The sequence below is a fragment of the Enterobacter sp. Ap-1006 genome (assembly GCF_011752835.1).
Taxonomy (GTDB): Bacteria; Pseudomonadota; Gammaproteobacteria; order Enterobacterales; family Enterobacteriaceae; genus Cedecea.
On record NZ_VWWU01000003.1, the window covers coordinates 735,770 to 793,150 of the forward strand.

General features: G+C 54.8%; 50 protein-coding genes and 1 other RNA gene (1 of these 51 running past the window's edge). 24 read left to right on the top strand and 27 right to left on the bottom strand.

What is annotated here, in order from left to right; translation table 11 throughout:
• Both F3J28_RS11725 and gdhA read left to right on the top strand, forming a co-directional pair.
• Positions 1 to 1,191: the 3' portion of a TonB-dependent siderophore receptor gene (locus tag F3J28_RS11725; RefSeq protein WP_166876044.1), read on the top strand. The gene continues 1,038 nt to the left of window position 1, outside the view; only the last 1,191 of its 2,229 coding nucleotides appear in the window; its start codon lies beyond the left edge, outside the window; the stop codon is at positions 1,189 to 1,191.
• A 252-nt stretch (positions 1,192 to 1,443) separates the two neighbouring features.
• The gene (gdhA, locus tag F3J28_RS11730; protein WP_166876049.1) at positions 1,444 to 2,787 is read left to right on the top strand and encodes an NADP-specific glutamate dehydrogenase; all 1,344 of its coding nucleotides are present in this window, start codon (positions 1,444 to 1,446) and stop codon (positions 2,785 to 2,787) included.
• Positions 2,788 to 2,823: 36 nt separating this feature from the next.
• Here gdhA and F3J28_RS11735 read toward each other — a convergent pair whose 3' ends face one another.
• Both F3J28_RS11735 and yczE read right to left on the bottom strand, forming a co-directional pair.
• Positions 2,824 to 3,642: a GNAT family N-acetyltransferase gene (locus F3J28_RS11735; protein ID WP_166876052.1), complete on the bottom strand. Its 819-nt coding sequence runs from the start codon at positions 3,640 to 3,642 to the stop codon at positions 2,824 to 2,826.
• Positions 3,643 to 3,704: 62 nt separating this feature from the next.
• The gene (gene yczE / locus F3J28_RS11740) at positions 3,705 to 4,319 is read right to left on the bottom strand and encodes a membrane protein YczE (protein ID WP_166876631.1); all 615 of its coding nucleotides are present in this window, start codon (positions 4,317 to 4,319) and stop codon (positions 3,705 to 3,707) included.
• Between the two features lie 91 nt (positions 4,320 to 4,410).
• Here yczE and yczR point away from each other — a divergent pair, with 91 nt between their 5' ends.
• Complete coding sequence (gene yczR / locus F3J28_RS11745) at positions 4,411 to 5,838, top strand: MocR-like transcription factor YczR (RefSeq protein WP_166876055.1); 1,428 nt, start codon at positions 4,411 to 4,413, stop codon at positions 5,836 to 5,838.
• A gap of 76 nt (positions 5,839 to 5,914) precedes the next feature.
• On the opposite strand, the gene F3J28_RS11750 is transcribed toward yczR, so the two are convergent.
• From F3J28_RS11750 to F3J28_RS11760, 3 genes are all read right to left on the bottom strand, one after another.
• The gene (locus tag F3J28_RS11750) at positions 5,915 to 6,139 is read right to left on the bottom strand and encodes a hypothetical protein (protein ID WP_008454666.1); all 225 of its coding nucleotides are present in this window, start codon (positions 6,137 to 6,139) and stop codon (positions 5,915 to 5,917) included.
• Positions 6,136 to 6,390: a hypothetical protein gene (locus tag F3J28_RS11755; RefSeq protein WP_008454659.1), complete on the bottom strand. Its 255-nt coding sequence runs from the start codon at positions 6,388 to 6,390 to the stop codon at positions 6,136 to 6,138. The genes F3J28_RS11750 and F3J28_RS11755 overlap by 4 nt, the downstream gene beginning before the upstream one ends.
• A gap of 131 nt (positions 6,391 to 6,521) precedes the next feature.
• Positions 6,522 to 6,968 carry an Lrp/AsnC family transcriptional regulator gene (locus F3J28_RS11760; RefSeq protein WP_008454658.1) on the bottom strand — a complete coding sequence of 149 codons (447 nt, stop codon included), beginning with the start codon at positions 6,966 to 6,968 and terminating at the stop codon, positions 6,522 to 6,524.
• Positions 6,969 to 7,073: 105 nt separating this feature from the next.
• Between F3J28_RS11760 and F3J28_RS11765 the strand changes: the two genes are divergently transcribed.
• The gene (locus F3J28_RS11765) at positions 7,074 to 7,967 is read left to right on the top strand and encodes a DMT family transporter (RefSeq protein WP_166876057.1); all 894 of its coding nucleotides are present in this window, start codon (positions 7,074 to 7,076) and stop codon (positions 7,965 to 7,967) included.
• 18 nt (positions 7,968 to 7,985) lie between these two features.
• On the opposite strand, the gene ffs is transcribed toward F3J28_RS11765, so the two are convergent.
• Positions 7,986 to 8,082: signal recognition particle sRNA small type (gene ffs / locus F3J28_RS11770), an RNA gene on the bottom strand.
• Between the two features lie 171 nt (positions 8,083 to 8,253).
• Between ffs and F3J28_RS11775 the strand changes: the two genes are divergently transcribed.
• Positions 8,254 to 8,565, top strand: coding sequence for an MGMT family protein (locus tag F3J28_RS11775; protein ID WP_166866322.1), 312 nt, complete (start codon positions 8,254 to 8,256; stop codon positions 8,563 to 8,565).
• Positions 8,566 to 8,593: 28 nt separating this feature from the next.
• Here F3J28_RS11775 and F3J28_RS11780 read toward each other — a convergent pair whose 3' ends face one another.
• Positions 8,594 to 9,166, bottom strand: a complete 573-nt coding sequence (locus F3J28_RS11780; RefSeq protein WP_039300922.1) for a YbaY family lipoprotein — start codon at positions 9,164 to 9,166, stop codon at positions 8,594 to 8,596.
• 200 nt (positions 9,167 to 9,366) lie between these two features.
• On the opposite strand from F3J28_RS11780, the gene tesB reads away from it, so the two are divergent.
• Entirely contained in the window at positions 9,367 to 10,227 is an 861-nt protein-coding gene (gene tesB / locus F3J28_RS11785) for an acyl-CoA thioesterase II (protein ID WP_166876060.1), read from the top strand.
• A 91-nt stretch (positions 10,228 to 10,318) separates the two neighbouring features.
• Here the strand turns inward: tesB and amtB are convergent, their stop codons facing one another.
• The 5 genes from amtB to F3J28_RS11810 all read right to left on the bottom strand — a co-directional run bounded on the left by amtB (position 10,319) and on the right by F3J28_RS11810 (position 16,324).
• Positions 10,319 to 11,611 (bottom strand): ammonium transporter AmtB, encoded by a 1,293-nt coding sequence (gene amtB / locus F3J28_RS11790; RefSeq protein WP_008454653.1) that lies wholly within the window; start codon positions 11,609 to 11,611, stop codon positions 10,319 to 10,321.
• 31 nt (positions 11,612 to 11,642) lie between these two features.
• On the bottom strand, positions 11,643 to 11,981 hold the full coding sequence (gene glnK, locus F3J28_RS11795) for a P-II family nitrogen regulator (RefSeq protein ID WP_002891893.1): 339 nt from the start codon (positions 11,979 to 11,981) through the stop codon (positions 11,643 to 11,645).
• A gap of 260 nt (positions 11,982 to 12,241) precedes the next feature.
• Complete coding sequence (locus F3J28_RS11800; protein WP_166876063.1) at positions 12,242 to 14,017, bottom strand: SmdB family multidrug efflux ABC transporter permease/ATP-binding protein; 1,776 nt, start codon at positions 14,015 to 14,017, stop codon at positions 12,242 to 12,244.
• On the bottom strand, positions 14,007 to 15,788 hold the full coding sequence (locus tag F3J28_RS11805; protein ID WP_166876066.1) for a SmdA family multidrug ABC transporter permease/ATP-binding protein: 1,782 nt from the start codon (positions 15,786 to 15,788) through the stop codon (positions 14,007 to 14,009). Before F3J28_RS11805 ends, F3J28_RS11800 begins: the two co-directional genes overlap by 11 nt.
• Before the next feature lie 74 nt (positions 15,789 to 15,862).
• Positions 15,863 to 16,324 (bottom strand): Lrp/AsnC family transcriptional regulator, encoded by a 462-nt coding sequence (locus F3J28_RS11810; RefSeq protein WP_039290800.1) that lies wholly within the window; start codon positions 16,322 to 16,324, stop codon positions 15,863 to 15,865.
• Between the two features lie 115 nt (positions 16,325 to 16,439).
• Here F3J28_RS11810 and F3J28_RS11815 point away from each other — a divergent pair, with 115 nt between their 5' ends.
• A complete protein-coding gene (locus F3J28_RS11815) occupies positions 16,440 to 17,492 on the top strand; it encodes a PLP-dependent cysteine synthase family protein (protein WP_166876069.1) in 1,053 nt (350 codons plus the stop codon).
• 152 nt (positions 17,493 to 17,644) lie between these two features.
• Here the strand turns inward: F3J28_RS11815 and cof are convergent, their stop codons facing one another.
• Positions 17,645 to 18,469 carry an HMP-PP phosphatase gene (gene cof, locus F3J28_RS11820; protein WP_166876072.1) on the bottom strand — a complete coding sequence of 275 codons (825 nt, stop codon included), beginning with the start codon at positions 18,467 to 18,469 and terminating at the stop codon, positions 17,645 to 17,647.
• 94 nt (positions 18,470 to 18,563) lie between these two features.
• Here cof and F3J28_RS11825 point away from each other — a divergent pair, with 94 nt between their 5' ends.
• Both F3J28_RS11825 and queC read left to right on the top strand, forming a co-directional pair.
• Positions 18,564 to 20,267, top strand: a complete 1,704-nt coding sequence (locus F3J28_RS11825; RefSeq protein ID WP_166876075.1) for an SgrR family transcriptional regulator — start codon at positions 18,564 to 18,566, stop codon at positions 20,265 to 20,267.
• Between the two features lie 74 nt (positions 20,268 to 20,341).
• Positions 20,342 to 21,037: a 7-cyano-7-deazaguanine synthase QueC gene (gene queC, locus F3J28_RS11830; RefSeq protein ID WP_166876078.1), complete on the top strand. Its 696-nt coding sequence runs from the start codon at positions 20,342 to 20,344 to the stop codon at positions 21,035 to 21,037.
• Positions 21,038 to 21,179: 142 nt separating this feature from the next.
• Here the strand turns inward: queC and F3J28_RS11835 are convergent, their stop codons facing one another.
• The 9 genes from F3J28_RS11835 to bolA all read right to left on the bottom strand — a co-directional run bounded on the left by F3J28_RS11835 (position 21,180) and on the right by bolA (position 31,622).
• Positions 21,180 to 21,581 carry a YbgC/FadM family acyl-CoA thioesterase gene (locus F3J28_RS11835; RefSeq protein WP_008454627.1) on the bottom strand — a complete coding sequence of 134 codons (402 nt, stop codon included), beginning with the start codon at positions 21,579 to 21,581 and terminating at the stop codon, positions 21,180 to 21,182.
• A gap of 131 nt (positions 21,582 to 21,712) precedes the next feature.
• The gene (locus F3J28_RS11840; RefSeq protein ID WP_166876081.1) at positions 21,713 to 22,069 is read right to left on the bottom strand and encodes a ComEA family DNA-binding protein; all 357 of its coding nucleotides are present in this window, start codon (positions 22,067 to 22,069) and stop codon (positions 21,713 to 21,715) included.
• A 139-nt stretch (positions 22,070 to 22,208) separates the two neighbouring features.
• Entirely contained in the window at positions 22,209 to 24,083 is a 1,875-nt protein-coding gene (gene ppiD / locus F3J28_RS11845) for a peptidylprolyl isomerase (protein ID WP_166876084.1), read from the bottom strand.
• Between the two features lie 236 nt (positions 24,084 to 24,319).
• Positions 24,320 to 24,592, bottom strand: coding sequence for a nucleoid-associated protein HU-beta (gene hupB, locus F3J28_RS11850; protein ID WP_008454620.1), 273 nt, complete (start codon positions 24,590 to 24,592; stop codon positions 24,320 to 24,322).
• A 209-nt stretch (positions 24,593 to 24,801) separates the two neighbouring features.
• Positions 24,802 to 27,156 carry an endopeptidase La gene (gene lon, locus F3J28_RS11855; protein WP_008454618.1) on the bottom strand — a complete coding sequence of 785 codons (2,355 nt, stop codon included), beginning with the start codon at positions 27,154 to 27,156 and terminating at the stop codon, positions 24,802 to 24,804.
• Positions 27,157 to 27,332: 176 nt separating this feature from the next.
• Positions 27,333 to 28,607: an ATP-dependent protease ATP-binding subunit ClpX gene (gene clpX, locus F3J28_RS11860; protein WP_008454617.1), complete on the bottom strand. Its 1,275-nt coding sequence runs from the start codon at positions 28,605 to 28,607 to the stop codon at positions 27,333 to 27,335.
• A 132-nt stretch (positions 28,608 to 28,739) separates the two neighbouring features.
• Entirely contained in the window at positions 28,740 to 29,363 is a 624-nt protein-coding gene (clpP, locus tag F3J28_RS11865; RefSeq protein ID WP_008454616.1) for an ATP-dependent Clp endopeptidase proteolytic subunit ClpP, read from the bottom strand.
• Between the two features lie 294 nt (positions 29,364 to 29,657).
• Positions 29,658 to 30,956, bottom strand: coding sequence for a trigger factor (tig, locus tag F3J28_RS11870; RefSeq protein ID WP_008454615.1), 1,299 nt, complete (start codon positions 30,954 to 30,956; stop codon positions 29,658 to 29,660).
• A 348-nt stretch (positions 30,957 to 31,304) separates the two neighbouring features.
• Positions 31,305 to 31,622: a transcriptional regulator BolA gene (gene bolA, locus F3J28_RS11875; protein WP_008454607.1), complete on the bottom strand. Its 318-nt coding sequence runs from the start codon at positions 31,620 to 31,622 to the stop codon at positions 31,305 to 31,307.
• Positions 31,623 to 31,927: 305 nt separating this feature from the next.
• Between bolA and F3J28_RS11880 the strand changes: the two genes are divergently transcribed.
• Both F3J28_RS11880 and ampG read left to right on the top strand, forming a co-directional pair.
• Positions 31,928 to 32,506, top strand: a complete 579-nt coding sequence (locus F3J28_RS11880; RefSeq protein ID WP_008454604.1) for a lipoprotein — start codon at positions 31,928 to 31,930, stop codon at positions 32,504 to 32,506.
• A gap of 57 nt (positions 32,507 to 32,563) precedes the next feature.
• Positions 32,564 to 34,039, top strand: coding sequence for a muropeptide MFS transporter AmpG (ampG, locus tag F3J28_RS11885; RefSeq protein ID WP_166876086.1), 1,476 nt, complete (start codon positions 32,564 to 32,566; stop codon positions 34,037 to 34,039).
• 77 nt (positions 34,040 to 34,116) lie between these two features.
• On the opposite strand, the gene F3J28_RS11890 is transcribed toward ampG, so the two are convergent.
• Entirely contained in the window at positions 34,117 to 36,894 is a 2,778-nt protein-coding gene (locus F3J28_RS11890; RefSeq protein ID WP_166876090.1) for a flavocytochrome c, read from the bottom strand.
• 645 nt (positions 36,895 to 37,539) lie between these two features.
• On the opposite strand from F3J28_RS11890, the gene F3J28_RS11895 reads away from it, so the two are divergent.
• Positions 37,540 to 39,051 carry an anion permease gene (locus F3J28_RS11895; RefSeq protein WP_166876093.1) on the top strand — a complete coding sequence of 504 codons (1,512 nt, stop codon included), beginning with the start codon at positions 37,540 to 37,542 and terminating at the stop codon, positions 39,049 to 39,051.
• Between the two features lie 47 nt (positions 39,052 to 39,098).
• On the opposite strand, the gene F3J28_RS11900 is transcribed toward F3J28_RS11895, so the two are convergent.
• On the bottom strand, positions 39,099 to 40,418 hold the full coding sequence (locus F3J28_RS11900) for a molecular chaperone DnaJ (RefSeq protein WP_166876096.1): 1,320 nt from the start codon (positions 40,416 to 40,418) through the stop codon (positions 39,099 to 39,101).
• A 2-nt stretch (positions 40,419 to 40,420) separates the two neighbouring features.
• A complete protein-coding gene (locus F3J28_RS11905; RefSeq protein WP_166876099.1) occupies positions 40,421 to 42,121 on the bottom strand; it encodes a molecular chaperone HscC in 1,701 nt (566 codons plus the stop codon).
• Positions 42,122 to 42,661: 540 nt separating this feature from the next.
• Here F3J28_RS11905 and cyoA point away from each other — a divergent pair.
• The 6 genes from cyoA (at position 42,662) to F3J28_RS11935 (ending at position 48,970) form a co-directional block, all read left to right on the top strand.
• Complete coding sequence (cyoA, locus tag F3J28_RS11910) at positions 42,662 to 43,624, top strand: cytochrome o ubiquinol oxidase subunit II (protein WP_008454597.1); 963 nt, start codon at positions 42,662 to 42,664, stop codon at positions 43,622 to 43,624.
• A 19-nt stretch (positions 43,625 to 43,643) separates the two neighbouring features.
• Positions 43,644 to 45,635 (top strand): cytochrome o ubiquinol oxidase subunit I, encoded by a 1,992-nt coding sequence (gene cyoB, locus F3J28_RS11915; protein ID WP_166866359.1) that lies wholly within the window; start codon positions 43,644 to 43,646, stop codon positions 45,633 to 45,635.
• Complete coding sequence (locus F3J28_RS11920; protein WP_008454595.1) at positions 45,625 to 46,233, top strand: cytochrome o ubiquinol oxidase subunit III; 609 nt, start codon at positions 45,625 to 45,627, stop codon at positions 46,231 to 46,233. The genes cyoB and F3J28_RS11920 overlap by 11 nt, the downstream gene beginning before the upstream one ends.
• Positions 46,233 to 46,562, top strand: a complete 330-nt coding sequence (locus F3J28_RS11925; protein WP_008454594.1) for a cytochrome o ubiquinol oxidase subunit IV — start codon at positions 46,233 to 46,235, stop codon at positions 46,560 to 46,562. Before F3J28_RS11920 ends, F3J28_RS11925 begins: the two co-directional genes overlap by 1 nt.
• A gap of 11 nt (positions 46,563 to 46,573) precedes the next feature.
• Positions 46,574 to 47,461, top strand: coding sequence for a heme o synthase (cyoE, locus tag F3J28_RS11930; RefSeq protein ID WP_166876103.1), 888 nt, complete (start codon positions 46,574 to 46,576; stop codon positions 47,459 to 47,461).
• A gap of 147 nt (positions 47,462 to 47,608) precedes the next feature.
• On the top strand, positions 47,609 to 48,970 hold the full coding sequence (locus F3J28_RS11935) for an MFS transporter (RefSeq protein ID WP_166876106.1): 1,362 nt from the start codon (positions 47,609 to 47,611) through the stop codon (positions 48,968 to 48,970).
• Between the two features lie 69 nt (positions 48,971 to 49,039).
• On the opposite strand, the gene F3J28_RS11940 is transcribed toward F3J28_RS11935, so the two are convergent.
• Entirely contained in the window at positions 49,040 to 49,531 is a 492-nt protein-coding gene (locus F3J28_RS11940) for a YajQ family cyclic di-GMP-binding protein (RefSeq protein ID WP_008454581.1), read from the bottom strand.
• 140 nt (positions 49,532 to 49,671) lie between these two features.
• On the opposite strand from F3J28_RS11940, the gene panE reads away from it, so the two are divergent.
• Both panE and yajL read left to right on the top strand, forming a co-directional pair.
• A complete protein-coding gene (panE, locus tag F3J28_RS11945) occupies positions 49,672 to 50,589 on the top strand; it encodes a 2-dehydropantoate 2-reductase (RefSeq protein ID WP_166876109.1) in 918 nt (305 codons plus the stop codon).
• Positions 50,549 to 51,145 (top strand): protein deglycase YajL, encoded by a 597-nt coding sequence (gene yajL, locus F3J28_RS11950; protein WP_008454578.1) that lies wholly within the window; start codon positions 50,549 to 50,551, stop codon positions 51,143 to 51,145. Before panE ends, yajL begins: the two co-directional genes overlap by 41 nt.
• Before the next feature lie 251 nt (positions 51,146 to 51,396).
• On the opposite strand, the gene thiI is transcribed toward yajL, so the two are convergent.
• The gene (thiI, locus tag F3J28_RS11955; protein ID WP_166876112.1) at positions 51,397 to 52,845 is read right to left on the bottom strand and encodes a tRNA uracil 4-sulfurtransferase ThiI; all 1,449 of its coding nucleotides are present in this window, start codon (positions 52,843 to 52,845) and stop codon (positions 51,397 to 51,399) included.
• 221 nt (positions 52,846 to 53,066) lie between these two features.
• On the opposite strand from thiI, the gene xseB reads away from it, so the two are divergent.
• The 4 genes from xseB (at position 53,067) to F3J28_RS11975 (ending at position 57,260) form a co-directional block, all read left to right on the top strand.
• Entirely contained in the window at positions 53,067 to 53,309 is a 243-nt protein-coding gene (xseB, locus tag F3J28_RS11960) for an exodeoxyribonuclease VII small subunit (RefSeq protein ID WP_039290760.1), read from the top strand.
• A 1-nt stretch (position 53,310) separates the two neighbouring features.
• On the top strand, positions 53,311 to 54,210 hold the full coding sequence (ispA, locus tag F3J28_RS11965) for a (2E,6E)-farnesyl diphosphate synthase (RefSeq protein ID WP_166876115.1): 900 nt from the start codon (positions 53,311 to 53,313) through the stop codon (positions 54,208 to 54,210).
• 29 nt (positions 54,211 to 54,239) lie between these two features.
• A complete protein-coding gene (dxs, locus tag F3J28_RS11970; protein WP_166876118.1) occupies positions 54,240 to 56,102 on the top strand; it encodes a 1-deoxy-D-xylulose-5-phosphate synthase in 1,863 nt (620 codons plus the stop codon).
• 183 nt (positions 56,103 to 56,285) lie between these two features.
• Positions 56,286 to 57,260 carry an aldo/keto reductase gene (locus F3J28_RS11975; RefSeq protein ID WP_166876122.1) on the top strand — a complete coding sequence of 325 codons (975 nt, stop codon included), beginning with the start codon at positions 56,286 to 56,288 and terminating at the stop codon, positions 57,258 to 57,260.
• Positions 57,261 to 57,381 lie beyond the last annotated feature (121 nt).

Sequence of the window (57,381 nt, forward strand, 5' to 3'; positions counted from 1 at the left end):
GGCGGCACGGAGGGGATTTTCTCCAACAACCAGTTCTCAGATATCGATCTCAGCGATGTCATGCTGCACAGCGAAGCAAGCATTCCGTTTACCCTGTTGGTGAATCAAAACCTCACCGTCGGTAGCGAATGGAATCAGCAGCGCATGAAAGACGGTACGTCCAACACCCAGTCGTTAAGCGAAGGCGGGCCGATTCCGGGTCTCTCATCCACCGGCCGAAGCCCTTATTCCAAAGCGGAGATCTTCTCTCTGTTTGCCGAAAACAATATGGAGCTAACCAGCAGCACCATGCTGACGCCGGGTCTTCGGTTCGATCATCACTCTATCGTGGGGGATAACTGGAGCCCGTCGCTGAATCTGAGCCAGGAATTGGTGGAAGACTTGACGCTGAAGCTCGGTATTGCCCGGGCTTATAAAGCGCCAAGTCTGTATCAGACCAACCCGAACTACATCCTTTACAGCCGCGGTCAGGGCTGTGCGGCCAGCGGTGGGGCGTGTTATCTGATGGGGAATGAGGATCTGAAAGCCGAAACCAGCGTCAACAAAGAAATTGGCCTGGAGTTCAAGCGCGACGGCTATCAGGCCGGGATCACCTGGTTCCGGAACGACTATCGCAACAAAATTGAATCCGGCTATTCACCTATTGCCTCTAACAGCAAGAAAACCGACATCTACCAGTGGGGCAACGTGCCTAAAGCGGTGGTGGAAGGTCTTGAAGGCACGATTAATCTGCCGCTGACGGAGACCGTAAGCTGGAATAACAACCTGACTTACATGCTGCAAAGTAAAAATAAGGAAACCGGAGATCGCCTGTCGATCATCCCTGAATACACGCTTAACTCCACGCTAAGCTGGCAGGTTCGCCCGGACATTTCGCTGCAAAGCACCCTGACGTGGTACGGCAAACAGACACCGAAGAAGTACAACTATAAGGGAGTTCCTGTCACCGGCAGCGACACCAACGAGGTCAGCCCTTATAGCATCCTTGGCATGAGCGCGACCTGGGACGCGACCAAAAACGTCAGCTTCACCGCCGGGATCGACAACCTGCTGGATAAGCGCCACTGGCGCGCAGGTAACGCCCAGACCACCGGGAATGACACGACCAAATCCTACATGTACGGCGCTGGCGCGGAGACCTACAACGAGCCTGGCCGCACGTACTACATGAGCGTCAATACGCACTTCTAAGCTCGGTTCGGGAGGCTAATAAGCCTCCCAAATTGATCGCCAACGGCCGAAAAACAGAGAAGACAATTTATTGTCTGTTATTAGACCGAAATTTAGATTTTTTTAGGGTTAATAGCCCGACTAAACGCTTCCTTTCTTTATTGCCTTTCCGGTGAAAAAATCGCTTGATGCCCGTTCATAAGAAAATGTTATAGTCGAAAAATCACCCAAAAAAAGACAGACAACATAATTTTCAACAAGGAGTTACCTCTGATGGCTCAAGCATTATCCCTCGAAGGCTTTTTAACCTCAGTACAGTCCCGCGATCCGCACCAGGTAGAATTCGCTCAGGCGGTTCGCGAAGTGATGAGCACGCTGTGGCCGTTTCTGGAAAACAACCCGCAATACCGCCAGCAGGCGCTGCTCGAACGTCTGGTTGAGCCAGAGCGCGTGATTCAGTTCCGCGTCGCCTGGGTGGACGACAACAATCAGGTGCAGGTGAACCGGGCCTGGCGCGTGCAGTTCAACTCGGCCATTGGCCCGTTCAAAGGCGGCATGCGCTTCCACCCTTCCGTTAATCTGTCGATCCTCAAATTCCTCGGCTTTGAACAGACCTTTAAAAACGCCCTCACCACGCTACCGATGGGCGGCGGCAAAGGCGGCAGCGACTTTAATCCGAAGGGCAAAAGCGAAGGCGAAATCATGCGCTTTTGCCAGGCGCTGATGCTGGAGCTTTATCGCCACCTTGGCCCGGACACCGACGTCCCGGCGGGGGATATCGGCGTTGGTGGTCGCGAAGTCGGCTACATGGCGGGGATGATGAAAAAGCTCTCCAACAACACCGCCTGCGTGTTTACCGGCAAAGGGCTGTCGTTCGGCGGCAGTCTGATCCGCCCGGAAGCGACCGGCTACGGCCTGATCTACTTCACCGATGCCATGCTGCAGCGCCACGGCCTGGGCTTTGAAGGCATGCGCGTGGCGGTTTCCGGCTCCGGGAACGTCGCTCAGTATGCGATTGAAAAAGCCATGTCGCTCGGCGCTCGCGTGGTCACGGCGTCTGACTCCAACGGCACTGTGGTAGATGAAGCAGGCTTTAACGCAGAGAAACTGGCCCGCCTGTGCGAAATCAAAGCCAGCCGCGATGGCCGCGTCGCCGACTATGCCCGAGAGTTTGGCCTGACTTATCTGGAAGGCCAGCAGCCGTGGAGCGTGCCGGTCGATATCGCTCTGCCTTGTGCAACACAGAATGAGCTGGATGTCGAGGCGGCCCAAACGCTTATCGCTAACGGCGTGAAGGCGGTAGCCGAAGGGGCAAATATGCCAACCACGATTGCCGCAACGGATCTGTTTGTGGAAGCTGGCGTGCTGTTCGCGCCGGGTAAAGCGGCAAACGCAGGAGGCGTGGCAACGTCCGGGCTGGAAATGGCGCAGAATGCGGCCCGTTTGAGCTGGAAGGCCGAAAAAGTAGATATTCGCCTGCACCACATCATGCTTGATATTCATCAGGCCTGCGTGGATTACGGTGGCGAAGGAAAACAAACCCAGTACGTTCGCGGCGCGAACATCGCCGGGTTCGTAAAAGTTGCGGACGCGATGCTGGCTCAGGGCGTGCTGTAACTTGCAGGGTGAGGGCCTCGCCCTCACCTTCTCTGCCTACAAGGTAAGCTTCATCTCGTATTGCCGAATCTTATCCAGGGTAAAGCCGCTGCCTAAAAACACCGGCGAAACGGTTTCGGGCAGGCTGGGAATAGTCGCTAATCCAGGGAACTGGCGCTGAAGTAAAACCAGCAGCTTTTTTGCCTTCCCGGCTCGTCGCGCAGACGGCTCAACAAACAGCCCTCTGAGCTTCGGTATTTCGCCGGGAACGACCATCGCATAAGCCACTTCATCCAGTACAAAAGCCTTACCGGGCAGCTTATACAGCGTTTCAGCCGCGCAAAGCCACGGCAGCGGCGCATCGTTAGCGGCCATCATTCTATGGGTCATTTGCAGCGGATCGATTTCCAGCAGTTCGCCGTCAGCCTCGCCTTCAGGAACACCAGCAGACTGGAAGCCCACCAGCGTTTGCTGGGGCACAAAGCCCATTCGCTCATAGAGCGCCAGCCCGCCTTCGTTGCCTAGAATCACTTCCAGATAAAATTGCTTATCCCCGCGCTCGCGCGCGGCATCAATAAGCTGCTGAATGAAGAACTTGCCTAAACCCTGCCCGCGCAGTTCCGGACGAATCGCAAACGCGGCCAGGCGGCAGGTTTGCCCGCGTCGGGTCACCAGCGCCATCGCTTTGGGCTCTCCACGGTAAAGCCAGACAGGGCTGTCGCCTGGGAAAAGATCTTCTGAGGCAAAACGCCAGCCGAACGTATCCCCTTCCAGACGAAAAGGCACCACGTACTGTTCAAAACAGTGGGTTAAAATCTCTGCCAGCTGAAAGCTGTTCCAGTTCAGCGCGGGTTTACTCACAATCTCGTGCCGCATACTCTCTCCCGTTTTAAGCAATTATTATTCTCCGGAAGATAATGTTTAGCACAGCTACGGCATCAGAATGTAGCTTCCTGTGCAGGAGTCGCTGTGTTATTCAACGGCTTAACGCGAAACCACGGCAGGCAAAGCTGAATGAGAGGCCCGATTGCTAACGCATAAAGCACGGTGCCCACGCCAAAACTACCGCCCATCAGCCAGCCGGAGATCAGTACGGTCACTTCGATGGCGGTACGCACGCTGCGCACCGACCAGCCCGTTCTGGCATGGATCCCGGTCATCAGCCCATCTCGCGGCCCGGCACCAAAACCAGCGCCGATATACATGCCCGTCGCAAGAGCATTCACTACCAAAGCACCGACCAGCAAAACGGATCGCGCCAAAAGCGATTCCAGCGGCGGCATTAGCGCCAGCGTAGCATCCGCCGCCAGCCCCAACACAATCACGTTGCTTATGGTGCCAAGACCAGGACGCTGACGCAGCGGGATCCACAGCAGCAACACCAGCGCCCCCACAATAATCATCACCAGCCCGAGGTTGAGCGAAAAAAGCCTGGCCACGCCGAGGTGGAAAACGTTCCACGGGTCCGCGCCCAGATCGGCACGCACGAACATGGCGGTTGAAATGCCGTAAAAGACCAGGCCGGTATAAAGCTGCAGCAGGCGACGAGCCATCATGACAAAGATCCTCAGTGTGTTTTTATGGCTATACCCTCTCGCAAAATGGACTTAGTATTAAGGTCCAGTTATCAGAAAGTGGACTGCTATGACGCTGCGCAGAATCGGAATTTCATCTTTAACCCGCCTGCTGGGCCACTGGCATCAGGCGTCATCCCGCTCGCCGGTCTATCGCCAACTGGCGGACGGACTGCGGCTGCTGATCCTGGATGGCCGCTTACCGCTCGACAGCAGGCTGCCGGGGGAAAGAGAGCTTTCTGGCGCGCTGGGCGTGAGCCGCACCACGGTGGCCTCCGCGCTGGCGCAGCTCCGGGAGGAAGGGTATCTGCTGAGCCGCCAGGGCTCAGGCTCCGTCACCATGCTGCCCGAAAGCAGCCCGGCCATTTCCCCCTTGCCCGGCAATGCTCCGGTACTGGATCTCTCCACCGCCGCCCTCAGCGCCGGGCCGGAAATTCATCGAGCCTACTCCACCGCGCTCACTTTCCTGCCGGAACATTTGTCCTCAACCGGCTATGACAGCCAGGGCTTGCCGGAGCTGAGAGAAGCAATTGCGCGGCATTATGCGTCACGGGGATTACCCACGACGCCTGACCAAATCATGATGGTCAACGGTGCCGTCAGCGGCCTGGGGCTAATACTTAGACTGTTCACCGGCCCGGGCGATCGCGTAGTCGTAGACCATCCCACTTACCCGATGGCGTTGGCGGCGATTCGCGGCGCCTCCTGCCGCCCCGTGCCGGTCAGCCTGCCCGCAAGCGGTTGGGATGTTGACGGTTTAGCGGCGACTATCGCCCAAACTTCTCCCCGGCTGGCTTACTTGATTCCAGATTTCCATAACCCAACTGGCCGCTGTATGGACGCGGCCACGCGCCAAAAGGTGAACGAAATAGCCGCCCGCAGCCACACCACGCTGGTTGTGGACGAAACGATGGCAGATCTCTGGTTTGATGCCCCTCCTCCTCCTCCCCTGGCGGCTTTTGGCCCGGAAGAACACACCATCTCGCTCGGCTCCGCCGGGAAAAGTTTCTGGGGCGGGCTACGCCTCGGCTGGATAAGGGCTTCAGGCAAAACCATCAGTTCGCTGATACAAATCCGCAATACCTTCGATTTAGGGACGCCTCTGCTGGAGCAACTGGCTGCCACGCAGTTGTTTGCCGACGCGGCGCAGTTCTTGCCTCAGCGCAGAGAGATGCTGCGCCAACGCTGCGAAAGCAGCTTCGCCGCGATGCAAGCGCTGTTCCCGGACTGGCAAACATCGCCCCCGGAAGGCGGGCTGTCGTGGTGGGTGGAATTACCGAAACCGCTGGCCACGATTTTTGCCGCCGCCGCCGAGAGTCAGGGTATTCGGATCGGTGCCGGGCCAAGGTTTGGGGTCGATGGGGCTTTTGAGCGCTTTTTACGCCTTCCCTTCAGCCTTGACCCCGCTGAGATGCAGCTTGCCCTGCAGCGGCTGCAGCCGCTATGGCATCACCTGGCGGCAACAAGAAATGAAAGTCTGCGGGGAATAGTATTTTAGAAAGCGAAATATTTCCCTCTAAAATAAAAGAGGGAAATATTATTCTGCAAGCACAGCAATAAGGCGATGCAATAAATTAGTTTTGTGAAATTCTGGGAATAGCGAACCCTTTTAGGGTGATGGTGAAATGTTCACCCTCTTTTTTAATACTGGCCCCGGTATCGCACCAGTCTGAAGCAATGCGGAAAAACTCATCGCTGCCAATATTCCAGCCCAGCTTCACTTTTTTCAGGTAACCTGAACGCAATAACTCACAGGCTTGCTGATAGCTGTAGGCGGTACTGTCCGTACCGGCGTTCATTTTTTCTTCTTCAACAGTTTACGCAATGCCTTGATCTCACGATCGTTTAATGGCGTCACGCGGGCCTCAGAAGTATGCTGACTGTCCACATCATCTTCATCGACGCCCACATCGCTGTCGAGCTCGTCAAAGGCTTTGGACAGAAGTCGTTCCGTTACGCTTGCCAGGGTTTCACTATTCTCTTCCGCATAGTGACGAATCTTCTCTTTTAACTCGATGCTTATTTTTACGTTCAGCGTAGCCGTCGTCATTGCAAATCCTTAGTGCTTAAACAGAGGTTGGTGTTTAATACTATAGAGAATAAATAAGATCCAGCCAGTGAGATAAATTTAATATTTCTGTCATAATTCAAATACCCGGAAAATATATCAGGTTTATTTATTTACAAAGGCGGCAGCCTGCGTTTCACCGGCGTGCTTTTGACGATAGACGTATTGCACTGGGCAAACTCGGCCAGCTCATCAAGAATTTCATCAAGTTGCTCAATAGAGCGGATCACCAGCCGGATGATGAAGCAATCTTCACCGGTGATTTTGTCGCATTCTATACACTCGGGAATCGCCTGAATCATCTTCTCCACTTTATGTAGCATGCCCGGTAACGGCTTCATGCGAACCAGTCCTTGCAGGGTGTAACCCAGAGCCGTGAGATTGGCGTTCATGGTGTAGCCGTTAATCACGCCGCGTTCCTCCAGCCGCTTTACTCGTTCTGCCGTGCTCGGTGAAGAGAGACCAATTTTTCCACTAAGCACTTTCAGGGAGATACGAGCATCCGCCGCAAGAATAGTCAGAATATGCCTGTCGATATCATCGGGAAGGTAATCACTCATTTTTATCTCATTTATAAAGGAAAAAGTATCTTATAACCTAATTTTGACACTTCAACGAGTTCGCCGCAGTGCGCAGAATAAAGTTCTTTATTCTGGAGAGACAAAATGATTCGCGAGATAAGAACCGGCAGCCTGCAAATGATTGTGGCGATGCTCATCTCCGGCACCATCGGCGCCCTCGTAGTAATATCTCAGCAGCCTATCGCCAACGTCGTTTTCTGGCGCTGCGTGTTTGCGACTATTACGCTGTTCATATTGGGCCTAGTGAGCGGTAACTGGCGCAGCCATCTGACCCGCAGGGTCGTTGCGATATCCGCCCTCGGCGGCGTGGCGCTGGTCGTCAACTGGCTGCTGCTGTTCGCCGCCTATTCACGAACGTCCATTGGGCTTGCCACGGTCCTGTACAATACGCAGCCGCTGATGCTGGTCGGGATGGGCGTTTTTATCCTGAAAGAGAAAGTCAGCCGCAGCAAATGGCTTTGGCTGGGAGCATCCTTTATCGGCATGCTGCTTGTGCTCTCAAGCGGGCTAAATCATGACGGGAATGGTGGCTGGCTTTTGGGTATCGTGCTGGCGCTGGGCGCCGCGTTCTTTTATGCCCTGACGGCGCTGATCACACGCCAGTTGAGGGGCATTCCTCCACAGCAAATCGCACTCGTTCAGGTGGCCGTCGGCACGCTGCTGCTGCTGCCACTGGTAGATTTCCAGTCGCATATGACGTTCACTCATTGGGGAATCGTAGCCACGCTGGGCATAGTGCATACCGGCATTATGTACCAGTTGCTGTATGGCGCGATTCAAAAGCTGCCGACGTCGATTACCGCCTCACTCTCCTTTATCTACCCCATTGTGGCGGTGATCGTGGATCGCTTCGTCTTTCATCACAGTCTGAGCCCGATTCAGTTTATCGGTGGCGCGATGATTTTGCTGGCAGCGGCTGGGATCAACTTAGGATGGGGAGAAAAGCGCAGAACGAAAACGGTACTGGCGAAGGGGTAAGCCAGAAATGGGTGGGGGCCCTGCCAGCTACATCCCGGCACACACGTCGCCTGCTGCGGCTGCTTCCTTCCGGACCTGACCGAGTTCACAAGTTAGTGTTGCGGGAGAACCAACAGGGCCCCCATTGAGAGCGTTGTTATCCAACGCGCTGGCGCATTATCCACATCCCCCCCGCGAATTGCAAGCCAGCGGCGGTCAGGTGTTGGTTTATTGCGCATCAACGGTTTAACTTGGTGCTTTCTCCGTCGCCGATTATCCTTAGAAGCGATTTTGTCAGGAGCTCTCTATGGATAAGCACGATTCCTTTCCACAGCGCATTTACCAAATTGTTGCCGCCATTCCCGAAGGTTGCGTGACCACCTACGGCGAAATTGCCGCGCTTGCCGGGTCGCCCCGGGCAGCCCGCCAGGTGGGTGGCGTGCTCAAGCGCCTGCCCGAAGGCAGCCGTTTACCGTGGCATCGGGTGGTGAACAGGCAGGGTGTGATTTCATTGACCGGACCCGATCTCCAGCGTCAGCGCGAGGCGCTGCTTTCTGAAGGGGTAATGGTGTCAGGCGACGGTCATATCGATATGCTGCGTTACCGCTGGAAATATTAAAACGCCCCCAATTTGGGGGCGTTTCGCTTTAGTAAGTTGTTGGCGCAGGCACTGCCGAAGATGGCGTGACCTGAGTCGGCGAGGTGGATGGCACCGTTGTTGCCGCCCCACCGCCTTGCTGAAGTGGAATCGCCGTATTTTGTACCGGCACCAGCGTCAGATCGGCCTTCGTCCCGCCCTGGTTGATCACCGGCTGGAAGGTATCGGTGATAAACATCAGCTTACCGTCCACAGTGATGGCGGCACTCAGCAGGATACGCGCGTTCGGCTGAATGTCAGCCGGGTTGAACGGGATCACAAAGCTGAAAGGCGCCTGTTTACCTTCGGTACGCGTGACTTTCTGGGCAATGACTTTCGAAGGGGCATCGGCCAGTGAAGCGTCAGAGACGGTCACCGTCAGCACGGCATCTGGCGGCAGAGCAACCCGCTGACGGATCCATGCCGTACCGGAGACGTTAGGCATTGCGATGTTAGATTGCTGGGCAGATGCGGCCCCAGCGGATGCACTCGGCGCAGGAGTAGGCACATCAGCACTCTTGTGTGCACAACCTGCAACAGCAACCGCGATAGCCAAAGCACTTAACATAGGCACAAGTTTCATTGATTTTTTCTCCTTATTATCAATGTCGCGCCGGGGACTAACCCCGTTGAAAAACGCGCTTAACGGCTTAAGTGTGGCACAGATCACTGAATTCTGCTGAAAACCAGGAATGTTCCCAGCGGCAGTGCATCAAATACGCTGTTTACGGGCATGTTATAATCGAGAAAATTTGCCGCATTCCCTTTTATTGAGGACATTTTATGAGTCAGGCGCTCAGCAATTTATTGGCGTTACTTAACCTGGAAAAAATTGAAGAGGGATTGTTCCGTGGCCAAAGCGAGGATTTAGGCCTGCGTCAGGTGTTTGGTGGGCAAGTGGTCGGCCAGGCGCTTTACGCAGCTAAAGAAACCGTACCGGAAGATCGCCTTGTTCACTCTTTCCACAGCTATTTTTTACGCCCGGGCGACAGCCAAAAGCCCATTGTTTATGACGTAGAAACCCTGCGCGACGGCAACAGTTTTAGCGCCCGCCGCGTTGCTGCGGTGCAGAACGGCAAGCCGATTTTCTATATGACCGCGTCATTCCAGGCCCCTGAATCTGGCTATGAGCACCAGAAAGAGATGCCCCCAGCGCCAAAACCGGATGGCCTGCCGTCCGAAACGGACATCGCCCGCTCGCTGGAAAAATTCCTCCCGCCGCATGCGAAAGAGAAGTTTCTTAGCGAAAAGCCGCTGGAAATTCGCCCGGCCGTATTCCACAACCCGCTGAAAGGCCATGTCGATCAACCTTCCCGCCAGGTCTGGATCCGCGCGAACGGCAACATGCCGCAGGATCTGCGCGTGCATCAGTATCTGCTCGGCTATGCCTCCGATTTCAATTTCTTGCCGGTCGCCCTACAGCCGCATGGAGTTGGTTTCCTGGAACCGGGGATGCAGGTCGCGACTATCGATCACTCAATGTGGTTCCATCGTCCGTTCGACATGAACGAATGGCTGCTGTATAGCGTGGAAAGTACCTCCGCGTCGAGCGCTCGCGGCTTTGTCCGTGGAGAGTTTTATACGCAGGATGGCGTGCTGGTCGCGTCGACGGTTCAGGAAGGCGTCATGCGCCATCGCGGGTAGTTAACGCTGAAATAAAAAAACCACCTGCATAACAGGTGGCATTCAGAGAGAAGTAAAACCTCGTCCAACCGGGCGAGGTTTTGATAACGAATCAGTTGTTGTACGCGTTTTCGCCGTGGCTGTTCACATCCAGGCCTTCGCGTTCCTGCTCTTCTGGAACACGCAGACCTACGGTCAGGTCAGCAATCTTGAACGCGATGAACGCCACCACGCCAGACCAGACAATGGTAATTGCCACGCTTTCAAGCTGAACCAGAAGCTGATGCCCCATAGTCACGCCTTCTGCATAACCCACGCCGCCCAGAGAAGTTGCCGCAAAGATACCGGTCATGATACAGCCGATGATGCCGCAGACGCCGTGCACGCCGAACACATCACATGGGTCATCCACGTTCAGCCATTTTTTCAGCGTCGTCACGCCCCACAGACCAGCCAGACCAACCACCAGACCAATCAGCAGCGCACCGCCCACGCCAACGTAGCCACACGCCGGGGTAATACCCACCAGACCCGCGATAGCACCGGAACAGGCACCCAGCAGAGAAGGTTTACCGCGCAGCGCCCACTCACCAAAGACCCAGGAGAGAATCGCCGCCGCAGTGGCGACAACGGTGTTCACGAACGCCAGTGCAGCGATTTCGTTGGCCGCACTTGCAGAACCGGCGTTGAATCCGAACCAGCCGAAGTAGAGGATTGCGGTGCCGATAAACACCATTGGCAGGTTGTGCGGCTTGAACGCTTCTTTGCCGAAGCCAACGCGTTTGCCCACCAGGTAAGCACCTACTAAGCCAGCAACAGCGGCGTTAATGTGCACCACGGTACCGCCCGCGAAGTCCAGCGCGCCGTGCGTAGCCAGAATACCGCCGCCCCAGACCATGTGCGCAATTGGCACATAAGAGAGCGTCAGCCAGACGGCAGCAAAAATTACCACGGCAGAGAAGCGAACGCGTTCAGAGAGAGACCCGACCACCAGTCCAACGGTAATACAGGCGAAAGAGCCCTGGAACGCCACATGAATATACTGATAGAAAGTGCCCATCAGCGCTTTCAGCTGGATATTTTTCAGCATCACCCAGTCAAAGCTGCCGAAGAAGTTATTGCCGGTGCCAAACGCCAGGCTATATCCATACACGACCCACAGCACGCAAACCAGGGCGAAGGTGACGGAGATTTGCGTCAGCATCGACAGCACGTTTTTAGAGCGAATCAGACCGCCGTAAAACAGCGCAAGGCCTGGGATGGTCATAAACAGCACCAGCGCGGTGCATATCATCATAAAGGCGTTGTCGGCTTTGTCCGCGACCGCAGGCGCGTCCGCAGCGAAGGCGAGCGTTGGCAGTAATGCCAGGGCGCCTAAACCAAGGAGTGCAGCTAATTTTTTCATTTTTCCCATCCCAATCAAGGCTTGCCAGCAGTTACAGAGCGGCTTCGTCGGCTTCGCCGGTACGAATACGAATAACGCGTTGCAGTTCTGCAACGAAGATTTTCCCATCACCGATTTTGCCGGTGTAGGCGGCTTTGCTGATCACGTCGATAACTTCATCGAGCTGGTCGTCAGCAATAGCAACATCGATTTTTACTTTCGGCAGAAAGTTGACGCTGTACTCGGCGCCACGGTAAAGCTCCGCATGGCCTTTCTGGCGGCCGAAACCTTTAACTTCGGTCACGGTAAGCCCCTGAATACCGATTGAAGAGAGCGCTTCACGCACGTCTTCAAGCTTGAACGGTTTGATTACCACGGTTACCAGCTTCATAAATTCTCTCCACTCAGAATTAGGTCGTTACCTGCACGTAGAGAGCAAAGCAAAGCCCATGCCAGGAATAAAAAACCAGGGTTATTCAGCACGTTTTCAGGCTTCAGGCGGGTTACCGGAAAGCCAGATGAAGGCGTCGGATCGGGCGGGATTAGTCTGAAAAGAAAAAACGCACCACTGCAGTGCAGGATGCGTTTTCGTTTTGCACCAACGCGGAGAAGCGAAGGTTTTTATGCGACACGTTGCATGGTTGTGGTGCATCAGGCCGTGAGCGATTCTTCCTGTGCGGCGGCGGCCAGTTCCTCACCGGCTAACTGAAGCTGATACATCTGCCAGTAGCGGCCCTGCTGCGCCAGAAGTTCACTGTGCGTACCGCGCTCCACGGCCTGGCCGCGATGCAGCACCAGAATCGTGTCGGCATCAGTGATGGTAGACAAACGGTGGGCAATCACCACCAGGGTTGTGTGCTGACGAACTGCCGCCAGCGCCCGCTGAATAGCCTGCTCGGTGCCGGAGTCGATATTCGCCGTGGCTTCATCGAGGATCAGGATCTGCGGGGCTTCAACCAGCACGCGCGCCAGAGCAAGCAGCTGCTTCTGGCCAACGGAGAGATTGTTCCCCTGCTCGCCCAGGCGGGTATGGATACCTTCCGGCAGCGCTCGCGCCAGTTCGGCCAACTGAACCGTCTCCAGCGCCTGCCAGACCATCTCTTCGCTGATGTCCCGCCCCAGGGTTACGTTGGCAAAGAACGAATCGGCCATCACCACCGGATCCTGCTGCACCATCGCCACGCCGCGGCGCAGCGTTTCATGGCTGAGGGAGTCCAGCGGCCGGCCATCGAGGCGTATTTCGCCTTTCGTTAACGGGTAATAGCCCATCAGCAGGTTGGCCAGGGTGCTTTTTCCGCTGCCGGTATGCCCGACCAGGGCAATAAAGCTCCGCGAAGGCACTTCCAGATTAATGTCCTGCAGCACCAGGCGATCGCCACGGTAGGCAAATGAGACGTTATCGACGCTGATCGCGCCGCTGGCCAGGGGCCGGTTGTCATTGCCGTAATCCTGACGTTTGCCGTCCATCAGCTCAAACACGCGTTCCCCGGCCACCACCGCCTGTTGCAGAATGGACTGCTGGGTGGTCAGCTCAATCAGCGGTTCGTTCAGGCGGCCAAGGTAGTTAATAAAGGCATATAGCACGCCAACTTCGATAGTGCCGCGCGAAGTGAAGCCGAACAGCATCAGCAGGCCACACAGAATCATCGCCGAAAACAGGCTAAGCAGCGGCCGCAGAAGCCAGCCATCAAGCCGCAGGGTTTGCATCCGCGCCAGGTAGTGAGAGCGGCTTGCCTGCCCCATGCGTTCGCCGAAGCGGGCCTGCTGGCGGAACTGCTGAATCACGCTCATGCCGTTGATGACTTCATTAAAGCCGTCGTTGATGTCCGCCAGATAGCTGCGCACCCGGCGCACAATCGGCGTGCTGTAGCGCTGGTAGATAAACATCACGGCGATAACCGCTGGGAAGATGGTGATCGCCACCAGCGCCATGCGCCAGTCGAGCGTGAACATCGCCACCAGCATAGCGCCGATCAGTGCCGCGCTGCGCAGCACCGTTGCCACAACGGTGACATACAGGTCACGGATCACTTCGGTGTCGTTTGTTACGCGCGAGATCAGTTGCCCTACCGGCTGCGTGTCAAACGCACTCAGCGGCTGACGCAGCGCAGCGTCCATGACATCGGTACGCAGTTTTTGCACCACACCTACCGCCGCGCGGTTAAACAGCAGCGCCTGAAGGTAGTGCAGCCCGGCAGCGCTAATCGACAACAGGATATAAGCCACCGCCAGCCCGGCCGCCAGGCCAAGCGGCATCTGGTTTTTCGCCACCAGGTTATCAATAAAATAGCTCACCAGCACCGGGCCACAAACCTCAGCGGCAGCCGCAACCCAGAGCATCAGCATCGCCCCACCCAGCGGTTTGCGCCACGGCGATCCGTAAGCCAGCAGGCGTTTAATGGTAGGCCACTGTTGTTTACGACTCATTGGCGCTCTCCCTGACGTCTTCCTGCTCCGGGGCTTCGTCCAGCGCGGCCTCCAGCTGTTGATAGCGGTACATATCCCGATACCAGCCCGGCTGAGACGCCAGCGCGTCATGGCTGCCACGCTGGGCGATATGCCCGTGCTGCATCACCAGAATCTCGCTGGCTTCCGTTAATGCAGACAGGCGGTGGGCGCTGATAATGACCGTGCGGTGTTCACCCCACTCGCGCAGGTTGTGCAGAATTTGGTGCTCGGTGCGGCCATCTACTGCGGAAAGCGCGTCATCCAGAATCAGGATTTCGGCATCAAGCAGCAGCGCCCTGGCAATAGAAATTCGCTGTTTTTGCCCGCCGGAAAGCATGACCCCACGCTCACCCACTTCGGTATCGTACCCTTGCGGCAAGCGCAGGATATCCTCATGCACGCTGGCCAGGCGAGCGACACGCTCTATGTCCTCCTGCGTAGCACCCGGCTTACCCAGCGCAATGTTGCTGGCCACGGTGTCAGAGAACAGGAACGGCGTCTGGTTCACGACAGCCAGACGGCTTCTCCAGCCGTCAATTTTCAGCGCCGTGAGCGGAATATCGTGGTAGCGAATATCGCCCTCTTCCACGTCGAAATGACGCTGGATCAGCGCGAGAATCGTGCTTTTACCGGACCCCGTTGGCCCGCACAGGCCAAGCATTTCACCCGGTTTAAGGGTGAAGTTGACGTTTTGCAGCGTCGGCTGAGCTGTCTGCGGGTAGTGGAACTGGCGAATCGAAGCCACCAGTTCAGCCCGCCCTTCCGGCAGCGTTTTATCGCCGTCGACCACGCCCGGCTCTTCTTCCAGCATCGCGCGGATACGGCTGTAGGCCGCACTTCCTCGTTCGACAATATTGAACATCCAGGCCAGCGCCAGCATCGGCCAGATCATCAGGCCGAGGTACATCACAAAACTGGTGAGCTGCCCCAGGGTAAGCGAGCCCTCGATAACCATCCAGCTTCCGCCGCCGATGGCCAGCAGGTTTGCGGCCCCAATCGCGACATAAATAGTGGGATCAAAACGGGCATCAATGCGCGCGACGCGCATGTTTTTCGCCCCGGCATCCTGAGCTTCTGCGGCAAACAGCGCCGACTGCCTGTCTTCAAGGCCGAACGCCTTGATCATGCGGATGCTGGTCATGCTTTCCTGGGTACGATCGTTCAAGGCTGAGAATGCCGCCTGCGCCACTTTGAAGCGATCGTGTAAACGTGCGCCGTCGCGTTTGATCACCACGGCCATGATTGGCATCGGCAGAAGCGCCAGCAATGTGAGCTGCCAGCTGATTTGGGTGGACATGACTATCAGCACCGCCAATCCCATGACCAGCGAGTCCACCAGCGTTAGCACCCCTTCCCCCGCGGCGAATACCACGCGATCGACATCGTTAGTCGCGCGCGCCATCAGGTCGCCGGTACGGTGACGGAGATAAAATTCAGGGTGGTGGCGGCTTAGCTGGCGGTAATAGTTTTCCCGCAGCTCAACGGCAAGCTGGTAAGACGCCCCGAACAACAGGACGCGCCAGACGTAGCGCACAAGATAAACTACTACGGCAATAAGCAGCATCAGACCGATCCACATCAGCACTTGCTGAGAGGAGAGACGCTGCTGCACGACGCCATCCACAATCACGCCCACCACTTTTGGCGGCACGAGCTGCAAAATAGCGATGATAATAAGCAATGCCACCGCGCCGAGGTAGCGTCGCCACTCGCGGGTGAAGTACCAGCTTAACTGAGCAAATAATCGCACGAAGTTTAGATCCTGAAATGCTGCCTGCCGGCCAGGGCAAAAGAGTAGAGGCTACTGTTCCGCACTGTGCGGAATCAGGAAGTTAGAGGTAATGCTGTGGTGTATTTTATCTGTTCCATGGCAAAACTCGAAGTGACATCGCTTAAACCCGGGATGCCGTTCACCAGCCGCTTATAAAAGTCGTCGTACCGCTTCATGTCTGCCACCTGAACCCGAATCAGATAATCATATTCGCCGGCCATGCGCCAAAACCCCAGAACTTCGGGCATGGCTTCCACCACCGAGACAAATTTGCAGTACCACTCGCTGCTGTGCTGCTGGGTTTTAATCAGCACAAACGCCGTCAGGCCCAGCCCAAGTTTTTCCGGATCCAGCAGCGCAACTTTGCCGCGAATATAGCCTTCGTCTTCCAGGCGTTTTAAGCGTTTCCAGCACGGGGTGGTGGTCAGATTAACGGCATCCGCCAGCGCCTGCAAAGACAGGGTACAGTCCTGCTGCAGCATCGCAAGCAGCTTTTGGTCAATTTTATCTATCATGAGATCACCGGAGAGAAATATTTTCTCTAATGGAAGCGCTAAACAGGCAAAATGGCAACTTTTTTATCCTGACTTTGGATTACGCTAAGCACAAATTGATAAATGAGAATTTTCCATGACCAGCACCTGGGTGACCAACGCCATCAGCGAGATTAACGCCGACTATCAACGCTCTGCGGATACGCATCTTATCCGTCTGGCTTTGCCCGCTTTTCCGGGTATTCAGCTGTATCTGAAGGATGAGAGCACCCACCCGACCGGCAGCCTGAAGCACCGCCTCGCGCGCTCCCTGTTCCTGTACGGGCTGTGTAACGGCTGGATTAAAGAAGGCACCACGATTATCGAAGCCTCCTCTGGCTCAACCGCAGTGTCAGAAGCCTATTTTGCTCGCCTGCTTGGTCTGCCGTTTATTGCGGTGATGCCCGCCAGCACCGCAAAACGCAAAATTGAACAGATCGAATTCTACGGCGGCCGCTGCCACTTTGTAGACAGCGCCTGCGAAATTTACGCCGCTTCGGAAATGCTTGCCCGCGAGCTGAACGGCCATTATATGGATCAGTTCACCTACGCCGAGCGGGCAACCGACTGGCGCGGGAACAACAATATCGCCGACAGTATTTTCCGCCAGATGACCCATGAGCCGCATCCGGTACCGGATTACATTGTGATGAGCGCGGGGACCGGCGGCACCTCAGCCACCATTGGTCGTTATCTTCGCTTCCAGGGCCACGACACAAAGCTGGTCGTCGTCGATCCGCAGAACTCAGTATTTCTTGATTACTGGCAGCAGCGCGACTGTGGCCTGAAAAGCGCAGTGGGCAGCAAAATCGAAGGGATTGGTCGCCCGCGCTGCGAGCCTTCGTTTATTCCCGATGTGATTGACGAGATGATGCGCGTGCCGGACGCCGCCAGCGTTGCCACTATGCAATGGCTGGAATCCCAGCTTGGCCGCAAAGTGGGGGCCTCAACCGGCACCAATATGTGGGGTGTGCTGCAGCTTGCCGCGAGAATGCGTGAGGAAGGCCGGAGCGGTTCTATCGTGACGCTGCTTTGCGACAGCGGCGAACGCTACCTTGAGTCCTACTACAATTCAGCCTGGGTCAACGATCATATCGGCGATCTCTCACCGTTCAAGGCTGAAATTTCCCGATTAATATCAATACCCTAAATAATTCGAGTTACAGCCAGGCAGCGAGGGAGTGAATTCCCAGGAGCTGACTAAAGTCAGTGGCTGGGGTTCAGGAGTGAAGTTAACACCGCTGCGGCTTGAAGTATAACAGGTATAAAAAAACCGGGCTAAATGCCCGGCGCTGTAAGGTCTCAATATTCGGGGGAATAGGTGAGATGTGGAGTGTCCAGCCAGTGCGTCAAATAGTGCGAGACCGCCTGGTTACGGCAGTGGCCGATAACCGGCAGATGGGGTAAATCCGCTTTAAGCTGCGGCATGGCGTTGCCCATAATCAGGCCGTGCCCAACCGCCGAGAGCATTTCGCGGTCGTTCATCGCGTCGCCAAATGCCATGCAATCCTGCAGAGTCAGTCCTAAGTGAGCGCTCAGTACACCAAGCGCTGCGCCCTTGTTGCTGCCCACCGGCAGCACTTCCAGGCAGTCCATTGCCGAGAAGCAAAGAAATGCGCGATCGCCCAGCGCTTCATTGAGCTGAATGCGCAGGCGGCACAGATCGTCATGATCGCCGCAGAAGCAGATCTTGGTGACCTCGTGAGCAGGTAAACTACGAAGATCGACGATATGTGGCTGGAAACCGCTGTATACGTGTGCATGAAGCATTTCCGGGATTTCATGGCTGGTTAGCCAACCTGAATCGTTAAAGGCATGCATGCTTGCTTCGGTATCCCAATGGCCGTGCAGCACCGTCTCTACCGCCCACGGCGAGAGATCGTTGCGGTGCATTAGCTCACCTTCCATGCTGTGAATGCGCGTGCCGTTGCCGGTGATCAGGAAAGCGTCGAGATCGATCTTGCCGAGGATATGGCGCATCTCCAGCTCGTGGCGACCGGTTGCAAAAGCCAGGGTTATCTGGCGCTCTTCACGCAGGCGCTTCAGCGTATTCAGGGTTGCTTCCCCAAGGTGATGGTCGGGCAGCAGCAGCGTGCCGTCCATATCAAATGCAGCCAGACGAGCCATGGTTACTCCAGAAGTGATCGTGACAGGCAAAAGTATCCTCTGGAATATACGGAACTAATAGTGAATACTTGGGAAAAAATGTTCCGGGTTTATTATGCGACTTCTGAATCGGCTCAATCAATTCCAGCGTTTATGGCAGCCTTCCGGCGGGGAACCGCAGCAGGTGACCATTGCCGAGCTGGCCGAGCGCTGTTTTTGTAGCGATCGCCACGTCAGGACGCTGCTTAATCAGCTTGAAGACGCGGGCTGGCTGCGCTGGCGTGCACAGTCTGGCCGCGGTAAACGCGGTGACCTGACGTTTCTGGTTTCGCCGGAAAACGTGCGTTCCGGCATGATGGAGCAGGTTCTGGATAAGGGCCAGCATCAGAATGCGCTGGAGCTGGCTCAGCTTGCGCCGGAACAGCTTCGCCAGCTATTACAGCCGTTCCTCGGCGGCCAGTGGCAAAACGATGTCCCCACGCTGCGTATTCCTTATTATCGCCCTCTCGATCCCGTTGCCCCTGGTTTTCTGCCGGGTAGAGCCGAGCAGCACCTCGCCGGGCAGGTGTTTTCCGGCCTCACGCGTTTTACCCGTGAAAGCCCGGAGCCCCAGCCTGACCTCGCCCACCACTGGCAAATATCAAACAATGGCCTGTGCTGGGATTTTTTTATTCGCTCGACCCTGCACTGGCACAACGGTGAGCCCGTAGAAACCCATCAGCTTCAACAGCGGCTGATGCTGCTGCTCGAGCTGCCCGCCCTGCGGCGACTGTTTATCAGCGTCAAGCGTATTGAGATCCCTCACGCACAGTGCCTGCGCTTTATTTTGCATCGGCCGGACTATTGGCTCGCGCATCGCCTGGCGAGCTACTGCAGCCGCCTGGCCCATCCGCAGGATACACAACTGGGCTGCGGCCCATTCCGCATTGTCAGCTTCAAGCCGAACCTGGTGCGGCTGGAAAGCTTTGAAAGTTATCATCTGAAACACCCGCTGCTGAAAGCCATCGAATACTGGATCACCCCGCAGCTCTTCGAAACCACGCTCGGCACAAGCTGCCTGCATCCGGTGCAAATCGCCATCGGCCAGCAGGATGAGCTGGAGAACCTGCGCCCGGTCAGTAATAGCATCAGCCTGGGCTTTTGCTATTTAGGCATCAGGCCACAGGGAAGGCTCAGCGCAGAGCAGGCCAGAACAATCATGCAGATTGTCCGCGAGCCAGAGATGATAGGCTCGCTGCCGCTTAACAGTGAGCTGATCACGCCCAATAGGGAGATGATCCCTGGCTGGCAGATTCCCGGCTGGGATGCGCACACAGCCGTCACGTTACCGAAAAAACTGACGCTGGTTTACCATTTGCCGGTCGAGCTTCATGCGATGGCTTTTCAGCTCAGGCACTATCTGGCAGAGCGCGGCTGCGAACTGACGGTAATTTTTCACGACGCTAAAACCTGGGCTGGCTGCGAAGATTTAGCCCAGGCCGATATCGTGATGGGCGACAGGCTGATTGGCGAAGCGCCGGAATACACCCTGGAGCAATGGCTGCGCAGCGATGTATTGTGGCCCAATTTTTTAAGCGCCGGCCATTATGCCCATCTGCAGGCCACGCTGGATGCCGTGCAGGCTTCCCCTCCTTCTTATGAACGTAACGAAGGGCTGAAAGACGTTTTTCATGGCCTGATGCGGGATGCCGTGGTCACACCGCTGTTTAATTATCGCTACCAGATAAGCGCCCCACCCGGCGTGAACGGCATTGAACTGAATGCCTGGGGCTGGTTTGATTTTTGCGAAGCCTGGCTCCCACCGCCGGGAATGACATGAAGAAGCTGGCTCACGCCCTGGCGGGACGTTACCATACCCTTTTCCAGACACCCTAATGAACGACAGGATAGAGAATGAAACGTACAGTCGTGGTTTTCAGCGGCGGACAGGACTCCACCACTTGCCTGATTCAGGCCTTACAGCAATACGATGAAGTCCACTGCGTGACCTTTGATTACGGTCAGCGCCATCGGGCAGAAATTGACGTGGCCCAAAAGCTCTCGCTGAAGCTTGGCGCCCGTGCGCATAAAGTCCTGGACGTTACCCTGCTGAACGAACTGGCGGTGAGCAGCCTGACGCGAGACAGCATTCCGGTGCCGGGTTACAACCCGGAGGACAAAGGCATCCCAAGCACTTTCGTCCCAGGCCGCAATATCCTGTTCCTGACCCTGGCGGCGATTTACGCTTATCAGGTTGAAGCGGAGTCCGTGATAACCGGCGTCTGCGAAACGGACTTCTCTGGCTACCCGGACTGCCGCGACGAGTTTGTCAAAGCACTTAACCATGCGGTAAGCCTCGGGATGGCAAGAGATATCCGGTTTGAAACGCCGCTGATGTGGCTGGACAAAGCGGAAACCTGGGCGCTGGCCGATTACTGGCAGAGCCTGGAAACGGTCCGCCAGGAGACGCTGACCTGCTACAACGGCATCCAGGGCGACGGCTGTGGCGAATGCGCCGCCTGTAATCTGCGAGCTAAGGGCCTGAACCACTATCTGGCCAATAAACCCGCAGTCATGGCCGCAATGAAGCAAAAAACAGGCCTCAAATAAAACATAACGGCGTGGTCACAAGCCTCTGTCGATAGAAGAAATACCGGACAGTTTGTAAAAAAGACTGGAAAATCAATTCATTGATTTTCGGCTGATAATAACAAAGAGGGAAAACCAGGCTTTTCCCTCTTTGTCGGCGATTTTAGGCGCTCATCATCTGTTCCAGTTTCTCACGCAGTTCACCTTCCAGCGGAACGGCCTTTTGCGTCTTTAAATCAATGCAGACGAAGGTCAGCAGCGCGTCGGCCACGGCTTCGCCTTCAGGCTCCAGCGTCACCACCTGGCTCAACACACCGCTTTTACCGTTAATCTGCTGGAGTTTGCTGTCAATGCGCAGCAGATCCCCAAGTACCGCCGGACGGCGGTAGCTAATATTGATGTTCACCACGATAAAAGCGATGTTGTGTTCCGTCATCCACTGGAAGCCCGTCGTTTTTTCCAGCCCTTCCCAGCGGGCCTCCTCGAGGAACTCAAGATAACGGGCGTTGTTAACGTGTTGATAGACGTCCATGTGGTATCCACGAACTTTGATATGTGTCTGCATAGCGCGAAGCCCTTGTTCTCTTTTTGTTGTCATCAGGTGAAGGTAAGCGAGGCCATACCCCGACAACTGGTATGACCTCTAACTCAGCGTAGCAAACTTTCCTCTTCAGGTGGAAGCCTGAGCACGTAAACTCAAAGTTTTATGCGAGCCAGATTACGTTCTACCAGCGATGCACCAATGCCCGGGACCTCCTGCAGCTGATCTAGCGTTTTAAACGGGCCGAACTCGTCACGGTAGCTGACGATGGCCTGCGCCTTTTTCAATCCCACGCCATTCATTTTCTGGGCAAGTTCTTCCGCCGGGGCGCTATTGATACTCACCAGCCCCTCCCCTTGCTCCGCCGTTTTGGCGGGGGCAGCTTTAGGCTGCGTCGCTGCCGAGCTGGCCGAGGCCAAACCGGCTTTTTCTGCGGCGGCATGTGCCGGGGCGCAGCCAAGTAAACCAGCCAGAACGAGGGAAAGTGAAAATGCTTTAATGCCTGATGTCATGCTGTGTCCTCCATGTATGTTGACAGCCCGGTCACCATAGCGAGGATAAAAATCAGGAACAAACGCCGGATTTAAAATGTGGAAAAGGCCGCGAAAGCGGCCTTCAGGTATTACACTGCGTTGCAAAAATTTGCGAGGATTACTGCTGCTGGTCGATGCTATCGCCCAGTTTGATCTTCGCTTCTTTGCGCAGGTTGGACATCAGCGCTTCGAAAGCAATCTGGGCATTGTTCTGGGTGATCCCCTGCACCATCGCTTTTTTCTGCTCGTCCGGCATAGAGCCTGCTTTCACTTCATCCAGAGACAGCAGCACAACGTTGCCCTGCATATCATTGGCGACGCCATAGCTCGGCTTGTCTTTCGCCGGCAGAGGCAGTCCAAAGGCGGCCTGGCTGATCGGATCCTGCCCGGTACGGCTCAGGGTTTTCGCTTCTCCGAAGCTCAGGCCCGCCGCTTTCAGTTCGTCACTGCCTTTGCCCAGTTTCAGCGCGTTCAGCAGTTTGTCAGCATCCAGCTTCGCCTGCTGCTCCGCTTTCTGCTGCTTCACGGCGGCAATCACCTGGTCACGCACTTCGGTGAGTGGTTTAACCGCTTCAGCTTTGTGCTCGGAAACACGCAGGACGAAAGCGCGATCGCCATCGACGGTGATAATGTCTGAGTTGCTGCCCGGCGAACCGTTTTCACCCACCAGACCACCGCTGAAGATAGCATCGGCAACCGGTTTGAAGTTCAGCTCTTCCGGCAGGTTGTCGTGACCGAACCAGCCAGTTTCAACCGCTTTAACCCCTGCGACTTTCTCAGCGCTTGCCAGAGATTCGTTGTCGTTGCTCGCGGCATCGCTCACTTTCTGCTGCAGCGCATAGTAAGCATCAACGGCTTTTTCCTGCTTCACTTTAGCCACGATGCCATCGCGAACTTCCGCCAGCGGCTTCACAACGGCAGGCTGGATGTCATCCAGGCGAACGATCAGGAAACCAACGGAGGATTTAACGACGCCGGACAGCTGACCTTTTTCTTTCAGACCGGCATTTTTCAGTTCGTCAGGCGTGGTGGAGGCTTCCAGCCAGCCCATATCACCGCCGTTGCGGGCAGAGATGATGTCAGCAGACTTGGCCTTCGCCAGTGCAGCAAAATCGCCGCCCTTGTTCAGCTCGTCGAGAACCGCTTTCGCTTCATCTTCGGTTTTAGTCTGAATCACGCTGTAGCGGTTACGCTGCGGCTGGGTGAATTCGTCTTTGTGCTGGTCGTAGTAAGCCTGAACGTCCGCATCACTGGCCTCTTCCTGCATGGAAGCCGCGTCCAGCTTGATGTAGCTAACCTTAAACTGTTCAGGGGTGATGTAGCGGTTTTTGTTCTGCTCGTAGTTGGCGTTGATTTCCTGCTCGGAAGCGTCTTGCTTCGCGGCCAGCGCTTTCACGTCGATTGTGGCTTCACGCACGACGCGCTGCTGGGAGACCAATGCCGCCAGCTCGTCGGTTTCGCCGGTGAGCATAAAGTCGGTGCCGACCACGGCTTTGATCAGCTGGTCGGTGGTGAGCTGATTGCGCAGCGCCTGTGCATATTGGTCGGCAGTTAATCCCATGTTGCCGATGATGGCGTTATAGCGAGCGTTATCGAACTTGCCGTTAGTCTGGAAGGCAGGCTGGCTGAAGATAGCCATTTTTACCTGCTCGTCGCTGATACCGAGGCCCAGATGTTTGGCGTACTGGTCAAGCAGCGATTCATCAATCAGCTGGTTGAGAACCTGTTGGCGCATTTGCTTCATGTAGCCTTCGTTACCGGCAAGAACGGAGAACTGGTCGCCCAGCTGCTGCTGCTGACGATTACGTTCGTTCGCTACGGCATTTTCGAACTGGCCACGGCCAATCTCCTGGCCATTTACTTTTGCGGCATAATTATTGTTACCGCCAGTCAGGTAGCTACCCACGCCAGTCAGAACGAATGACAAGATAATCAAACCCAGAATGATCTTGAGCACGACATGGTTAGCCGCCGCTCGTAAATTGTCCATCATGGTGTAACAACACTCCGCTGTAGTATGACTTGGTAAACCTGCGCAGGCGCTAAGCTGGCATCCTTAATGACTCAAGCTGCCCTGTGCTGCGCGCAAGGGCGTATTGTGACAAGAAACCCGCTGCAAATCATCAACACCTGCGTAAAATTCGGCTTCAGGCAATAAAAAAGGCACATCAAATGATGCGCCCCTGCGATACCTGACACCATCTACCCCAGTCAGTCGGGGCCAATAAATCAGTTAACAGCGTCTTTCAGCGCTTTACCAGCACGGAAGCCTGGTACTTTTGCTGCGGCGATGGTGATTTCTTTACCGGTTTGAGGGTTGCGGCCAGTACGGGCAGCACGCTCTTTAACAGCAAAGGTACCAAAACCTACCAGTGCTACGTCTTCCCCGGACTGCAGAGATTCAGTAACAGAAGCAATAACAGCATCTAATGCACGTCCAGCCGCGGCTTTAGAAATATCAGCACCTGCGGCAATTTTGTCTATCAGTTGAGATTTATTCACTCTTCTCTTCCTCTCTTTATAATTTATATCGCACCTGATATCCCTCAGGCGCGACCGCGCAGCAGTTATAACAGGCTCGTCATGCCCTTACAACAGGAGTTGTGGACGATAAGCTCAGCCAGCAACTAAATTAGCGACACAAAAAAAAGCTGGCAAGTGACAATTCACTTACCAGCCCTAATTTTATTGACTGTATTTGCGTCAGGTCACTATTTTGCGGTGACCACCTGCATGCCGGAAGGCTCATTCTGCAGCGCGAGGGCCAGAACTTCCTCAATACGCTTCACAGGATGAATCGTCAGGTCTGCAATCACGTTGTCCGGAATTTCTTCCAGATCGCGCTTGTTGTCGTCCGGGATCAGCACGGTTTTGATGCCGCCACGATGCGCTGCCAGCAGTTTCTCTTTCAGGCCACCAATCGGCAATACCTGGCCACGCAGGGTAATTTCACCGGTCATTGCCACATCGGCACGAACCGGGTTCCCTGTCAGGCAGGACACCAGCGCGGTACACATTGCGATACCGGCGCTTGGGCCGTCTTTTGGCGTTGCCCCTTCCGGTACGTGAACGTGAATATCACGTTTTTCGTAGAAGTCACCGTTGATACCCAGTTTTTCCGCACGAGCACGGACGACGGTCAGCGCCGCCTGGATAGACTCCTGCATAACTTCACCGAGGGAGCCGGTATAAGTCAGTTTGCCTTTACCCGGTACGCAGGCGGTTTCGATGGTCAGCAAATCGCCGCCCACTTCCGTCCACGCCAGCCCGGTCACCTGGCCTACGCGGTTTTCACTGTCGGCACGGCCGTAATCAAAGCGTTGCACCCCAAGGTAATCCTTCAGGTTGTCGCCGTTGATTTCGATGTGCTTGAGCGATTTATCCAGCAGCAGCTGCTTCACCGCTTTACGGCACAGTTTGGAGATTTCACGCTCCAGGCTACGGACGCCCGCTTCACGAGTGTAGTAGCGAATGATGCCCACAATGGCGCTGTCATCCACTTTCAGCTCGCCTTTTTTCAGGGCGTTGCGCTCAATTTGCTTCGGCAGCAGGTGCTGTTTGGCAATGTTCAGCTTTTCGTCTTCGGTATAGCCAGACAGGCGAATCACTTCCATACGATCCAGCAGCGGAGCCGGAATATTCATGGAGTTAGAGGTCGCCACAAACATCACGTCGCTGAGGTCATAGTCCACTTCCAGGTAATGGTCGTTAAACGTCACGTTCTGTTCTGGATCAAGGACTTCCAGCAGCGCAGAAGCAGGATCGCCGCGCATGTCGGAAGACATCTTGTCGATTTCATCCAGCAGGAACAGCGGGTTTTTGACGCCGACTTTGGCCATCTTCTGAATCAGTTTACCCGGCATGGAGCCGATGTAAGTCCGGCGGTGACCACGGATTTCAGCTTCATCACGCACGCCGCCCAGCGCCATACGCACGTATTTACGACCCGTGGCTTTAGCGATGGACTGGCCCAGAGAGGTTTTACCTACCCCCGGCGGCCCAACCAGGCAAAGAATTGGCCCTTTCAGCTTGTTGACACGGCTTTGGACTGCGAGGTATTCCAGAATGCGATCTTTCACACGTTCCAGACCATAATGGTCGGTATCGAGGATTTCCTGCGCCTGACGCAGATCTTTTTTGACCTTGCTGCGGGCGTTCCACGGAACCTGAACCATCCAGTCGATGTAGCCGCGCACCACGGTAGCTTCCGCAGACATTGGCGACATCATTTTCAGCTTCTGCAGCTCGGCTTCGGTTTTCTCGCGCGCTTCTTTCGGCATTTTTGCCGCGTCAATTTTGCGCTTCAGCGCTTCATTTTCATCAGGCGCGTCGTCCATTTCGCCCAGTTCTTTCTGAATCGCCTTCATTTGCTCATTCAGATAGTACTCGCGCTGGCTTTTTTCCATCTGCTTTTTAACGCGGTTGCGAATGCGTTTCTCCACCTGCAGCAGATCGATTTCCGACTCCATCATCGCCATCAGGTATTCCAGACGCTCGTTGATATCGGACATCTCAAGCACAGATTGCTTGTCCGACAGCTTAAGCGGCATATGGGCGGCAATGGTATCAGCCAGACGTGCAGGATCGTCGATGCTGTTCAGCGACGTCAGCACTTCTGGTGGAATTTTTTTGTTCAGCTTGATGTAGCCTTCAAACTGATTAATTGCGGTGCGAACCAGCACTTCCTGCTCGCGCTCTTCAATCGCCGGCGAGTTCAGGTACTCCGCCTGCGCAGAGAAGTGGTCGCCGTTGTCAGACAGCGTGGTGATACGCGCGCGCTGAAGCCCTTCTACCAGTACTTTTACCGTACCGTCAGGCAGTTTCAGCATTTGCAGAATTGAAGCAACGGTACCCACAGTGAACAGGTCGTTAACACCTGGCTCATCCGTCGAAGCCTCTTTCTGCGCCACCAGCATGATTTTCTTATCATGGTCCATTGCAGCTTCCAGGCAGCGAATGGATTTTTCACGCCCGACAAACAGTGGAATAACCATGTGCGGATAAACCACCACATCGCGCAGCGGCAATACGGGGATTTCAATGCGTTCAGAACGCTCAGGATTCATAGAGCTCTCTCTTAGTTTAATGTCCGCCAGGTGATTTGGTGAACGCTTCCGCTCCACCAACAAGTAAATCAGTATATGGGGCTGTTTCCCGGACATTCAACTGTGGGAATGCAGGAAAAATAAATGGGGGATAAAATCCCCCATTTTCTTATTAACTGACTGGTTATTCTGGCGAATTATTCACCGGATGCCTGCTGTGCTTCCGGCTTACCATAAATTAATAGCGGCTTGGACTGGCCAGCGATGACGGACTCGTCAATCACCACTTTTTCCACGTCGTCCAGAGATGGCAGATCGTACATGGTGTCCAGCAGCGCGCCTTCCACGATGGAACGCAAGCCACGAGCACCGGTTTTACGGATCATCGCTTTCTTCGCAATCGCGTCGAGCGCTTCATCACGGAATTCCAGCTCTACACCTTCCAGGTTGAACAATGCCTGATACTGTTTGGTAAGCGCATTTTTCGGCTCTTTCAGGATCTGGATCAGCGCGTCTTCGCTCAGTTCGCTTAAGGTTGCGACCACCGGCAGACGACCAATGAACTCAGGGATCAGACCAAACTTGATCAGATCTTCCGGTTCAACCTGGCCGAGCAGCTGGCCTTCGCTGGCTTTCTCAGACTTCGCTTTTACCGTTGCGCCAAAGCCAATACCAGAACCCGTTTCCACGCGGTTGGCAATAACTTTATCCAGGCCTGCAAATGCGCCGCCGCAGATAAACAGAATCTTGGAGGTATCAACCTGCAGGAATTCCTGCTGCGGATGCTTACGGCCACCCTGAGGTGGAACGGCAGCCACGGTGCCTTCAATCAGCTTCAGCAGCGCCTGCTGTACGCCTTCACCGGACACGTCACGGGTGATGGACGGGTTATCAGATTTGCGGGAGATTTTATCGATCTCATCGATGTACACGATGCCGCGCTGGGCTTTCTGTACGTCGTAGTCGCATTTCTGCAGCAGCTTCTGAATGATGTTTTCAACGTCTTCGCCCACGTAACCTGCTTCGGTCAGCGTGGTTGCATCGGCCATGGTAAATGGCACATCCAGCAGGCGAGCCAGCGTTTCTGCCAGCAGCGTTTTACCGCTACCTGTCGGGCCGATCAGCAGGATGTTGCTTTTACCCAGCTCAACGCCGTTGGACGTGTCGCTGTTGCGCAGACGTTTGTAGTGGTTGTAAACCGCAACCGCCAGCACTTTCTTCGCCTGCTCCTGGCCGATAACATAATCGTCAAGATGGTGGCGAATTTCGTGCGGCGTTGGCAACGCACTGCGTTCACGGTGCGGCGCAACTTCTTTAATCTCTTCGCGAATGATGTCGTTACATAAATCGACACACTCATCGCAGATATACACTGACGGCCCGGCAATCAGCTTGCGCACTTCATGCTGGCTTTTGCCGCAAAAAGAGCAGTACAGCAGTTTGCCTGAACCGTCTTTGCGCTTATCTGTCATCAGTAAAACCTCTTCTCTGTTTCTGTGTGCTACCACCGGTAGCACAAGTGCCATTCTACGGCGCAGCCGATAGTGAAGCGTTAAGTCAGGCCGCGACGTTGACTATAGTATAGCGGCCTAAAGCTTCGGGCATTAGTTACGGTGAGTCAGGATCGAATCGACTAAACCGTACTCTACCGCTTCGCTTGCGGAGAGGAAACGATCGCGCTCGGTGTCTTTCTCGATTTGTTCAAGCGATTTGCCCGTATGTTCCGCCATCAGCTCGTTCATACGTGCTTTCACTTTCAGGATCTCTTTAGCGTGGATTTCGATATCCGTCGCCTGGCCCTGATAGCCGCCCAGCGGCTGGTGAATCATGACGCGGGAGTTCGGCAGGCAGAAACGCTTACCTTTTGCCCCAGCGGTCAGCAGGAATGCGCCCATCGAGCAAGCCTGGCCCATACAAATGGTGCTGACGTCAGGCTTAATAAACTTCATGGTGTCGTATATCGACATCCCGGCCGTAATTACGCCACCCGGAGAGTTGATGTAAAGATAGATATCTTTTTCCGGGTTTTCTGCTTCCAGAAACAGCATCTGCGCCACAATCAGGTTAGCCATATGATCTTCTACCTGACCGGTCAGGAAGATGACGCGCTCCTTAAGCAGACGAGAATAGATATCGTATGAACGTTCGCCGCGGGATGTTTGCTCAACAACCATCGGCACCAGGGCCATATGGGGTGCTAATTGATCTCGTTCGCCACTGTATGACATGTCCGTCTCCTGGAGTAATTAAGCCTACTGTACTGATTCTACTTGAGACGCAGGATATTGACTATGTTCCTTGCGCCGATTCTGGACGGAGTCAGTCAGGGATTGTTAATGGAACCTCACCCGAATAATGGGGATGATTTGCCCTGTTTCAAGCATAACAACCTTTTGTTGTTACGCTAACCCTGAAATGGGGTTTTATTGATGGCTTATCGTGTGATTTAGCAATAAAAAAGCCCGCCACCAAAAGGTGACGGGCCCGATGCTGCGTTTTTTGGCTAATAAGCCAAAAAGCACTTACGCCTGCTGGTTCATCAGCTCGCTGAAAGTGGTCGCTTTTTCGGACACTTTCGCTTTAGCCAGAACGGCTTCAACAGCCTGCTCTTCCAGCGCAACGTTGCGCATGTTGTCCATCAGCTCTTTGTTTTTACCGTAGAACTCGATGACTTCAGTCGGATCTTCGTAGGCAGAAGCCATTTCTTCGATCAGACCTTTAACACGCTCTTCGTCAGCTTTCAGCTCGTGGGTACGAATCACTTCGCCCAGCAGCAGACCAACAACAACGCGACGTTTAGCCTGCTCTTCGAACAGTTCACGTGGCAGTTCCAGAGCCTGTTTCTCGTTGCCACCGAAACGCTGTGCAGCCTGGCGACGCAGAACGTCGATTTCGCCGTCGATCAGCGCAGCTGGCACGTCGATGTTGTTAGCGTTAACCAGACCGTCGATTGCCTGAGACTTGATGCGGTTACGCACGGCGCCTTTCAGTTCGCGATCCATGTTTTTACGCACTTCGGTACGCAGGCCAGCCACGGAACCATCTTCAACGCCGAAACGCTTAATGAACTCTTCGGTGAATTCTGGCAGCTCGCGCGCTTCAACTTTCTTCAGCACGATGTCGAACTTCGCCGCTTTCCCTTTCAGGTTTTCAGCGTGATATTCTTCCGGGAAGGTTACTTCGATAGTGAACTCTTCGCCCGCTTTGTGGCCAACGATGCCGTCTTCGAAGCCAGGGATCATACGACCCTGACCCATTGCCAGCACGAAGTCAGAGGCTTTGCCGCCTTCGAACACTTCGCCGTCAACGGAACCGGTGAAATCGATGGTAACGCGATCTTCTGCAGTCGCTGCAGCGTCGCTGTCTTTCCAGGTCGCCTGCTGCTTGCGCAGGGTGTCCAGCATCGCATCAACGTCTTCGTCGGTCACATCAACAACCGGTTTTTCAACTTCGATGGCTTCCAGACCCTGCAGCTCAACTTCTGGGTACACTTCAAACTCTACCGCGTAGGTGAAGTCTTCGCCCAGTTTGTATTCGCCCGGCACATAGTTAGGTGCGCCAGCCGGATTGATCTTCTCTTTGATGATCGCATCAATAAAGTTGCGGCTCATCAGCTCGCCCAGCACGTCCTGACGAACGGAAGCACCGTAGCGCTGCTCAACGACGGTCATCGGCACTTTGCCTTTACGGAAGCCATCGATACGTACTTTTTTAGCTACGTTGACCAGCTCGCTTTTTACAGCGGTTTCGATGCTGTCTGCAGCGATAGTAATCGTGAGACGGCGGCCAAGGCCCTGAGTGGTTTCAACTGAAACTTGCATCTTGTTACCTCAAAAAATCACAGTGCTCGGTCAACTCTGGAAGCCCTTGTGGCTTCACAGAACCAGGATGTTCTCTGAATCAGAAACACATTCCCTGTCGTCAGAATCATCCCGAAGACATTCAAAAAATAAGACGCAGCATTATAGCGGCATCGCTGGGGTGAGTCGAGAACGGCAATAGCGCTCGGCTGCGGCCTTTTTCACACTTCTTTGTCATTTATTCTTCTTTGCCCGCTCCCTTAAAGAGACGGACAAAACAAAACGGCCCGCAGGCCGTTTTTGGAAACGCAGTATACATACCGCAACATAACGGAAAAGTTCCCTTAGTTGCAAACGCTTAGCAGTTAATCAGGCAATGCTGCCCGCGCCACGGCAGTTCGGGGAGGCAAACACCGTGTCCTGCAGCCCTTCCCACTCTTTGACGGTGTAAGTGTGCAGCGCCAGCGCGTGTACCGGGCCTGCCAGTTCCTCGCTTAATGTGCCATAAATCATGCGATGGCGGTTTAAAAAGCGTTCGCCGGTAAAACGATCGCTAACCAGCACCACCTTAAAATGGCTTTCGGAGCCCGCCGGGACATTGTGACGATAGCTTTCATCCACGACTTCCAGGTACGCGGGGGTAAAGGCGGCTTTTAACTTCTCTTCTATCTGCTCGCGTATCAGCATGAACTTTCTCCTCGACAACGTAGAGATGCCACTCATCCCTTTAAATGTTAGCCGCTTTTAGCCAGATTTTGCTTTGAACACAACAAAAATTTAACTTTCTCGAGCCTTTCTTCACCCGGTTATCAGAACGTTCATAGGGTTAAGGCACTAAACCGAATGAAAAGTGTCAGAAGGTTTTGCTGAAGCCCAGAAAAATGGCAACGCGATGAAATTCCGTGCGTTAAGCACTTCCCCTGCACGACCGCAGTGTTATGATGGCGTGATTTTTTATCAGCCTGCCCTTTGAGTACATTGAGAAAGCGAACATGTTAAAAAAATTACTTTTCCCGCTGGTTGCCATGTTTATGCTGGCCAGCTGCGCAACACCGCCAACCACCATTGAAGTGTCACCAAAGATCACCCTGCCACAGCAGGATCCAAGCCTGATGGGCGTGACGCTAAGCATCAACGGTGCCGATCAGCGTACCAGCCAGGCGCTGGCGAAGGTGACCCGCGACAATCAGCTAGTCACGCTGACACCATCCCGCGATCTGCGCTTCTTGCTGCAGGAAGTGCTGGAGAAGCAGATGACCGCGCGCGGTTATATGATTGGGCCAAACAGCCCGGTTGACCTGCAGATCATCGTTAACCAGCTGTATGCAGACGTTTCCCAGGGTAACGTGCGCTACAACATCGCCACTAAAGCGGATATCTCCATCATTGCTACCGCGAAGAACGGTAACAAGATGACCAAGAACTACCGCTCCAGCTATAACGTTGAAGGCGCGTTCCAGGCTACCAATAAAAATATCGCTGACGCGGTTAACTCCGTGCTGACCGATACCATTGCGGATATGGCTCAGGACACCAGCGTTCACGACTTCGTTAAGCAGAACGCTCGTTAATTTTTACCCCGTTGGCCTGCTCACGCGGGCCAACAACAGAGTTTGTACAATTCCCCTATGTCCAATCATTATCTGCGCATCTTTCAGCAGCCAAAATCAGCCATTTTACTGATTCTGGGCTTTGCGTCCGGCCTGCCTCTAGCCCTGACTTCAGGTACGCTTCAGGCCTGGATGACCGTCGAAAACATCGACCTGAAAACCATAGGTTTCTTCTCGCTTGTGGGCCAGGCCTACGTCTTTAAGTTTCTTTGGTCGCCGGTAATGGACCGCTTTACCCCGCCGCTGCTCGGGCGTCGTCGTGGCTGGCTGTTAATCACGCAAATTCTGTTGTTGGTGGCAATCGCCGCCATGGGGTTCCTTGAACCCTCCTCGCAGCTGCGCTGGATGGCTGCCCTGGCGGTGATCATCGCCTTCTGTTCTGCCTCCCAGGATATCGTCTTTGATGCCTGGAAAACTGACGTTCTGTCTGCCGAGGAACGCGGGACCGGTGCCGCCATCAGCGTGCTGGGCTACCGCCTGGCAATGCTGGTTTCCGGCGGTCTCGCGCTCTGGCTGGCGGACCGCTATTTAGGCTGGCAGGCCACCTACTGGCTGATGGCAGCCCTGCTTGTGCCCTGTATTATCGCCACGCTTTTGGCGCCAGAGCCTACAGATGCCGTCCCCGTCCCTAAAAGCCTGGAGCGCGCCGTCGTTGAACCGCTGCGTGACTTCTTTGGCCGCAACAATGCCTGGCTGATTTTGCTGCTGATTGTGCTTTATAAGCTGGGCGATGCCTTCGCCATGAGCCTGACCACCACGTTCCTGATCCGCGGCGTTGGCTTTGATGCCGGTGAAGTCGGCGTGGTGAATAAAACGCTGGGGCTGTGCGCCACCATTTTCGGCGCGCTGCTTGGCGGAATGCTGATGCAAAAGCTGACGCTGTTCCGCGCCTTGCTGATCTTCGGCATTTTGCAGGGCGTGTCCAACGCCGGTTACTGGCTGCTGTCGGTAACGGATAAAGACATGATTACCATGGCGAGCGCGGTGTTCTTCGAGAACCTCTGCGGCGGCATGGGCACTGCAGCCTTCGTGGCGCTGCTGATGACGCTGTGCAATAAGTCATTCTCAGCCACCCAGTTTGCTCTGCTTTCCGCGCTTTCCGCCGTGGGCCGCGTGTATGTCGGCCCGATTGCCGGCTGGTTCGTGGAAGCCCACGGCTGGCCGACGTTCTACCTGTTCTCTGTAGTCGCCGCAGTACCGGGGATCCTATTATTACTGGTCTGTAAGCGCACGCTGGAGTTCACCCAGCAAAACGAAACCTTCATGACGCGCAGTGAATTTGCTCCGGCTTACCGCCTGGCGCTGCGTATTCTGGGCTTTGGCTGCCTGCTGCTGGCTGCGTGGCTGCTGGTTATTATCAGCAATGCGCTTGGGCTGACCGAATGGGCATTTGGTTTACAGCTGCTGGAATGGGGCGCTTTGTTCGCCATCGGTGGGATTCTGTTTGGCGGCCTGCTGGACTTCCTCGCCCTGCGCAAAACGGCACTTATCTGATAAGAATAAAAAACCGGGCGGATAAACGCCCGGTCTGAGAAAGCCGGCAAGGTCACCCTGCCGGCTTTTTTATCGCCTTAAGCCAGCGCGTGCGCTGCCGCGTTTTGCCCGGCAAGTGTACCAAAGATGATGATATCGGCGACGGCGTTGCCGCCGATGCGGTTTGCACCGTGAATACCGCCCACCACTTCACCTGCGGCCCAGACGCCCTGAATCACCTGATGCTGTTCGGTTACCACTTCTGCGCTGGTGTTAATGGTGACACCGCCCATCGTGTGGTGAACCCCTGGCGCAATGCGGATCGCGTAGTATGGCCCGGTGTCCAGTGGGAAACGCATCCCGGTGGTACGCCCAAAGTCTTCGTCCTTTTTCTGCTTCACAAAGCCGTTGTAGCGATCCAGCGTTTGCTGCAGCGCGTGCGCATCCATATTCAGCTTCACCGCCAGCTCTTCCGCCGTTGGCGCGCTGATCACAAACCCACGGGCAATATACTCATCCGCCGCTTTGTTATTCTGGCGTACCTGCTCATCAAACAGGATCCAGGCACTTTTCTCCGGCAGAGCGATAATCTCTGCGGAAACCTTGTCACGGGTTTCCAGCTCATTGAAGAAGCGCTGTCCTTCCTGACTGACCAGAATAGCCCCGCCGCCACGAATGGACTCGGAGATCAGATAAGAAGTCGTTTGCTCCACGGTCGGGTGGATCTGGATCTGATCCATGTCCACCGTACCGGCGCCGATCTTCTCCAGCAGGGCAATACCGCTCCCGGTCGCACCTTTATGATTGGTGGTCACAAAACCTTTCAGCTCAGGGCGGTAGTGAACAACCATTTTACGGTTGGCGCTGAAGCCACCGGTAGCCACAACCACGCTTTTCGCCAGCAGAATATGGTGTTCGTTATATTCGTTCGCGACCTTAACCCCGGTTACCACGCCGTTTTCATGCAGAATCTCTTCCACGGTGGTATCCAGCAGTACGTCGATGCTGCGCTGGTTGACGTTGTTGACCAGGCCGCTTATCAGGAAGCCACCAACGGCCGAGCGGTCTGCCGGGCGGTGTGTACGGTCAATGCTCATCCCGCCGGTGATGGTAATGTCGTTCAGGACGATATCCAGGCTTGCCAGCCAGTCAATGGCGCCTGGCGCGCGCTCGACGAACTCTTTAAGCAGCTCGGTATTGTTTCTGAATTTACCGCCTTTCAGCGTCTCATCGTAGAACAGCTCTTTGCTGTCTTTGATGCCCTTCATCGCCTGGAAGCGCGTTTCCGCGGCGTTCATGCCCACGGAGGCTTTGATAGTGTTGCCGCCGATGGTTGGCATCTTCTCGATGATCACCACGCGGGCACCGGCGTCGGAAGCACGAATAGCCGCCGCCAGGCCTGCACCGCCGCTGCCGATCACCGCCACATCGTAGCTTTGTGGCGCATCCGGGTTGCCGCCTTCTTCAATCACATGTTCTTTGCTGGAGGTGGTCATCGCGCGGGAGACCGCTTTCTTCAGGGCCTCACTTTGTGCCGTTGCCCCGGTCACCGCATCCACATACGGGCTGTTGGCCACCAGCATACGCGAGCGCAGAATTTCGAAACTTGGGGTGAAATCGACATCCACCGAATCGTCCTGCACCAGAGTAATGTCGGTGATACGGTCAGTGTCGAGCGTGACGCTGATTTTGAGCTTGAGCGCTTCGGCCTCCACTTTCTCCTGGAAGACCCCGGCTTTGTATTTGCGGCCAGTGGTACTGGTGTCGCGGATCATGGCATCGACCAGCGAGAAGCGCCACAGCGGCTCAGGAATCAGCAGCTCTTCGCGCTTGGTGCTGTCAATGAACAGATCCAGCGTTTCATTTTTTAGAATGCGATCGGCCCAGTCCGGGTAGGCAATACAGGCTTTCCCGACGGCAATCAGGTCGTAACCCAGGCCCAGCGCTTCTTCGGCATCGCTGCGGTTAACAACCCCGCCCACCCCGATAACCGGCACTTTCGCCAGCGTTTCAGACCTCATCGCCAGATACTTGTCGATCAACATGGTCGGATCTTTGGTATCGACGATCGACGCACGCTTGAAGTAGCCCACGGAGAAGTGCACGTAATCAACGCCCCTTTCCGCCAGCTTTTCCAGCAGGTACATGGTGTCGTCGAAGCGAATGCCCGGCACCTCAATCTCTTCCGGCGAGAAACGGTAGCCGATAATAAAGGAAGCATCGGCGAAGCGGCTGGCCATTTTGTGGGTGATTTCGAGCACTTCCAGCGGGAACCTGGCGCGATTGTCGCGGCTGCCGCCCCACTTATCGTCACGCTGGTTAGAGTTTGGCGAATAGAACTGCTGAATCAGGTAAGTGTTTGCGCCGTGGATCTCTACGCCGTCGAATCCGGCTTTGATCGCACGGTTAACGGCATCGCCAAACTTGGTGATCATCACATCCACTTCTTCGGCGGTCAGGGCTTCTGGCGTGGTGGCCCCTTCACGCGGTGCGGCAATGGCGCTCGGCGCGACGGGCTTCTTGCCGCCAATCAGCTCCGGCTCAACCATTCGGCCGCCGTGATAAATCTGCAGAATGGCTTTAGAGCCGCGGGATTTAATCGCACTGGCAATACGCGCGAGTCCTGGGATTTTGTTGTCGCTGTCGATAGCCAGCGCACCGGGGAAAGCGGGGCCTTTAGGATCGATAAAGCAGCATTCGACGATAACGGTGCCGATGGTGCCCGCGCGTTCGCGGTAATACTCAACCAAATCGCTCGGCACGCTACCGTCGTAAAAACCGGTACAGGTGGTCATCGGCGCCATGATCAGGCGGTTTTTCAGCACCGCGCCGTTGGGCAAGGTGAGTGGCTTCAGGATCGGAGTTTTGGAGTTCATTCTTTATCATTCCAGCAGGTGAGGTCGACATTGTCCGGCACTCAATGAATAGCCCCGGCAGGCAACACAATTATCAGGGAGTAACGTAATTTGAATTAGAGAACAGAAACGGCAATTTTGCGGGATATATTTTTCGAATGTTAGTCAACGCCTTAAAAAAAGCAAATACAAATAATAACCATAAATAACAAAAGGTTTTATATCACTTTGCTTCTACTGAATAGTCGATGGCAATCAGCGAAGCGGCTTATTTACATCAGGTTACGATTTGATCTTTAACCACTTAAAGACTATGGATATAAATGAAGCTGATTTTTTAGTTAAATAAAATCGTTGGCTTTTTGCTATACAGAAACCAAAATCAAATACCTGACACGGCCAGCAGGAGCGCAAAAGAAGGGATAATCTCCCATTGTTTCAGTATGATGAAGGATTCAAGAAACAATCGCTTATCACTTAATAAATATGAGGTTAAATGGAGGCAGGGAGCAGGTGCGATGAGCGGTCAGATTTGCACCGGTTAAAAAAACTATCATGAATGTATAAAATTCTGCCTATAAAAGATGAGGTGGAAATAAAAGTCGGGAAACAGGTTTTGCAGGGAATATTAATCGAATTCATCATGATAACTTTAAGGCACAGGCTATGACTAACACCTCACCAATAAGCGCGACAGCGAAAGCATCGCCCCCGGATGCGGGGAATAAAAAGCGCTTGATATTGCTATTTTTACCTATCCTTATCAGCATCATTATATTACTGCTTCCGGTTCCAGCCGGATTAGAGCCCTACGCATGGCACTTCTTCGCCATCTTCGTCGGCGTGATTGTCGGGCTTATCTTCGAACCCTTACCAGGAGCAGTTATCGGGCTGACAGGCATCGTGGTTATCGCGCTGTTCAGCCAGTGGCTATTGTTTAGCCCGGCCGAGCTGGCAGATCCTAAATTTAAGCTGGCGAGCCAGTCCTTCCAGTGGGCGGTCAGCGGCTTTAGCAACTCCACAGTTTGGCTGATCTTCGGCGCCTTTATGTTTGCCGCCGGCTACGACAAAACGCAGTTTGGCCGCCGCCTGGCGCTGATCCTGGTGAAGTACCTGGGCCGACGTAGCCTGACGCTGGGTTACGCGATCACCTTCGCCGACCTGCTTCTCGCCCCGTTCACTCCGTCTAACACCGCGCGCAGTGGGGGCACTATTTACCCGATTATTGCTAACCTGCCGCCGCTGTATGGCTCTCTGCCCAATGACCCAAGCTCGCGCAGAATTGGCTCTTACCTGATGTGGGTGGCGATCAGCGCCGCCTGTATCACCAGCTCGATGTTCCTCTCCGCGCTGGCACCGAACCTGCTGGCGCTGGCGCTGGTGAAAAGCATCATCGGCTTTGAGATCTCCTGGGGCATGTGGTTCCTGGCCTTCCTGCCGCTGGGCGTGCTGCTGATCCTCACCATGCCGCTGCTGGCTTACTGGTTCTATCCGCCGGAAGTGAAGGTGAATGACGAAGTGCCGAAATGGGCTGCCGCAGAGCTGGAAAAACTGGGCAAACTGTCGCGCAACGAAATCCTGCTGCTGCTGTTTGTCTGTAGCGCCCTGCTGATGTGGATTTTTGCCGCCGCGTGGATTGAACCTGCCATGGCCGCTCTGCTGGTTATTATCCTGATGCTGTGGACCGGCGTGCTGAACTGGAACGACATTATCAGCAATAAACCGGCCTGGAATACCTTTGCCTGGTTTGCCACCCTGGTGGCGCTGGCCGATGGCCTCGCGCGCGTGGGCTTTATTGCCTGGCTGGGTAAAGAAGGTGCCGCTCTGCTGCACGGCTTCGACCCGCAGGTATCGGCGGTGATGCTGCTGGTGGCGTTCTACCTGCTGCACTATCTGTTTGCCAGCACCACAGCGCACACCACCGCCCTGCTGCCGGCCACGCTGACCATCGCCGCATCAATTCCGGGTATCAATATGCCTGTCTTCTGCCTGATGATGGTGACTTCACTCGGCGTGATGGGGATCATCACCCCGTACGGCACCGGCCCAAGCCCGATTTACTACGGCAGCGGCTACCTGCCAACCAAAGATTACTGGCGAATGGGTACCATCTTTGGCGCTATCTTCCTCTGTTCGCTGATGCTTATCAGCTACCCGTGGATGGTGCTGATGTTCTGATGCACAACGTTTGATGCAAAAGCCCCCGGCATAAACCGGGGGCTTTTTTATTTTATGAAATAAACCATTTCGATGGTGATGCCATAAAGCATAGGCAGCAATATCATGCCCAATAGATTCACCAGGGGAGGAAGCTGACGGATAAATAAAACCGGGAACATCAGGACAACAACCACAATCCTGACAGGTAAGTTACGCCAGTCTCCACGTCTTTGCCAAAGCGCCCATCCCACCGGGATAACAAGGAAGAGCAGGATAACCAGCGCCCGCATCGTTATGACATCTTTTCCCTGCCATGCGCTCGCTCCACGCCATGCGCTATAAAATGCCATCGCAAGAAGCAGCCACGATGCCAGCCAGAAAACAGTATGGACGCATTTGCTTGCCGCTCCTCCGGATTTAAACCGGCGTTCAAGAAACGGATATCCCCAGAGAAAAGTCGCCACTACGGCCAGCATGACGCCTGACTGAAACGCGGCTTTCGGTGACTCATGGCCCGTTAGCCAGGCCGTATACCCCCAGAAAACTACGGCAATGATGGCTCCCCAGCTTAGCGCCAGGGTTGGTTTTTGCAGCACCTCAAGGAGTGAAGGATTAAGGCGCTCCAATAATGCAGGATGCTGCTGGCGTAATTCCCCCACCTGCTTCGCCAGCTGCGACAGCAGATCGGGAACCAGCCTTACCCACCCTGGAATCGCCATCCCTTTTTCCGTCAGCAGCCGCCATTTGAACTGAGCATAACGATTGCCTCCATATTGCCTGGCCAGATACTGCCAGTAGTTCTCCCGGTTAGTTATAGCAATTTGCTGTTCGAGGGCATGTACCAGCCAGTCAGGAAGTTGAGATGAGCGGTAGCTGTCAATCTGCCAGTCCATCACCGCAGAGACTTCATTTAACAGGCTGCGGTTAAGCCACTTCTGCTCGCTTAGTGCTTCGGCGAGCATCAGGCTAAACGCGTGTCGGGCTTCAAGTGCATCGGGGATTTCATTATCAAGGTAACGATGCAGCGCCCCCAATCCTTCAAGTTCATCCCTGATTAACAGAGTCGAAACTGACTGCGCCTTTTCCCAGAGTTCACTTTTGCTCCAGAGTGTATGTGGCTGAGAGGTCTGCTCCTGCATCAGCTCCCGAACATAATCCATCATCGGCGTAGGTTCAGGTTTATCCGGGAAATGCTCATCTTCGTCGTTCAGAACAACCGTCGAACTGGCATAGCGTTTGGCGCTATCAAACGCCTCGCGCAACGCCTGAAAGCCCTTTGGATCTTTGTCCGGCCGCCGTAGCTTTAGCTCCCGGGCATAAGCCCGACGAATTTCGCTTTCATCTCTTGTAGGCTCAATGCCCAGCACATCCCATATCGTCGCCATCTTTACAGTCCGTCGTTAAGCTGGTCTAACACCCGACGCAGGTCGTCCCGCGCGGCAGCAATAACACGCAGATCCTGGCGGTCCAGCGCCTGTTCAAACTGCGTCGCATAATGATCGATAATCTGGCGTCTGTCTCCCAGCGTCTGCTCATAGCGTTTTGCTGCTTCGGCAGCCAATTGGCGATTTTCAGGCACGTCCCGGGGATGTTGTTTAAGAGCGTCCAGCTGTTTTAAGCGGTTTGCAATATCCTCAGCGCTGAGCATGCCCGGCGATTTCTCGATCACCATTGTGGACGCGGTTTGCTCGCCGCTGACTCTGCATTCCACTTCCAGGATGCCGTCAAGGGTATAGGTGAAACGCACATCCACGCTAACTTCCCCCGCTTTACGCGGCGGGATCTGAATCGACATGCTGTCCAGGCGCAGGTTGTCGCTGACTTTGCGGGATTCGCCCTGATAAACCTCAATATCGATCTTGCGCTGGTTATCATTCATGGTGCTGAAGGTCTGCATCACGCTAACCGGCACGAAGGCGTTGCGCTCAATCAGCGGCGAGAAAAAGCCTTCTTCTATTTTGTCCCCGTGCCGGCGGGCCACTTCGATCCCCAATGAATAAGGCATCACATCGGTGAGCACCACGTCGTCCAGCGCTTTGTCTTCGGCTATAAGTCCGGCCTGAACGCCGGCGCCCAGCGCCACCACTTCGTCAGGATTCAGTTCATTACGAGGGAAGCGACCAAACATGCGGGTCACCAGCTGGCGAACCAGCGGCATACGGGTTGCGCCGCCCACCAAAATAACGTGGTCGAGTTGCGCAACGTCAAATTGCGCATCCTGTAACGCCTGAACCACCGGTTTTTTCAGGCGGGACAGCAGCCCACTGCAACATTCCTGGAAAGCCTCTTCGGCCATATCCCAGCCGTATTCCTCACCATCGTAAGTCAGTTTCGCAGTGGCTTTTTCCTGATTGCTGAGCTGGCGTTTTAACGATTCTGCCTGGCGGGTCAGTTCTGCGGCAAACGCCGGGTCATCAAGCGTTAGCTGGGGATAGTGGCTTAGCATCCACTGGCGGATTGCTTCGGTAAAATCATCGCCCCCCAGCCAGGCATCGCCGCTGCTGGCGCGCACCTCTATGACGCCTTCAAACATATCGACGATGGAGACATCAAACGTTCCGCCGCCTAAGTCGAAGACCAGGAATTTTTGCTCACGGCTGTCGGCCAGCCCGTAGGCCAGCGCGGCTGCGGTGGGCTCATTAAGAAGGCGCTCAACGTCCAGGCCGGCCATCTGCCCTGCAGCTTTCACCGCTTTACGCTGGGTATCGTTGAAGTAAGCCGGTACGGTAATGGCCGCACGCGTGACGCTGCAGCCAAGCGTAACTTCGGCATCCGCTTTTAATTTTCTCAGCACTAACGCGGCAAGCTCTTCAGCACGAAATGACCGCTGGCCGAGAGCGAACGTTTTATCGGTGCCCATATAACGCTTGAAACTGGCGACAGTGAGATGAGGATGACTAACCAGTCGGGCCTTTGCCGCCTCGCCAACCAGCAGATGCCCATCGTCATCCAGCCCGACAACGGAAGGGGTTAAACGCTCACCGCGGCGGCCCAAAATTAACGTTGTTCCTGCAGCACCAAACCAGGCCACGGCGCTATTGGATGTGCCGAGATCGATACCAATAATGGGTGATATATGTCCTGCCATGATCTTATCCCTGATTATAAAGTGGCTACTTAACGCCCTTAACCCTGTCGTTTTCACCTGCTTTGTGATTAAGAAAATGTAATTAATACCGGATAGTTACTTTTTTTGTCTATTAATTACCCAGGCCATAAAGTGTTACCGTCGAGGACTATTTATCGTAATTAAATACAGTTTTCTTTAATTACTTTGTTCAATAAGCATTAAAAGATTATCCTTAACGATTCAGCCCGGTGAGAAATTAATATTTGTTGGAAACGTGTGACAAATGCTGCCGCATTGTTAATTAAATGTATTTTAATTTGACTGGTTATACTCATTTCCCCGGACTATTTCCGCCAACATAGGTTTTCGTTATAACCTGCGGAGCCCGCGCACCAACGCTAGATTTTACAGTTTGTTGCATTCTGTGTGACATCGTAGGCAGAACCCGGTAACACCCTACTGACACTGCGCCATTCATGTTTACAGTAATGTAACCTTCCCGTAAAATGCCGGCACACTTTAAACGACAATAGAGCTCCCTGGAATTGAGGTCGTTAAATGAGACTCAGGAAATACAATAAAAGTTTGGGATGGTTGTCATTAATCGCAGGCGCTTTTTTACTCAGTGGCTGTGATTCTGCACTCCTGGATCCCAAAGGACAGATCGGACTGGAACAACGTTCACTGATACTGACGGCCATCGGCCTGATGTTGATTGTCGTTATCCCTGCAATTGCAATGGCTATCGGTTTTGCCTGGAAGTATCGGGCATCCAACAAAGACGCCAAATACAGCCCTAACTGGTCGCACTCGAACAAAGTGGAAGCTGTAGTCTGGACGATTCCTATCCTTATCGTTATCTTCCTCGCGGTACTGACCTGGAAAACCACTCACTCTCTTGAACCTAGCCGCCCGCTGGAACATGAAGCGAAGCCGGTGACCATCGAAGTTATCGCCATGGACTGGAAATGGTTCTTCATCTATCCGGAGCAGGGTATCGCTACGGTGAATGAAATCGCCTTCCCGGCCAATACCCCAGTGGAATTCAAAATCACCTCTAACTCGGTGATGAACTCCTTCTTTATTCCGCGCCTGGGTAGCCAAATCTACGCAATGGCAGGTATGCAGACCAAACTGCACCTGATTGCCGATGAAGCCGGCACCTACGACGGTATTTCGTCAAACTACAGCGGTAAAGGTTTCTCCGGCATGAAGTTCAAGGCTATCGCCACGCCGGACATGGACACCTTTAACCAATGGGTTGCTAAAGCGAAACAGTCTCCTGAAGTCATGAACGATATGGCGACCTACGAGAAACTGGCCGCGCCAAGCGAATACAACAAAGTCGAATACTTCTCCAGTGTTAAACCTGATTTGTTTAAAGACGTGATTAACAAATTTATGGGACACGGGAGCATGCACATGACCAAGCCGGAAGGTGAACAGGCTTCCCATGACGATATGAAAGGCATGGAAGGTATGGAAGGCATGGACATGAGTCACGCGGAAACCTCTCACTAAGGGGCCGAGGAATAATACGATGTTCGGAAAACTTACACTGGATGCAATCCCGTACCATGAGCCAATTGTCATGGTTACGGTTGCGGCAATCATCGTCGGGGGACTGGCGCTGCTTGCGGCTATCACTTACTTCGGTAAGTGGGAATATTTATGGAAAGAGTGGCTAACCTCCGTTGACCACAAACGCCTCGGCGTGATGTACGTTATCGTCGCTATCGTCATGCTGCTGCGCGGCTTTGCCGATGCGGTAATGATGCGTAGCCAGCAGGTGCTGGCCTCCGCCGGCGAAGCAGGCTTCCTGCCGCCTCACCACTACGATCAGATCTTTACCGCCCACGGCGTTATCATGATCTTCTTCGTGGCGATGCCATTTGTTATCGGCCTGATGAACATCGTTGTGCCTTTACAGATTGGCGCGCGTGACGTTGCCTTCCCATTCCTGAACAACCTGAGCTTCTGGTTCACCGTTGTCGGCGTGGTGCTGGTTAACCTGTCACTGGGCGTGGGCGAATTCGCTCAGACCGGCTGGGTAGCTTATCCACCGCTATCGGGGATTGAGTACAGTCCGGGCGTCGGGGTCGATTACTGGATCTGGAGTCTCCAGCTATCCGGTATCGGTACGACACTGACCGGTATTAACTTCTTCGTGACTATTCTGAACATGCGTACCCCGGGTATGACTATGTTCAAAATGCCGGTGTTCACCTGGGCTTCGCTGTGTACTAACGTACTGATTATCGCCGCGTTCCCAATCTTCACCGTGACCGTCGCGCTGCTGACCCTGGACCGCTACCTTGGCACCCATTTCTTTACCAACGATATGGGTGGCAACATGATGATGTACATCAACCTCATCTGGGCATGGGGCCACCCGGAAGTTTATATCCTGGTGCTGCCGGTGTTTGGTGTGTTCTCTGAGGTGGTTGCAACCTTCTCTAAAAAGCGTCTGTTCGGTTACACCTCCCTGGTGTGGGCGACCATCGCGATTACCGTTCTGTCGTTCATCGTTTGGCTGCACCACTTCTTCACCATGGGCAGCGGGGCGAACGTAAACGCCTTCTTCGGTATTGCCACCATGATTATCGCCATCCCGACCGGGGTGAAGATCTTCAACTGGCTGTTCACCATGTATCAGGGCCGCATCGTCTTTAACTCCGCGATGCTGTGGACCATTGGCTTCATCGTCACCTTCTCAATCGGTGGGATGACCGGTGTTCTGCTGGCGGTGCCGGGCGCGGACTTCGTGCTGCACAACAGCCTGTTCCTGATTGCACACTTCCACAACGTTATCATCGGCGGCGTGGTCTTCGGTTGCTTCGCGGGTCTGACCTACTGGTGGCCAAAAGCGTTCGGCTTCACGCTGAACGAAACCTGGGGCAAACGCGCCTTCTGGTTCTGGATTATCGGTTTCTTCGTGGCATTTATGCCGCTGTACGTGCTGGGCTTCATGGGCATGACCCGTCGTCTGAGCCAGCAGATCGATCCACAGTTCCACACCCTGCTGGTTGTTGCAGCCTGTGGTGCGGCGCTGATCGCTCTGGGCATTCTGTGCCAGCTGATTCAGTTCTACGTTTCTATCCGTGACCGCGAGCAGAACCGCGATCTGACCGGTGACCCATGGGGTGGCCGTACGCTGGAGTGGGCAACGTCTTCCCCACCTCCGTTCTATAACTTCGCCCACCTGCCGCACGTTCACGAGCGTGATGCATTCTGGGAAATGAAAGAGAAAGGTGAAGCGTACAAGCAGCCTGCGCACTATGAAGAGATTCATATGCCGCGTAATAGCGCAGCCGGTATCATCATCGCTGCATTCAGCACCGTGTTTGGCTTTGCCATGATCTGGCACATCTGGTGGCTGGCGATTGTTGGCTTTGCCGGCATCGTTATCACCTGGATTGCGAAAAGCTTCGACGAAGATGTGGATTACTATGTTCCGGTGGCTGAAGTCGAAAAACTGGAAAATCAGCATTTCGAAGAACTCACCAAAGCAGGGCTGAAAAATGGCAACTGAGACTGTAAATAACGCCCACGCCGCGGAGCACGGGCACCACGATGCGGGAACCAATAAGGTCTTTGGTTTCTGGATCTACCTGATGAGCGACTGCATTCTGTTCTGTTGCTTGTTCGCGACCTATGCCGTTCTGGTGAACGGCACCGCAGGTGGCCCGGCAGGGAAAGACATCTTCGAGCTGCCGTTCGTGGCCGTTGAAACTGCCCTGCTGCTGGTGAGCTCCATCACCTACGGCATGGCGATCATCGCCATGAATAAAGGCAACAAAAGCCAGGTTATCTCCTGGCTGGCGCTGACCTTCCTGTGCGGTGCAGGCTTCGTTGGGATGGAAATCTATGAATTCCATCACCTGATCAAAGAAGGCTTCGGCCCGGATCGCAGCGGCTTCCTGTCAGCGTTCTTCGCGCTGGTCGGTACCCACGGTCTGCACGTAACTTCCGGTCTGGTGTGGATGGCATTCATGATGATTCATGTTTCCCGCCGCGGCCTGACCAGCACCAACCGTGCGCGTCTGATGTGCCTGAGCCTGTTCTGGCACTTCCTTGACGTGGTTTGGATCTGCGTATTCTCTGTAGTCTATCTGATGGGGGCAATGTAATGAGTCATTCAACTGAACATAGCGGCGCCCACCACGGTAGCGTGAAGACCTACATGACAGGTTTTATCCTGTCTATCATCCTGACGGCTATTCCGTTCTGGATTGTAATGGAAGGCACGGCCTCTCACGGCACCATGCTTGCCGTGATCCTGGTGACTGCAGTCGTCCAGATTCTGGTGCACCTCGTGTGCTTCCTGCATCTGAACACCTCGTCGAGTGAGCGCTGGAACCTGGTGGCCTTCGCCTTTACGGTGCTGATTATTGCCATTCTGGTGATTGGCTCGATCTGGATTATGTGGAACCTCAACCTGAACATGATGGTTCACTAAGAGCGGCATGTATGATTAAGCAATACCTGCAAGTAACGAAACCAGGAATTATTTTCGGTAATTTAATTTCTGTCATTGGGGGATTTTTACTGGCCTCGAAGGGCAATATTAATTACCCGCTGTTCCTCTATACGCTGGTTGGCGTATCACTGGTGGTCGCATCAGGTTGTGTTTACAACAACTTTATCGACCGCGATATCGACCAGAAAATGGAGAGAACGAAAAATCGGGTGCTGGTTAAAGGCCTGATTTCACCGAAAATTTCGCTGGTGTACGCCACCGTGTTGGGTATTGCTGGCTTCATGCTGCTGTGGTTTGGTGCTAATCCGCTGGCAATGTGGCTGGCCGTGATGGGCTTCGTGGTGTATGTCGGGGTGTATAGCCTCTACATGAAACGCCACTCGGTCTACGGCACGCTCATCGGCAGCTTGTCCGGTGCGGCTCCTCCGGTTATCGGCTACTGTGCCGTGACCAACGAGTTCGACACCGGCGCCGCTATCCTGCTGGCTATCTTTAGCCTGTGGCAGATGCCGCACTCCTATGCGATTGCCATCTTCCGCTTTAAAGATTACCAGGCTGCCAATATTCCGGTTTTGCCGGTGGTAAAAGGCATTTCCGTCGCCAAGAACCACATCACGCTGTACATCATCGCTTTTGCGGTGGCGACGCTGATGCTTTCTCTGGGCGGCTATGCCGGATACAAATACCTGATCGTCGCCGCGGCGGTCAGCGTCTGGTGGCTGGGTATGGCGCTGCGGGGCTATAAAGTGGAAGACGATAAGGTCTGGGCGCGCAAGCTGTTCATCTTCTCTATCGTGGCCATTACCTCGCTGAGCGTCATGATGTCGGTCGATTTTATGGTGCCAGACTCACATAATCTGCTGACTTACGTCTGGTAAGTCGCGAAAAGCATAAAAGGGCACCTCGGTGCCCTTTTTTATCAGTATCATCAAAGCACCTACCCTGTAATATCTGCTAAATAACTAACGATTTACCCTCCCCTGCCCTCGCACTACACTAAGGCCGACTTTTTATCTGAGGTGGTAATGAACGATTACAAAATGACGCCCGTCGAGCTGCGTGCGACGTGGGGTTTAGGCACTGTCTTTTCCCTGCGTATGCTGGGTATGTTTATGGTATTGCCGGTTCTTACCACCTGGGGTATGGCGCTGCAGGGCGCAAGCGAAGCGCTCATCGGCCTGGCAATCGGCATTTATGGCCTGGCGCAAGCCGTCTTCCAGATCCCTTTTGGCCTGCTTTCTGACCGTATTGGCCGCAAGCCGCTGATCGTTGGCGGGCTGGCTATCTTTGTGCTCGGCAGCGTTATTGCCGCCCTGAGCGACTCCATTTGGGGCGTCATTTTAGGCCGTGCGCTGCAGGGCTCCGGCGCAATCGCCGCCGCTGTTATGGCGCTACTCTCCGATCTAACTCGTGAACAGAACCGAACCAAAGCGATGGCCTTTATCGGCGTCAGCTTCGGGGTAACCTTCGCCATCGCGATGGTGCTCGGCCCGATCATTACTCAGGCGCTTGGCCTGCAGGCGCTGTTCTGGATGATTGCCGTCTTAGCCAGCTGCGGCATTCTGATTACGATTTGGCTGGTCCCGAATAGCAAAACGCACGTGCTTAACCGCGAGTCGGGAATGGTCAAAGGCTGCTTCCGCAAAGTGATGATGGAGCCGAAGCTGCTAAAGCTGAATTTCGGCATCATGTGCCTGCATATCATGCTGATGTCCACCTTTGTCGCCCTACCGGGCCAGCTTGAACAGGCAGGCTTTCCGGCGGCTCAGCACTGGAAAGTCTATCTTTGCACCATGCTGATTTCGTTTGTTTCGGTCGTACCCTTTATTATTTATGCCGAAGTTAAACGCCGCATGAAGCACGTCTTTGTCGGCTGCGTGGCGGTACTTTTGATTGCTGAGATCGTGCTTTGGGGCGCGGGCCCGCACTTCTGGGATCTGGTGATTGGCGTGCAGCTGTTCTTCCTCGCCTTTAACCTGATGGAAGCGATTCTGCCTTCGCTTATCAGCAAAGAATCTCCGGCGGGCTACAAAGGCACAGCCATGGGCATCTACTCCACCAGCCAGTTTATCGGCGTAGCCATCGGCGGCTCGCTCGGCGGCTGGCTGAACGGGCTGTTTGATTCGCAAACCGTCTTCCTGGCAGGCGCGGTGCTGGCGATGGTCTGGCTATTCGTCAGTTGGACGATGCAGGAGCCGCCTTACGTCAGCAGCCTGCGCATTGAGCTGCCAGAAAGCAGTGCGAACGACGAACATTTGCGCGAAAGGCTGCTGGCTCAGCCAGGCGTGAGTGAAGCGAACATCATTCCAGAAGAACGCAGCGCGTATGTGAAAATCGACAGCAAGCTGACAAACAGATATGAGATTGAGCAGGTGGTGAAAGGATAGAACATCCCTCACCTGATCCGGTGAGGGATTAAGCAGCATTCCCTCTCATTTTTCAGGAGAGGGAGTGAATCAATCGCGGAAGTTCTTAAACTGGAACGGCTGCCCCAGATTGCCGCCACGAATCAGCGCCATTACGGCCTGTAAATCATCGCGAGCTTTACCCGTCACGCGGATCTCTTCGCCCTGAATCTGGGTCTGAACCTTCAGCTTGCTGTCTTTAATCAGCTTAATGATTTTCTTCGCAACGCTTGCTTCAATACCCTGTTTCAGCTTAGCTTCCACGCTCCAGGTTTTGCCGCTGTGAACAAACTCTTCAGGCACATCAATAGAGCTGCCTTCGATGCCGCGCTTAAGCAGCTTGGCGCGCAGGATATCCAGCAGCTGGTTTACCTGGAAGTCAGATTCGCTGGCAACTTTGATGGTCTGATTTTTTTCATTCAGCTCAAAGCTTGCCGGCACGTTGCGGAAGTCAAAACGGGTCGCCAGCTCGCGCTCGGCGTTCTCTACCGCGTTGTTTACTTCCTGCAGGTCGATTTCAGAAACGATATCAAAAGATGGCATGTGTTTTCTCCCTCTCTGGTTTGCGTTGCATAATACCCGCTGGGCTGCGCAAAACAACCTGTTAAAGAGCCGGGAAGCCGATAACGCTATAATAGAAAGTAAGTTTAGCATTCGCGTAGTGTGCGAATGGGGAGGCAATAATGAAAATCACCGTGCTGGGTTGCGGTGCGCTGGGTCAGCTCTGGTTGACCGCACTTCACAAGCAAGGGCATGAGCTTCAGGGCTGGCTGCGTGTGCCGCAGCCGTATTGCCACGTCAATCTGCTCGATACCACCGATGGCAGCGTCTTTAACGAGTCCTTCACGGCTAACGATCCCGAATTTCTTGCCACCAGCGACCTCCTGCTGGTGACGCTCAAAGCGTGGCAGGTTTCTGATGCCGTGCGCACTTTGGCAGCCCAGCTGCCTTCGAGCTGCCCGATATTGTTGCTGCATAACGGGATGGGGACGCTGGATGAGCTAAACGGATTGCCCCAACCTTTGTTGCTCGGATTAACCACTCAGGCCGCGAAAAGAGACGGAAACGTGATTGTGCACGTCGCTTCCGGCATCACTCACGTTGGCCCGGGGAACGCTAAAGCCAGCGACTTCAGCTACCTTGCAGATACACTCCATGCCGCGCTGCCCGATGTGGCCTGGCACAACAATATCCAGCCGGCGAGCTGGAACAAACTCGCGGTAAACTGCGTGATAAACCCGCTGACCACGCTGTACAACTGCACTAACGGCGAATTGAAGAATCATCTCGATGAGGTGACCAGCATTTGTGAAGAAGTCGCTCAGGTGATGACGCGCGAGGGCCATCATACCTCGCCCGAAAGCCTGCTGGATTATGTCGGGCAAGTGATAGAAAGCACGGCAGAAAATACCTCATCGATGCTGCAGGACATCCGCCTGGAGCGCCACACGGAAATTGACTATATCACCGGCTACCTGCTGCGCAGAGCGAGAGCTCACGGCGTCCCTGTGCCTGTGAATGCCCGGCTCTATGAGCAGGTTAAACGTAAGGAGAATGAATATGAGCGCACAAGCGCTGGTCTGCCTGGCACCTGGCACTGAAGAGACCGAAGCGGTTACCACTATCGATCTGCTGGTCCGCGCCGGGATCAAGGTGACGACGGCGAGCGTTGCTCCCGATGGCGACCTGAAAATTGTTTGCTCACGCGGCGTGAAATTACTGGCGGATGCGCCGCTGGTTGAAGTGGCCGACGGCGATTTTGACATCGTGGTGCTCCCCGGCGGCCTGAAAGGTGCCGAATGCTTCCGCGACAGCCCGCTGCTGGTCGAAACCGTGCGCCAGTTTCATCTGTCAGGCCGGATCGTTGCCGCCATTTGTGCGGCGGCGGGCACTGTTCTGGTCCCGCACGAGCTGTTCCCGATAGGCAACATGACCGGTTTCCCTGGCCTGAAGGACACCATTCCCGAAGGGCAATGGCAGGATAAACGCGTCGTCTGGGACCCACGAGTTAACCTGCTCACCAGCCAGGGGCCAGGAACCGCGATTGATTTTGCGCTGAAGATTATCGACTTATTGGTCAGCCGTGAAAAGGCTCATGAAGTGTCGCAGCAGCTGGTGCTGGCGGCGGGGATTTATAGCTTCAGGGATTACCAGTAAGAGCCCCTCACCCTAACCCTCTCCCCAGAGGGGCGAGGGAACCAGGACGGTGCACACCCTCTTCTTCCGAGAAATCGAGCTAACCAGAACTCTCTCCCTTTTAGGAAGAGAGTTTTAACAAGAATTCTTCCTCCCCCTTTTAGAGAGAGAATACTCCCCCTAAATTCTCCCTCTCCCTTTTAGGGAAAGAACACGCCCCCTGAATTCTTCCTCTCCCTTTTAGGGAGAGGGCCGGGGTGAGGGTCAGTCCTTTACGGGCGGTAAACCTTAATATTCTTAAAGCCCTGCTCGCTCAGATACAGAGCCTGCAGGCGGCTCATCACGCCACGCTCGCACCACAGCAGGTAAGTTTTGCTCTGGTCGAGATCGCCGAACTTAGTGCTCAGCTTGTAGAACGGTAGCGCCACAACCTCAACGCCTTCCAGCGCGAAAGGTTTCTCGTCCACTTCGTCGTTGGAGCGAATATCCAGCAATACCTCGTTGGCGCCGAACGCATTAACCGTTTCGACTTCCACGACGTCCTGCTTCGTCTGGGTCGCAATATCGCGAATATCGATATTGGTCGCCTCGGCAACCACGCGATCCAGAATCGAGAAGTCAAACTTCTGCTCTTCTTCCTCAATCTTCGCCTTCACAGCTTTCACCGTCGGGCTTTTCGAGATCACGCCGCAGTATTCTGGCATGGTGCGAGCGAAATCAGCGGTACCGATTTCACGGGCCAGATCGATAATGTGCTCTTTGTCGTGAGAGATCAGCGGACGCAGGATCAGCGTATCGGAAACGTTGTCGATCAGGCGCAGGTTGGTCAGCGTCTGGCTGGACACCTGGCCTAACGCCTCGCCGGTCACCAGTGCCTGAACGCCATAGCGCTCGGCAACCTGAGAGGCAGCGCGCACAAACATACGTTTCAGTACAACGCCCATCTGCCCGTCTTCCACTTTCTCCAGGATCTCGCCGACCACTGGCTCAAAGTTAATGGCAACAAAACGCACACGGTGAGAGCTGCCGAAGCGGTTCCACAGATAATGTGCCACCTGCTTCACGCCGATTTCATGAGCAGCACCGCCCAGGTTGAAGAAGCAATAATGCACGCGGCAGCCGCGACGCATCAGCATGTAGCTGGACACGCCGGAGTCGAAACCACCGGAAATCAGCGACAGTACGTCTTCCTGAGTCCCGATTGGGAAACCGCCGATGCCTTCGTAACGGCCTTTAACCAGCAGCAGGCGATCGTTCTCGATCTCAAGGTTAACCGTCACGTCCGGATCGTTGAGCTTAACGCGTGCGGATTCGATGTGCTGATTCAGGCCGCCGCCAACGTAGCGTTCAACGTCAATGGAGCTAAATTCGTGTTTGCCACGGCGTTTTACGCGCACGCAGAAGCTCTTACCTTCCAGCTTGTCGCGGTACAGTTCCAGCGCCTGCTCAAAGATATTGTGCATGTCGGTGTACGGCACATCTTCAACTTCAAGAATGTGGTGGATACCCGGAATGCGGGTCAGCGCTTCACGAATGGCGATACGCTGGTTTTCATCTTTGGCGCGAACTTCAATGTTGTCCCAGTGGCGAACAACCGCCAGGCTCTCATCGTAGTGTTTTAAAACGTTACGAATATTCCCGGTGAGCATCTTAATAAAGCGTATGCGCACAGATTGGCTCTTGATGGTGATTTCCGGGAACAATTTAATGATAAACTTCATGGCGGTAAGGGTTCGTTTAGTCAGCCGGGCTGGCTGCGCAGCACGCGGGCATAGAAAGAAGTACTTGCAGCGGCGTCATGCCACCTGCATCCGAGGCGCGCAAGTATATCACCATCCCACAAAGACTGCGCACCTTAACCGACTTGCACGAGCTAGCTTGATAATCACATTGACTCCGCTACCATGTCGGCGTCGAATTAAAACAGAGTCAGACATTCACCATGCCGAAAAAAACCGAATCTCCGGCCAGCTTCGAAACCGCACTGGTCGAACTGGAGCAAATAGTTACTCGTCTGGAAAGCGGCGATCTTGCCCTTGAAGAGGCGTTAAACGAATTTGAGCGCGGCGTGCAGCTGGCTCGCCAGGGGCAAGTGAAACTCCAGCAGGCAGAGCAGCGCGTACAGATCTTACTGAGCGACAGCGAAGACGCCCCTCTGACTCCCTTTACCCCGGACGCCGAGTAATATGGATTTTAATCAACAGCTTCAGGCCCACGTTGTACGGGTTAACGACGCTATTGCGCGCTTTCTGGCGCCGCTGCCGTTTCAGAACAGTCCACTGGTTGAAGCGATGCACTATGGCGCACTATTGGGCGGTAAACGCCTGCGCCCGTTCCTGGTGTACGCCACCGGCGAAATGTTTGGCGTCGCCGACGAAGCGCTCGACGCGCCTGCGGCGGCAGTGGAATGCATTCACGCCTACTCCCTGATTCACGATGATTTACCGGCCATGGATAACGACGATTTACGTCGTGGGCAGCCGACCTGCCACATAAAATTTGGCGAAGAGAACGCCATTCTGGCCGGAGACGCCCTGCAAACGCTGGCGTTTTCTATACTGAGTGATGCACCAATGCCCAGCGTTGATATTGCCGATCGCTTAGCCATGGTTTCGGAATTAGCCACCGCCAGCGGTGTGGCAGGTATGTGTGGCGGCCAGGCGCTGGATTTAGAAGCCGAAGGCAAGCAAGTTGACCTGGCTTCCCTGGAACGCATTCACCGCCATAAAACCGGGGCATTGATTCGCGCCGCCGTTCGCCTGGGCGCGCTGAGCGCCGGTGAAGCAGGCCGAAAAGCCCTGCCGATTCTGGACCGCTATGCTGCAAGCATCGGCCTCGCTTTCCAGGTTCAGGATGACATCCTGGACGTTGTCGGCGATACCGCTACGATAGGCAAACGCCAGGGTGCCGACCAGCAGTTGGGCAAAAGTACCTATCCGGCGCTGCTGGGGCTTGAACAGGCGCAGGCAAAAGCGCAGGATCTCTATCAGGAAGCACTGCAGGCTCTGGCCGAACTTGCCGAGCTGTCGCTGGACACGGCGGCACTGAAAGCGTTAGCCAACTACATTATCCACCGTGATAAATAACGTATAACAACGATGAGTTTAGATTTCTGATGAGTTTTGATATCGCCAAATACCCGACCCTCGCTCTGGTGGATGCCAGCCCGGATCTGCGAGTGCTGCCTAAAGAGAGCTTACCTAAGCTTTGCGATGAGCTGCGCCGTTACCTGCTCGACAGCGTAAGCCGCTCCAGCGGGCACTTTGCCTCCGGTCTCGGCACGGTCGAACTGACCGTGGCGCTGCACTACGTCTATAACACGCCGTTCGATCAACTCATCTGGGACGTCGGCCACCAGGCCTACCCGCACAAAATTCTGACCGGCCGCCGCGATAAAATTGGCACCATTCGCCAGAAAGGCGGCCTGCATCCGTTCCCATGGCGCGCGGAAAGCGAGTACGACGTGCTGAGCGTGGGTCACTCTTCCACCTCCATTAGCGCGGGTATCGGGATCGCCGTTGCCGCTGAAAAGGAAGGGAAAGACCGGAAAACCGTTTGCGTGATTGGCGATGGCGCAATTACCGCCGGGATGGCCTTCGAAGCGATGAACCATGCCGGCGATATCCGCCCGGACATGCTGGTGGTGCTTAACGACAACGAAATGTCGATTTCCGAGAACGTCGGCGCGCTGAACAACCATCTGGCGCAGCTGCTTTCCGGCAAGCTTTACTCCACGCTACGCGAGGGTGGCAAAAAAGTGTTCTCCGGCGTGCCGCCAATCAAAGAGCTGCTGAAGCGTACCGAAGAGCATATCAAAGGCATGGTGGTTCCAGGGACGCTGTTTGAGGAGCTCGGCTTTAACTATATCGGGCCTATCGACGGCCACGATGTCGTTGGCCTGGTGAATACGCTGAAGAACATGCGCAGCCTGAAAGGCCCGCAGTTCCTGCATATCATGACCAAAAAGGGGCGCGGCTACGCCCCGGCAGAAAAAGATCCGATCAGCTTCCACGCGGTGCCGAAGTTCGATCCACAGAGCGGGACGCTGCCGAAAAGCACCGGAGGCCTGCCAAGTTACTCGAAGATTTTCGGCAACTGGCTCTGCGAAACCGCAGCCCACGATGACAAACTGATGGCAATCACGCCTGCCATGCGTGAAGGCTCCGGCATGGTGGAATTCTCGCGCCAGTATCCTGACCAGTACTTTGATGTGGCGATTGCCGAGCAGCACGCAGTGACCTTCGCTGCAGGCCTGGCGATTGGTGGCTATAAGCCAGTGGTTGCGATCTATTCCACCTTCCTGCAGCGCGCTTACGACCAGGTGATTCACGACGTAGCGATTCAGAAGCTGCCGGTGATGTTTGCCATCGATCGTGCAGGCATTGTCGGCGCTGACGGCCAGACGCACCAGGGCGCTTTTGATATCTCCTTCCTGCGCTGCATCCCGGACATGGTGATCATGACGCCAAGCGACGAAAACGAATGCCGCCAGATGCTGCACACGGGTTACCACTACAGCGCAGGCCCAAGCGCCGTGCGTTACCCGCGTGGGACCGGAACCGGAGCAGAGCTGGAACCGCTCGTGGAGCTGCCGCTGGGTAAAGGTGTAGTGAAACGCGAAGGCGAAAAAATTGCGCTGCTCAACTTCGGCACTTTGCTACCGGAAGCCGCAGCGGTAGCCGAAGCGCTGAATGCCACGCTGGTCGATATGCGTTTTGTTAAGCCACTGGATGAAGCCCTGATTCTGGAACTTGCCGCCAGTCACGACTCTCTGGTGACGATTGAAGAGAACGCCATTATGGGTGGGGCTGGGAGCGGCGTAAACGAAGTGCTGATGGCTCACCGTAAACCGGTTCCGGTGCTTAACCTCGGCCTGCCTGATTTCTTCATTCCTCAGGGCACCCAGGAAGAAGCGCGCGCTGCGATTGGCCTTGATGCGGCCGGGATCGAAGCCAGGATTCGGAGCTGGGTGGGTTAACTTCATCCGTACACTAAATAATTAAACCCACAGCACGACGGCAAGTGAGCATATCCCGATGAGCTTACTTAGGTAAGTGATTCGGGTATGAGAGCGCCGCCAACACCGCTGTGGTTTGAAGGATGACGTGTACGGCCTGCTATGCTTTTAGGATAACCCTACAACATCAGCAGGAGCGATATCATGCAATACAACCCGTTAGGCACCACCGACCTTAACGTCTCCCGCCTTTGCCTCGGCTGTATGACCTTTGGCGAACCGGATCGCGGTAGCCATGCCTGGACGCTTCCCGAAGAGAGCAGCCGGGAAATAATCCGCCACGCGCTGGAAAACGGCATCAATTTCTTCGACACCTCAAATAACTACTCCGACGGCAGCAGCGAAGAGATTTTAGGCCGCGCGCTGCGCGACTTCGCTCGTCGCCAGGACGTTGTGGTTGCCACTAAGGTTTACAACAAAGTTGGCGATCTGCCTCAGGGCCTCTCCCGCCCACAGATCCTGCGTTCGATCGACGAAAGCCTGAAACGGCTCGGCACCGACTACGTCGATTTGCTGCAAATCCACCGCTGGGACTACAGCACGCCCATTGAAGAGACGCTAGAGGCACTTAACGACGTGGTTAAGGCCGGGAAAGCACGTTATATCGGCGCCTCTTCAATGCGCAGCGATCAGTTTGCTCAGGCCCTGACTTTGCAGTCTCAGGCAGGCTGGGCAAGATTCGTTACCATGCAGGATCACTACAACCTGATTTACCGTGAAGAAGAGCTGGAGATGCTCCCGCTGTGCTACAAAGAAAAAATTGCGGTGATCCCCTGGAGCCCGCTCGCACGCGGCAAGCTGACCCGCCCCTGGGGAGACACCACGGCAAGATCTGTCTCGGATGAAGTGGGCAAATCGCTGTACCAGACCAATAACGAAAACGACGCGCTTATCGCCGAGCGGCTGGCAAATATCGCCGCAGACAAGGGCGTTTCACGCGCGCAGGTAGCGCTGGCCTGGCTGCTTAGCAAACCGGGTATTGCCGCACCAATTATTGGCCCATCAAGGCAGGAACAGCTGGACGACCTGCTTGGTGCGGTAGATTTAACGTTGAAATCCGAGGAGATTGCCGAGCTGGAGACGCCGTATCAACGGCATCCCGTGGCGGGATATAAATAATCCCCCTCACCCCGGCCCTCTCCCAAAGGGAGAGGGGGAAACTATTCCTGCCTTTAAGTCCCCTTATCTGGAAGACCGAGAGGAAACTGTATTGTTTTGGCGCCCTCTCCCTTTTAGGGAG

Excerpts from the sequence above, each read along its gene's own strand:
- ispA (WP_166876115.1), top strand. The coding sequence starts at position 53,311 with ATGGATTTTAATCAACAGCTTCAGGCCCACGTTGTACGGGTTAACGAC.
- F3J28_RS11780 (WP_039300922.1), bottom strand. The coding sequence starts at position 9,166 with ATGAAACTTGTGCCTATGTTAAGTGCTTTGGCTATCGCGGTTGCTGTT.
- F3J28_RS11925 (WP_008454594.1), top strand. The coding sequence starts at position 46,233 with ATGAGTCATTCAACTGAACATAGCGGCGCCCACCACGGTAGCGTGAAG.
- F3J28_RS11880 (WP_008454604.1), top strand. The coding sequence starts at position 31,928 with ATGTTAAAAAAATTACTTTTCCCGCTGGTTGCCATGTTTATGCTGGCC.
- F3J28_RS11735 (WP_166876052.1), bottom strand. The coding sequence starts at position 3,642 with ATGCGGCACGAGATTGTGAGTAAACCCGCGCTGAACTGGAACAGCTTT.
- bolA (WP_008454607.1), bottom strand. The coding sequence starts at position 31,622 with ATGCTGATACGCGAGCAGATAGAAGAGAAGTTAAAAGCCGCCTTTACC.
- F3J28_RS11900 (WP_166876096.1), bottom strand. The coding sequence starts at position 40,418 with ATGGCGACGATATGGGATGTGCTGGGCATTGAGCCTACAAGAGATGAA.
- ppiD (WP_166876084.1), bottom strand. The coding sequence starts at position 24,083 with ATGATGGACAATTTACGAGCGGCGGCTAACCATGTCGTGCTCAAGATC.
- tesB (WP_166876060.1), top strand. The coding sequence starts at position 9,367 with ATGAGTCAGGCGCTCAGCAATTTATTGGCGTTACTTAACCTGGAAAAA.
- yczE (WP_166876631.1), bottom strand. The coding sequence starts at position 4,319 with ATGGCTCGTCGCCTGCTGCAGCTTTATACCGGCCTGGTCTTTTACGGC.
- F3J28_RS11800 (WP_166876063.1), bottom strand. The coding sequence starts at position 14,017 with ATGAGTCGTAAACAACAGTGGCCTACCATTAAACGCCTGCTGGCTTAC.
- gdhA (WP_166876049.1), top strand. The coding sequence starts at position 1,444 with ATGGCTCAAGCATTATCCCTCGAAGGCTTTTTAACCTCAGTACAGTCC.
- clpP (WP_008454616.1), bottom strand. The coding sequence starts at position 29,363 with ATGTCATACAGTGGCGAACGAGATCAATTAGCACCCCATATGGCCCTG.
- F3J28_RS11905 (WP_166876099.1), bottom strand. The coding sequence starts at position 42,121 with ATGGCAGGACATATATCACCCATTATTGGTATCGATCTCGGCACATCC.
- yajL (WP_008454578.1), top strand. The coding sequence starts at position 50,549 with ATGAGCGCACAAGCGCTGGTCTGCCTGGCACCTGGCACTGAAGAGACC.
- F3J28_RS11760 (WP_008454658.1), bottom strand. The coding sequence starts at position 6,968 with ATGAGTGATTACCTTCCCGATGATATCGACAGGCATATTCTGACTATT.
- dxs (WP_166876118.1), top strand. The coding sequence starts at position 54,240 with ATGAGTTTTGATATCGCCAAATACCCGACCCTCGCTCTGGTGGATGCC.
- F3J28_RS11920 (WP_008454595.1), top strand. The coding sequence starts at position 45,625 with ATGGCAACTGAGACTGTAAATAACGCCCACGCCGCGGAGCACGGGCAC.
- F3J28_RS11890 (WP_166876090.1), bottom strand. The coding sequence starts at position 36,894 with ATGAACTCCAAAACTCCGATCCTGAAGCCACTCACCTTGCCCAACGGC.
- clpX (WP_008454617.1), bottom strand. The coding sequence starts at position 28,607 with ATGACAGATAAGCGCAAAGACGGTTCAGGCAAACTGCTGTACTGCTCT.
- F3J28_RS11975 (WP_166876122.1), top strand. The coding sequence starts at position 56,286 with ATGCAATACAACCCGTTAGGCACCACCGACCTTAACGTCTCCCGCCTT.
- F3J28_RS11815 (WP_166876069.1), top strand. The coding sequence starts at position 16,440 with ATGACCAGCACCTGGGTGACCAACGCCATCAGCGAGATTAACGCCGAC.
- thiI (WP_166876112.1), bottom strand. The coding sequence starts at position 52,845 with ATGAAGTTTATCATTAAATTGTTCCCGGAAATCACCATCAAGAGCCAA.
- panE (WP_166876109.1), top strand. The coding sequence starts at position 49,672 with ATGAAAATCACCGTGCTGGGTTGCGGTGCGCTGGGTCAGCTCTGGTTG.
- F3J28_RS11835 (WP_008454627.1), bottom strand. The coding sequence starts at position 21,581 with ATGCAGACACATATCAAAGTTCGTGGATACCACATGGACGTCTATCAA.
- tig (WP_008454615.1), bottom strand. The coding sequence starts at position 30,956 with ATGCAAGTTTCAGTTGAAACCACTCAGGGCCTTGGCCGCCGTCTCACG.
- F3J28_RS11810 (WP_039290800.1), bottom strand. The coding sequence starts at position 16,324 with ATGATAGATAAAATTGACCAAAAGCTGCTTGCGATGCTGCAGCAGGAC.
- xseB (WP_039290760.1), top strand. The coding sequence starts at position 53,067 with ATGCCGAAAAAAACCGAATCTCCGGCCAGCTTCGAAACCGCACTGGTC.
- amtB (WP_008454653.1), bottom strand. The coding sequence starts at position 11,611 with ATGAAAAAATTAGCTGCACTCCTTGGTTTAGGCGCCCTGGCATTACTG.
- yczR (WP_166876055.1), top strand. The coding sequence starts at position 4,411 with ATGACGCTGCGCAGAATCGGAATTTCATCTTTAACCCGCCTGCTGGGC.
- cyoB (WP_166866359.1), top strand. The coding sequence starts at position 43,644 with ATGTTCGGAAAACTTACACTGGATGCAATCCCGTACCATGAGCCAATT.
- F3J28_RS11940 (WP_008454581.1), bottom strand. The coding sequence starts at position 49,531 with ATGCCATCTTTTGATATCGTTTCTGAAATCGACCTGCAGGAAGTAAAC.
- F3J28_RS11775 (WP_166866322.1), top strand. The coding sequence starts at position 8,254 with ATGGATAAGCACGATTCCTTTCCACAGCGCATTTACCAAATTGTTGCC.
- F3J28_RS11765 (WP_166876057.1), top strand. The coding sequence starts at position 7,074 with ATGATTCGCGAGATAAGAACCGGCAGCCTGCAAATGATTGTGGCGATG.
- lon (WP_008454618.1), bottom strand. The coding sequence starts at position 27,156 with ATGAATCCTGAGCGTTCTGAACGCATTGAAATCCCCGTATTGCCGCTG.
- F3J28_RS11935 (WP_166876106.1), top strand. The coding sequence starts at position 47,609 with ATGAACGATTACAAAATGACGCCCGTCGAGCTGCGTGCGACGTGGGGT.
- cyoE (WP_166876103.1), top strand. The coding sequence starts at position 46,574 with ATGATTAAGCAATACCTGCAAGTAACGAAACCAGGAATTATTTTCGGT.
- glnK (WP_002891893.1), bottom strand. The coding sequence starts at position 11,981 with ATGAAGCTGGTAACCGTGGTAATCAAACCGTTCAAGCTTGAAGACGTG.
- queC (WP_166876078.1), top strand. The coding sequence starts at position 20,342 with ATGAAACGTACAGTCGTGGTTTTCAGCGGCGGACAGGACTCCACCACT.
- F3J28_RS11750 (WP_008454666.1), bottom strand. The coding sequence starts at position 6,139 with ATGAACGCCGGTACGGACAGTACCGCCTACAGCTATCAGCAAGCCTGT.
- ampG (WP_166876086.1), top strand. The coding sequence starts at position 32,564 with ATGTCCAATCATTATCTGCGCATCTTTCAGCAGCCAAAATCAGCCATT.
- F3J28_RS11755 (WP_008454659.1), bottom strand. The coding sequence starts at position 6,390 with ATGACGACGGCTACGCTGAACGTAAAAATAAGCATCGAGTTAAAAGAG.
- cyoA (WP_008454597.1), top strand. The coding sequence starts at position 42,662 with ATGAGACTCAGGAAATACAATAAAAGTTTGGGATGGTTGTCATTAATC.
- cof (WP_166876072.1), bottom strand. The coding sequence starts at position 18,469 with ATGGCTCGTCTGGCTGCATTTGATATGGACGGCACGCTGCTGCTGCCC.
- F3J28_RS11825 (WP_166876075.1), top strand. The coding sequence starts at position 18,564 with ATGCGACTTCTGAATCGGCTCAATCAATTCCAGCGTTTATGGCAGCCT.
- F3J28_RS11895 (WP_166876093.1), top strand. The coding sequence starts at position 37,540 with ATGACTAACACCTCACCAATAAGCGCGACAGCGAAAGCATCGCCCCCG.
- F3J28_RS11840 (WP_166876081.1), bottom strand. The coding sequence starts at position 22,069 with ATGACATCAGGCATTAAAGCATTTTCACTTTCCCTCGTTCTGGCTGGT.